This is a genomic window from Lentzea sp. NPDC058450 (assembly GCF_042721395.1).
Lineage (GTDB): Bacteria > Actinomycetota > Actinomycetes > Mycobacteriales > Pseudonocardiaceae > Lentzea.
The window spans coordinates 109,241-164,111 of sequence record NZ_JBHXLO010000013.1; the positions used below are offsets into that span (position 1 = coordinate 109,241).

A 54,871-nucleotide genomic window follows, 5' to 3' on the forward strand; every position below is an offset into this window, starting at 1 on the left:
CGACTCCGGGTCCTCGCGGCCGCCGACCCGGAACTTCATCTGCTGCCAGACGAAGCCCGCGAGGTCGGACGACGAGAAGTACTTGCGCGCGGCCAGGCCGCGGGCGAAGTGGAAGATCGACGCGCCCATCATCATCGTGTTGTCCACGTCGAAGAAGGCGGCGGCGGTCAGGTCCGGCGGGACCGTCAGCGACGCTTCGAACTCGGGCGCCATCGCGGCGGCCTGGATCGCCGCCTCTGCCGATGCCTCGCCGGCTAGCTCGGCCAGCCGGTCGCTCTCCACGTCACGCTTGCCCATGTCCCAAGCGTAGCGATCAGCCGGTCAAACCCGCTCGGACCTGGTCGAGAACGCGTGGTGTGCGTTTGGTCCCATATCACCGGTTACGTGGAGTGTTCGACGCAACACGGTGTGTTGTACTCCGTTCGGCTTAGTGAAGATGATCTACTTGGTCCCCGTGAACATGATCATCTCCGCGTTACCTCAGCTCATCGACACCGGTGACGCCACGTCCTGGCGGCCTGAGCTCCTCGATGCGGGCCAGCTGCCGGACCTCTTCGCGAACTGCCAGGTCACGGCCGTGCACGACCGTCTCGACGACCAGCTCGAAGAACTGATCTCCGCCCGCGAACCCGGCCGGGTCCGCACCCCCGGCGAAGGGGCCGCCGCCAAGGCCGAGGTGCTCGGCGGACGCGCCCCCGTCGATTACGGAACGTGGGCGTTCTATCCCTGGACCGGGCGGTTGGTGCACGTGCTGCCCCGCGACGAGTTCCGGTTCGTCCGCACCGACCGCAACCGGAACAAGATCACGCGCGAGGAGCAGGAGACCCTGCTCGGCAAGCGCGTCGCCGTGGTCGGGCTCTCGGTCGGCAACAGCGCCGCGGTCACCGCCGCGATGGAGGGCGTCGGAGGCGCCTTCCGCCTCGCCGACTTCGACCGGCTCGGGCTCTCGAACCTCAACCGGCTGCGCACCGGCGTCCACGAGCTCGGCGTCGAGAAGACGGTGCTCTGCGCGCGGCAGCTGTTCGAGCTCGACCCCTACCTGGACGTCGAGATCTGGCGGGACGGCCTGACCGGCGAGAACCTCGCGGGTTTCCTCGACGGCGCCGACGTCGTGGTCGAGGAGTGCGACACGGCGTGGGTCAAGATCGCGGTGCGCGAGCAGGCACGGGAACGCGGCATCCCCGTGCTGATGGACACCAACGACCGGGGCCTGCTCGACGTCGAGCGGTTCGACCTCGAACCGGACCGCCCGCTGCTGCACGGCCGCGTCGGCGACGTCACGGCCGCCGACGTCGCGGACCTCGACCGCGCCGAGATGGTGCGGCTCATGGTGCAGATGGTCGACGGCACGCGGATCAGCCCCGCTCTCACGCAGGCCATGACGGAGATCGGCCGCACGCTGAGCAGCTGGCCGCAGCTCGCCTCCGGCACGATGCTCGGCGGCGCCCTCGTCACCGACGCGGCCCGCCGCATCCTGCTCGGCAAGCCCCAGCCGTCCGGTCGCTACTACGTCGACCTCGAACGACTCGTCGGCGGTGCGACATGACCGTGCTCATCGGCCCGAACGTCCGCCTGCGTCCGCTCGACGACGGCGATCTGCCCGTCTACCAGCGCGTCTACTGCAGCCCGGTGCTCACCCGCTACCTCGGCGTGGACCGGATGACCCCGCAGAAGGCCATCGCCTCGTTCTACACGCCGACCCCGCGCAAGCTCGTCTTCGCCATCACGTCGCACGACGACGACCGGATGGAAGGCATGATCGGCCTGCTGCTGGAGGAGTACGGCAGCAACGCCATGTGCACGGGGCTCGTGATCCTGCCCGGCTCACCGCTGAAGGGCTGCGGCGCGGAGGCGGGCAGGCTGCTGTTCGCGCACGCGTTCGGCCCGCTCGGCATCCACCGCGTGTGGGCAGGTCACCGCGCCGACCACGCGTTGATGGGCAGCGTCATGACCGAGGCCGGCCTCGAACCCGAGGCGACCCTGCGCGAGCTGTTCCACACGCAGGGCCGCTGGCACGACGTCACGACCTACGCGGCCGTCGCCGGCCGCTGGCGCGAGCAGGCCTCCCCGCTGGAGCTCGCCATCGCGGAGGGAGCCGTGCTCAGCCGAAGCTGATCCCCGGCAGCAGCGGCAGCGAGATGCTCGGCAACGGCAGGGGCAGCGGGATCGTGATGCCCGGCTTGGTCGAGGCAGGCGGCGTGGACGTGCCCGGCTTCGGGGTCTGGGCCGTCGACGAGCCCGGCGCGACCGACTGCGTCGGCTGCACGGACGGACCGGTCGACCCCGACGGCACCGGCAGCCCCGACGGGGTCGGCACCACCGAGGACGGCGTGCTGCCCGGCGACGAGTTCGGGTCGGTGACGACCGCCGCGCACTCGTCCTTCGCCGGCAACGGGCCGAGCGTGTCCGACGCGCCGCTGGTCACGGCGTCGCACCCGGCGCGGGCCGCCAGGTCGTGCGCGCGCTGGGCGATGCTCGCGAGCAGCCACATCGTCGTGTCCGCGTGGGCGCGGGCTTCGTCGGGCAGGCGGGTGCGCAGGGTGCCGAGCTTCACGTACTGCGCCAGCGCCCACTCGTTGAGCACCGGCAGCGCCGTCTTGTCCGACGACGTGGCGTAGGTGGTCAGCTGACGTGCGCCCTCGACCGCGTCCGCGTCCAGGTCGCCCAGCGCCGTGATCTGGGCCGCGGACGTCGCCGAACGGTCGGCGAGGGTCTCCATCTCGGTGACCCTGGACGTGGCGAACTCCAGGTGCTTGAAGGCCTTGTCCTCCTCGTCGAAGGTCAGGCCCAGCGAGGCGCTTTCGGTCGTGCGCTTGATGCCGTAGAGCGGGTCTCCCGGGAGCGCGTCACGGCTGAGCAGCACACTCATGCCGGCGAGTGACAACAACAAGCACAGGACCGCGGCTGCCGCGACCGCTACTCGTGCGCGCGCTCCCACCCGTCTTACCGACGAGAGCACCAATGGCTTCTCAGGTGGGGGCGCTGTGAGGACTCGCTGTTTCATCCGTTCGCGCGCCTCGGCGTCCGGGCCGACGTCCATCCGCCGGAGGAGTTCGACGATCGCGAGGTCCTCAGCGAGGTCGTCGTTCCCCACCGGTTGTGGGCCGCCTTCAACGGCACGAGCGAACCGCTCGTGCTCCGTCTGCCGCCACCGCGGTGTTCTTCCCTTGCCGTCCATCTCAGCCCGAGTAACGAAGTTGATCTGCTTTGGGTTACGCCCCTGCGATCGCGATCACCGCAACCAGGACGGGAGGATCTGTGCGAGCCGGCGAACGGCCCGGTGTTGCAGTGCCTTCACGGCGCCCTCGTTGCGGTCCATGATCTGCGCGACCTCGGACACCGACTTGCCTTCGATGAACCTCAGCACGATGCAGTCGCGCTGGTCGTCACCCAACTGGGAAACGCACCGGAGCAGCTCCGCGTTGGTCGCCTCGGTCATGACCTCCTGCTCGGGACCGCTCGTCTCCTCGCGGTTGTCCTGCAGCTCGGCGGTCGTGACCTCCAGCCGGTAGCGGCTCGACTTCACGTGGTCGAACACGATGTTGCGGGCGATCGTGACGAACCACGCGCCCACGTCACGGCCCTGGTAGCTGACCGACCCGATGCTGCGCAGCGCCCGCAGGAACGTCTCGCTGGTCACGTCCTCGGCGAACGCGCGATCGCCGCCCACCCGGAAGAGGACATAGCGGAACACCATGTCGACGTACTGGTCGTACAGCACTCCGAACGCCTGGGTGTCACCCTCCTGGGCGGCCTTGACGAGCTGCCACGGCTCGTCGGCGGCGTTGTCGTGCTGACCCCCCGTCATGGTTCGGGTGGTCCTGATCGTGTTCGGTCGTGCCCGCGCGGTCATCGGCTCGCGGCACCTCCACAGAGTCGCCGTGGCGGCAGCATACGTGTTGTTACTCCGTAGTAGGTAGCGGATGAGGTTGTGATGTGGAGACGCACGAACCGCGGCTTCATGACGCCCGTCACGCGTGGAAGACTGCCCCAAGCGTCCAGTTGTTCATGAGGAGGCCATGTTGACTTCCGCTCGCAATGTCTCAGACCTTGTCCGTGCCTCGGCACAGCGGGGGCCCGGCCACGTCGCCTTGGTCGACGTAGCGAGCGGTAAGAGCCTCACGTGGGAAACCATCGACCGCGCGACCGATGCTTTCGCCCGCCGTTTGGCCGATTCCGGTCTGGAACCGGGCGACCGAGTGGCGGTACGGCTGCCCACGAGCCCCGAGTTCGTGGTCGCCGTGTTCGGAATTCTCCGGGCAGGCGGCGTCGTGGTGCCCACCGGCCCCGGCAACCCGCCCCGCGAGCTCCAGCGCATCCTGGCCGACTCGGGAGCCGCTCTGCTCGTCGGTGACGGCGAGGGTTCCGACGCCACCGTGATCGACGTCCCGGACGTCACGGCCACCGCCGACCCGTTCGAGGCCGTCCGCGGCGGCGAGGACCTGGCCGTCCTCGGCTACACCTCGGGCACCTCCGGCGTGCCGCGCGGCGCGATGCTCTCCCACCGCGCGTTGCTCGCGAACGTCTCCCAGTGCGCCTCGCTGCGCCCGGCCCCGGTGACCGCCGGCGACCGCGTGCTGCTCGCGCTCCCGTTGTTCCACGTCTACGGCCTCGGCCCGGGCCTGCTGCAGGTGGCGGGCGCCGGCGCGACCGCGGTCCTGCTGGAGCGCTTCGAGCCGTCCCACGCCCTCGACGTCATCGAGGAGCACCGCGTCACCACGATGGTCGGCGTCCCGCCGATGTACCGGGCGATCCTGGCCCACCCGGTCGACCTGCTGCGCGAGAAGCTCGCCACCGTCCGCCTCTTCACCTCCGGCGCGGCCCCGCTCCCCGCGGGCGTCATCGCCGAGATGAAGGGCGCCATCGGCATCCCGATCTACGAGGGCTACGGCCTGACCGAGACGGGCCCGGTCCTCACGTCCACCCTGGTCGGCGGCACGCCGAAGCCCGGCTCGGTGGGTCAGGCGCTGCCCGGCGTGGAGATCCGCCTGGTCGACACCGACGGCTCCGTCCTCGACATCGACGAGGACGAACCGGGCACCGGCCTGGTGTCCGCGAAGGGCGACAACCTCTTCAGCGGCTACTGGCCCGACGGCACCCACGGCCCCGACTCGTCCGGCTGGTTCCGCACCGGCGACGTGGGCTTCATCGACGCCGACGGCGACCTGCACCTGGTCGACCGCGCGGGCGACCTGATCATCGTCAACGGCTTCAACGTCTACCCGCACGAGGTCGAGCAGGTCATCGGCGAGCTGCCCGAGGTCCTCGAAGCCGCGGCCGTCGGCGTCGCGGACGAGAAGACCGGCGAGTCCGTGAAGGTCGTCATCGTCCTGCGCGACGGCCAGGAGCTGACCACCGAGAACGTGGTCGCCCACTGCGCCGCCCGCCTGGCGAAGTTCAAGGTGCCGACCGTCGTCGAGTTCGCGCCCGCGCTGCCGCACTCGCCCACGGGCAAGCTCGCCCGCGCGGTGCTCCGCAGGCCTTTGGGAGCATGACGGGCATGACCCACCACGTGACGTTGATGAGCCGGGTGTCGTGCCACTCCTGCGAGGAGGCCGCCGTCGAGATCGAGCGGATCTGCGCGGAGCTGGGCGCCACCTGGTCCGTCGAGGACGTCGACTCCGACCCGGAGCTGCGCGCCGAGTACGGCGACCGGGTGCCGGTGTTCCTGGTGGACGGCGCCGAGCACGGCTACTGGCAGGTGGAGGAGGACCGCCTGCGGGCGGCCCTCGCCTGACCGGCTACGGGTTCTTCAGCCTGCGTTCGAGCGCTTCCTCCTGCTCCGCCGTGAGCTCGACGGGGCGGCGCTCGACGTAGCCGGGGTAGTCGGGCGGCGGCTCCGGCACCGGGTGCGTGTGCCAGAACGGGTAGTCGCAGCCGGCCATGATCCGCTGCATCGCCCAGTCCCAGGCGAGGTCGTGGAAGACGATGCCCCGGTACGGCGCGTCCGGCGGTTCGAACTCGTAGAACTCGAGAGCGGCCTGCCGAGCCTCGTCCGCGGTCAGACGACCGAAGTGCTCCAGGGCCCACGCGTAGTGCAGGCGCTCGGTCTCCAGGTACTCGACGTACTCGTCCTCGTCCCACGGCTCCCAGTCGGCCACCCGGCCAGCCTAGGACTTTGATTACCGCCCTCTTACGACCTGAGCGAACCAAGCCCCCGCGGGTGTCGAATGGAAGGCATGAAGCCCGCCAAGGCCGCGCTCACCGGACTCATCGCGCTCTTCGCCGCCCTCGCGGCCGGGCACCTGGTGGCGGCCTTCGTCGGCCTCAGCGCCTCCCCGTACCTCGCCGTCGGCAACGCCGCGATCGACCTCACGCCGTCGTGGCTGAAGGACTTCGCGGTCGAGACCTTCGGCACGGCGGACAAGCTCGTCCTGCTCAGCGGCATGGCGGTCGTCCTGGTGGCGATCGGCGTCGGAGCGGGCCTGGCCAGCAGGAACAGTGCCGCGCCCGGCTCGCTCGTGGCCGTGGTCCTCGGGTTCGTCGGCGTCGCGGCGGTCGCGACCAGGCCCGACGTCGGCGCGCTGGCGATCCTCGCCCCGGTGGCCAGCACGGCCGCGGGCGTCTACGCCTTCCGCTACCTGCACCGGGAGGCCGAGGAGAGCGACAGCCGCCGGAGCTTCCTGATCACGGCGGGCCTGGCCGTCACGGCGGGCGTCGCCGGCCAGTTCTTCGGCAGCCGCACGGACGTCGAGGGCTCCCGGCAGGCCGTCGGACCGATCACGCCGAAGACCAAGGCCCCCGAGATCCCGTTCAACGCCGACTTCGCCAAGGACGGCACCCCGAGCTTCATCACCAGCGGCAAGGACTTCTACCGCATCGACACGGCGCTGAGCGTGCCGCGGATCCGCGCCGAGGAGTGGGCGCTGCGGGTCCACGGCATGGTCGAGCGCCCGGCCGTGCTGACGTTCGACGAGATCAGGAACATGGACCTGGTCGAACAGACCGTCACGCTCACCTGCGTCTCCAACGAGGTCGGCGGCCCGTACATCTCCACCGGCAACTTCATCGGCGTGAAGATCGGCGACGTGCTCCGGCAGGCGGGCGTCAAGCAGGGCGCCGACCAGCTGTTCAGCACCAGCGACGACGGCTTCACGGCCGGCAGCCCGCTCGACTACGTGCTGGAGAACGGCCTGATCGCCATCGGCATGAACGGCGAACCGCTGCCGGCCGAGCACGGCTTCCCGGCCCGGCTCGTCGTCCCCGGCCTCTACGGCTACGTGTCCGCGACGAAGTGGGTCACCGACCTGAACGTCACGACGTTCGCCCAGGAGCAGGGCTACTGGATCCCGCGCGGCTGGGCCACGCGAGCACCGATCAAGACCTCCTCCCGGATCGACCGCCCGAAGCGGATGGGCAAGGTCGAGGGCAAGGCCGTCATCGCGGGCACGGCCTGGGCCCAGCCCCGCGGCGTGGCCAAGGTCGAGGTCAGGATCGACGGCGGCGTCTGGCACGAGACCGAGCTCGCGGCCGACGTCAGCGACAGCACGTGGCGCATGTGGAAGATCGAGATGGACCTGAGCAAGGGCAGTCACACGGTCGAGTGCCGGGCCACCGACAAGAGCGGGCAGACGCAGGACCAGGCGCGCCTCGACCCCGTTCCCGACGGCGCGACGGGATGGCACTCGGTCACCTTCACCGTCGAGTAGGCGCTCACCCCGTAGTGATCATGAACCGAGGAAGCGCTGGTCACGCCCTGTGACCGGGGCCGTCGCAGTGGATCATCGACTTTGTGCGTGCGTTCACAAGCGGTACGGTGTGGGTATCACCAACGCCGCGGGTCCCTGCGGTGAAGCACACCCGGAGGTCGGAGAGCGTGGCAGCACAGCGGGGCGAAGGTGAGACGACCACCACCCCTGCCGAGCCCGCTGACAGGGAGCGCGCCCGTGCGATCCCCGAGGCGGCCGTCGCCCGGCTCGCCGTCTACCTCCGCGCGTTGTCCGGCATGGCCGACCAGGGCGTGACGGCGGTCTCCAGCGAGGAGCTCAGCCAGGCCGCGGGCGTCAACGCGGCGAAGCTCCGCAAGGACCTGAGCTACATCGGCAGCTACGGCACGAGGGGCGTCGGCTACGACGTCGAGGTCCTCGTGAGCCACATCGAGCGCATCCTCGGCCTCACCCGCAACCACTCCGTGGCCGTCGTCGGCATCGGTAACCTTGGTCACGCTCTCGCCAACTACGGCGGCTTCCCCGGCCGCGGTTTCCCGGTCACCGCCCTCTTCGACGTGGACGCCGATCTCATCGGAATCCCTGTTGGGGGCATCCCCGTCAACCACATCGACGAGATCACCGCGATCTGCCTCGAGCGCGAGGTGTCGATCGGCGTCATCGCGACGCCGCCACCGGCCGCTCAGTCGGTTTGCGACCGTTTGGTATCTGCGGGCGTCCAGTGCATTCTGAACTTCGCACCGGTTGTCCTTCAGGTTCCAGACAACGTCGAGGTGCGCAAGGTTGACTTGGCGGTCGAGATGCAGATCCTGTCGTTCCACGTCGCTCGACGTGCGGACGAGGCTGCCGGCGTCTCTGTCGACAACAACGGACTCGGTGTGGACGGGATGGTGAGTCGCCCGTGAGCGTGAGCCACAAGGCTCCGGTGGACGTGGTGATGGCATGAGCGTGCTCGTAGTCGGTCTGTCGCACCGCACCGCCCCCGTCCCGGTCCTGGAACGCGTCACCGTGGCCGAGCCGAACCTGCCCAAGGTCCTCGGCCAGCTGCTCGCCGCGCCCAGCGTCTCCGAGGCGATGGTCCTGTCGACCTGCAACAGGGTCGAGGTCTACGCCGTCGTCGAGTCGTTCCACGGCGGCATGTCCGAGGTGGTCGAGGTTCTCGCGCAGCACGCGCAGATCGAGCCGCAGGCCCTCTACGAGCACTTTTACGTCCACTATGCCGCCGCTGCCGTCGAGCACCTGTTCTCCGTCGCGGCGGGCCTCGACTCGATGGTCGTCGGCGAGTCCCAGATCCTCGGCCAGCTGCGCGGCGCGTACGCGGCGGCGGACGAGGCGGGCGTCGTCGGCAAGACCGTCCACGAGCTCATCCAGAACGCGCTGCGCGTCGGCAAGCGCGTGCACAGCGAGACCGGCATCGACCAGGCCGGCGCGTCCGTCGTCTCCGAGGCCCTCGGCGACGCGGAGGCCCAGCTTGGCACGCTCGTCGGCAAGCGCGCGCTGCTCGTCGGCGCCGGCGCCATGGGCGGCCTGGCCGCCGCGCACCTGCGCCGCGCGGGCATCGGCGAGGTCGTCATCGCGAACCGGACGCAGGCCAACGGTGTGCGTCTCGCCACGTCGCTGAAGTCCGAGGGCGTCCCCGCGACGGCCGTGGACCTGTCCGCGCTGGCCGCCGAGATCGACCTCGCGGACATCGTCTTCGCGTGCACCGGCTCGATCGGCACGACCGTCCAGGCGGACATGATCAGCGCGCGCTCGCGCCCGTTGGTGATGTGCGACCTGGGCCTGCCCAAGGACGTCGACCCGGCCGCGGCCGAACTGCCGAACGTTCGTGTGGTGGACCTGGAAACGCTCCAGCGGCGCCTCTCCGACGCGCCCGCCGGTCAGGACGCCCGTCTCGCGGCCTCGCTGGTCGCCGACGAGGTCAAGGCCTACCTCGCGGGCCAGCGGTCCGCCGAGGTCACGCCGACCGTCACGGCCCTGCGCAAGCGGGCCGCCGAGGTGGTCGACGCCGAACTGCTCCGTCTTGATTCGCGACTTCCCGAACTGGACCCCGCGACACGCGGTGAATTGGCCAAGACGGTGCGCCGCGTTGTAGACAAGCTCCTGCACACGCCGACCGTCAGGGTGAAGGAGCTCGCCTCCGCCCCTGGTGGTACCGGCTACGCGGAGGCTCTCCGCGAGCTGTTCGGGCTAGACCCCCAGACGCCTGGGGTCGTCAGTCAGACCAAGTCTTCTGTGGATGGTGAAACGCGGTGACCCGCACCCTACGGATCGGTACCCGAGGCAGCGCACTGGCGCTCGCGCAGACGGGGACCGTGGCCGAGGCGCTGAAGGCTGCCGGAGCCCAGGTCGAGATCGTCGTCATCAAGACGGCGGGCGACCTCTCCAGCGCTCCGATCCCCGAGATCGGCGTCGGCGTCTTCACGACGGCGCTTCGCGACGCGCTCGCGAACGGCGAGATCGACGTCGCCGTCCACTCCTACAAGGACCTCGCGACCGCGCCGGACCCCCGGTTGACGCTCGCGGCGGTGCCTCCGCGGGAAGACCCGCGCGACGCCCTGGTGGCGCGCGACGGTCTCACGCTCGGTGAGCTGCCGCCGGGGTCCACAGTGGGCACCGGTTCGCCGCGCCGCAAGGCCCAGCTGGAGGCTCTCGGCCTCGGGCTGGAGATCGTTCCGTTGCGCGGCAACGTGGACACGCGGATCGGCAAGGTCCGCGACGGTGAGCTCGACGCCGTGGTGCTGGCTCGCGCCGGCATCTCGCGGCTCGGCCGCGCAGCGGAGATCACCGAGAACCTGGAGCCCATCCAGATGCTTCCCGCACCCGCGCAGGGTGCGTTGGCAGTCGAGTGCCGGGTCGACGACGTCGACGCCGAGCACCTGATCCAGTCCACTCTGGACGATTCGGCCAGCCGGGCCGCTGTGACCGCTGAGCGCGCCATGCTGGCCGCGCTCGAAGCGGGCTGCAGCGCGCCGGTCGGCGCGCTGGCCGATGTGGTGGAAGACCTCGACGACGAGGGCAAGGTCGTGTACCGACTTTCCCTGCGCGGGGTCGCAGCGACGCCGGAGAACGATCTCCTCCGCGCGTCCGCCACCGGTGACTTGACCGAAGCTGAGGGACTCGGCCGGGCGCTGGCCGCCGAGTTGCTCGACCTCGGGGCCGCTGTGCTGAGCGGCCCAGAGGCGTAATCGATGGGGAGTGCCCTGATGACCCGCGCACGCAAGACCCCCGGACGCATCGCCTTCGTGGGCTCCGGCCCCGGCGACACCGGGCTGCTCACGGTCCGGGCCCACGACTTGCTCACCAGGGCTGAACTCGTGGTCACCGACCCGGACGTCCCCTCGGACGTCCTCGCGACCGTGGCCGAGGGAGTCGAGGTCCGCCCCGCTGTCGGCGAGTCCGCCGACGTGGCCAAGGACCTGGTGAACGAGGCCAAGAACGGCGCGACGGTCGTCCGTCTCGTCGCGGGCGACCCGCTCACCCTCGACTCGGTCGTCAAGGAAGCGCAGGCCGTCGCGAAGTCGACGATCCCGTTCGACGTCGTTCCCGGTGTGCCGTCGGGTACCGCCGTCCCGGCCTACGCCGGTGTGGCGCTCGGTGGCGTGCACACCGAGGTCGACGTGCGGACCGTCTCCGACTGGGCCGGTCTGGCCAGTTCGCCCGGCACCCTGGTGCTGCACGCGACGGGTTCGCACCTGGCCGAGGCCGCGTCGAACCTGGTCGAGAACGGCCTCGCGCCGCAGACCCCGGTCGCCGTGACCGCCGAGGGCACCGGCTTCCAGCAGCGCACCATCGACACCACGCTGGCCGCCGTCGCGGCCGACGCCGGTGAGATGGGCGGCCCGCTGGTCGTCACGGTCGGTGCCGCCGCCGCCAACCGCTCGAAGCTCTCCTGGTGGGAGTCGCGGGCGCTGTACGGCTGGCGCGTGCTGGTCCCGCGGACCAAGGAGCAGGCCGGCGCGATGTCGGAGCGTCTGCACTCGCACGGCGCGATCGCCGTCGAGGTGCCGACGATCTCCGTCGAGCCGCCCCGCAGCCCCGCGCAGATGGAGCGCTCGGTCAAGGGTCTCGTCGACGGCCGCTACCAGTGGGTCGTCTTCACCTCGACCAACGCCGTCCGCGCGGTGTGGGAGAAGTTCCGCGAGTTCGGCCTGGACGCCCGCGCGTTCTCCGGCGTGAAGATCGCCTGCGTCGGCGAGGCCACGGCCGCGAAGGTGCGCTCGTTCGGCATCATCCCCGAGCTCGTGCCGTCCGGTGACCAGTCGTCCGAGGGCCTCCTCAACGACTTCCCGCCGTACGACGACATCCTGGACCCGGTCGACCGCGTGCTGCTGCCGCGGGCCGACATCGCCACCGAGACGCTGGCCGCGGGCCTGCGCGAGCGTGGCTGGGAGATCGACGACGTGACGGCGTACCGCACCGTGCGTGCGGCCCCGCCGCCCGCCGACACCCGCGAGATGATCAAGTCCGGCGGTTTCGACGCGGTGTGCTTCACCTCGTCGTCCACGGTCCGGAACCTGGTCGGCATCGCGGGCAAGCCGCACGCCCGCACGCTCGTCGCGTGCATCGGCCCGCAGACCGCCGAGACGGCGCGGGAGTTCGGCCTCCGGGTCGACGTGCAGCCCGAGGAGGCGAACGTGCCCGCGCTGGTCGACGCGCTGGCCGCCCACGCCGCCCGGTTGCGCGCCGAGGGAGCGCTGCCTCCTCCGCGCAAGACCAAGCGTCTGCGCCGCAGCTAGTTCACTGAAGCCGTCGGGGCCACTCAAGATCCTTTGAGTGGCCCCTTCGACTCTCTCCGTCAGGGAGTCAAGCGATGTACCCACTGCACCGGCCGCGGCGTCTGCGCACGACGCCCGCCATGCGCCGCCTCGTGTCCGAGACCGAGGTGCGCCCTCGCCACCTCGTGCTGCCCATGTTCGTCAAGGAAGGCGCCTCCGAGGCCGCTGAGATCAGCAGCATGCCCGGCGTCCACCAGCACACCCGCGACTCGCTGCGCAAAGCCGCGGTCGAGGCCGTGCAGGCGGGCGTCGGCGGCATCATGCTGTTCGGCGTCCCGGCCGAGCGCGACGCCGTCGGCTCCGGCGGCACCGACCCGGACGGCATCCTCAACGCCGCCCTGGGCGACCTGCGCGCCGAGCTCGGCGACAGCACCGTGCTCATGTCGGACTGCTGTCTCGACGAGTTCACCGACCACGGCCACTGCGGTGTGCTCGCCGCCGACGGCAGCGTGGACAACGACGCGACCCTGGAGGTCTACGGCGAGATGGCCGTCGCGCAGGCGCGCGCCGGTGCTCACGTCGTCGGTCCCAGCGGCATGATGGACGGCCAGATCGCGTTCATCCGCAACGCTCTGGACACCGCCGGGTTCCAGGACACCGGAATCCTCGCCTACGCGGCGAAGTACGCGTCGGCGTTCTACGGCCCGTTCCGCGACGCCGTCGAGTCGCAGCTCTCCGGCGACCGCAAGACCTACCAGCAGGACCCGGCCAACGCCCGCGAGGCGTTGCGCGAGGTGCAGCTGGACCTCGCCGAGGGCGCGGACATGGTCATGGTCAAGCCCGCCCTGCTGTACCTGGACGTGCTGCGCTCGGTCGCCGAGATCTCGGACGTTCCCGTTGCGGCGTACCAGATCTCGGGCGAGTACGCGATGATCGAGGCCGCGGCTGCGAACGGCTGGATCGAGCGCGAGCGGTCGATCCTCGAGTCGCTCACGTCCATCCGCCGCGCGGGCGCGGACATCGTGCTCACCTACTGGGCGGTGGAAGCAGCCCGGTGGCTGGACAGGTAGAGCGTCCCCCGAAGCTGATCGACGTCGCGCGCTGGTTGTGGATCGCCAGCGCGTGCGTCGGCATGCTGAGGTTCGTCGCGCAGCTCTTCGACCGCGAGATGCTCGTGGAGGAGGTGCGCCGGCAGAACCCGGCGATGGGCCAGGACCAGATCGACGCGGGCGTGAACGGCGGAGTCCTCTTCGGACTGCTGATCGCCACCGCCGTGCTGATCGCCTACACCCGCTTCGCCAACGCCATGGCGCGCGGCCGCAACTGGGCGCGAATCCTGCTGACCGTGCTGGGCGGCGCGTCCGTCGCGTTCGGACTCTTCCGGCTGGGCGCGTGGGGCAGCGGTGCCGCGGCGGCGCTCGGCGTGGAGATGCGGCCGGTGGACCTCGCCGTCACGTTCGTCACGACAGCGCTGGACGCGTCCGCGATCGTGCTGATGTACCGCGTTCCCTCGCACTTCAGGAAACGCGTCACGGTGGACAGCGCCTTCCTGCGGTCCTAGGTTTCGAACGTGACGTCTCCGAAGGAATCGGGCATCCCCCGCACGATCACCATTGGCTACTGGCTGGTCGTCGCGGGCGCGGCCCTCTGCGTGGCGGCCGGGGTGTTCCAGTTCGCGAGCAGGCAGGCCCTGGTCGACGCGATCAAGAGCAGGAACACCGACCCGGCGCTCACCACGGACATGATCGAGTCCTCGGCGGCGGTGACCCTGGGCGCCGTCATGGTCGTCTCGCTCGTGGTGGCCGTGCTCATGGTGTGGCTGGCCGGCAAGGTGAAGGCCGGCACGAAGAAGAGCCGCACCGGCCTGATGATCGCCGTGCTGATCAACCTGTTCTTCCAGATGGTCGGCAACGGCTACGCGCTCGTGCCGGCGTTGATCGCGATGTCCGGTCTCGTGCTGTTCTACTTCCGCCAGTCGTCGGACTTCCTGACCGAACGCGAGCAACTGACGTGAACGAGGCTCCCCGGCCGGTCCGCATCGCGGTCGGTCTCTGGCTCGCCATCGCGGTCTTCCTGTTCCTGACCACCGCCGGGCTGTGGTTCCAGCGCGCCGAGGTGCGGGAGCTCACGGACTGGTCGGAAGGGCAGATCACCAGCTTCCTGGCCACGTTGTCCGGGGTCGCGCTGTTCTTCGTGGTGGCCTACGGGTTGCTGGTGTGGCAGTTCCTCAAGCGCAAGAACTGGCCGCGCGCCGCGCTGTCGTTCGTCGCCATCGTGCACATGATCTGGATCCTGTTCGTGGGTGTCAGCGCGTCGAGTTTGGTCACATTGCTGCTCATCTGCGCCGCGATCGTCTTCACGTGGCAGGCGCGTACGGCACAGTGGCTCGCGGAGGTGCGTGAGCAGTGAGCCAACCGCAGGACCCGAACCCCTGGCAGCCGAACCCGGAGCCGAGCCAGGCGGGGGCGTACGAGGTGAGCACGGGGTTCCCGGCCGCACCGGTGCCGCCGGAACTCGCCCCGCCGGCGTTGCCGCAGGTGGCCCCGCCGCTCGACCACGCACAGTGGCAGAACCCGGCGGGCGCCTATCCCGTGGCGCAGCCGGCAGCCCCGTACGCGCAGGCGCTCGGCTCGCCGGACCCGTACGCGCAGGTGCTCGGCCACGTGGACCCGTATGCGCCCAGCCCGTACCAGGTGAACCAGGTCGGGGGCGGCAGCTTCCCCATGGCACCGCTCTCACCGGTGCTGCCGCACGAGATGGCGCCGCCCCGTCCGCCGACGATCACCGCCGCCATGTGGATCTGGATCGCGGCGGCCCTGCTGTCGGTGGCCGTGCTGCCGGTGATGCTGCTCGCCAACGCCGACTTCTTCCTCTCCTCGGACACCATCGTCACCGAGGAGGACCGGCAGGCCGGTGAGATCGGCGTGCGGGCGTTCGCCGTCATCTCCGGGTTCTGCATGCTGGTCGCGGCGGCGCCGTACGTGGCGTTCGCGATCGTGCTGCGCAACGGCCACAACTGGGCGCGCGTGCTGCTCACCGTCCTCGCGGTGCTCGGCCTGCTGGCGATGATCTCGGTCCTGTTCCTCTCGATCGGCGCGACGGTGTGGATGCCGAGCGTGGCGATCGCGATCCTCGTGATCGGCCTGACGGTCGCGGCCGTCGTGCTGCAGTTCCTGCCCGCGTCCAACAGGTACGTGCGCTAGTGCTCTACCGCGAGTCCGGCAGCAGCTGGTGGCCGCTCCTGTGGGGCCCCGCGTTCGCGGCCGCAGGCTACCTGGTCGAGCTGATCACCGGACCCGCGTCCGTGACGCTCTGGCTCGTCGCCGGGCTCGTGCTGACGCTCTGCGCGGTCGTGTGGGTCAACCTGCGGATCAAGACCGGCAGCATCGCGCTCACGACCGAGGAGGCCCAGTTCGGGCGGGAGAAGCTGCCGGTCGCGATGATCGAGGCCGCCCAGGACGTCGGCGCGCCCGCCGGGGCGAGGGTGCTCGGCGGTGGCTGGTCGGTGCCGAAGGGCACGTCCACAGTGCCGTTGCGGCTGGTCGACGGCACGGTGGTGCTCGGCTGGGCACGCGATCCGGAAGCCTTCCTCGCGGCGCTGCGGCGGGTCGTGAGAGGCTGAGCGGTGTGACAGAGGCCGTGACCGAACCGGACACCGTGGTGGCCGAGCCCGCCGAGGCGCCGCCTGCCGAACCCGGCCTGCACCAGCCCAAGCGTGGGCTCATCGCGGCCGGCGAGATCGTCGCGGTCGTGCTGCTGGTGATCCTCGCGATCTGGTGCTGGAACCGCGGCGTCGTGCGGCTCGAGTACCCCGTCGAGGGCCGCGACCCGCTGATCTCCACGCGCTACCACGGCAACTGGCTGGGCACGTCCATCGCCGCCGCCACGCTCGCCGTCGTCCTCGTCCTCGACGCTGTGCGGCAGATCATGCTGGCCGTGCGCACCCGGCCGCAGGAAGTCGCCGAAGCCGACGTGTGAGACTGGGGTACGTGACTGCGAGTCGATCCCAGGCCCTGTTCGAGCGCGCGTCGACGCTGACCCCCGGCGGGGTCAACTCTCCGGTGCGGGCGTTCCACTCCGTCGGCGGCACCCCGCGTTTCATGGTCCGCGGCGAAGGTCCGCACCTGTGGGACGCCGACGGCAACCGGTACGTCGACCTGGTGGCCTCGTGGGGCCCGATGATCCTCGGGCACGCGCACCCGGCCGTCGTCGACGCCGTGCAGAAGGCGGCGTCCCAGGGCCTGTCGTTCGGCACGCCCACCGAGGGGGAGATCGAACTCGCGGCCGAGCTGATCGACCGCGTCGACCCGGTCCGTCAGGTCCGCCTGGTCAACTCGGGCACCGAGGCCACGATGAGCGCGATCCGCCTCGCGCGCGGCTTCACCGAGCGCCGCAAGGTCATCAAGTTCGCCGGGTGCTACCACGGCCACGTCGACGCGCTGCTCGCCCAGGCGGGCTCCGGCGTCGCGACGCTCGGCCTGCCCTCCTCGCCGGGCGTCACGGGCGCGCAGGCCGAGGACACCATCGTGCTGCCGTACAACGACATCGAGGCCGTGCGGGCGGCGTTCGCGGAGAACCCCAGCGAGATCGCGTGCGTGATCACCGAGGCCGCCGCGGGCAACATGGGCGCGGTCGCGCCCGGCCCCGACTTCAACCAGGGCCTGCGCGAGATCTGCGACGCCGACGGCGCGTTGCTGATCATGGACGAGGTCATGACGGGCTTCCGCGTCTCCCGCGCGGGCTGGTTCGGCCTGGAGCGCGTGGCGGGCGACCTCTACACGTTCGGCAAGGTCATGTCCGGCGGCCTGCCCGCGGCGGCGTTCGGCGGCCGCGCGGACGTGATGGCGCGCCTCGCCCCGTCCGGCCCGGTCTACCAGGCGGGCACGCTGTCCGGTAACCCCGTCGCCGTGGCCGCCGGTCTCGCGACCCTGCGCGCCGCCGACGAGGACGTCTACCGGGCGCTCGACCGCAACGCGACCCGTCTCGGCGCCCTGTTCACCTCCGCGCTGACCGAGGCCGGTGTCGAGCACCGCGTGCAGTTCGCCGGGAACCTGGTGAGCGTGTTCTTCGGTTCTACCGAGGTGAAGGACTACGCGGGCGCGCAGGCGTGCGAGACGTGGCGCTTCCCGCCGTTCTTCCACGCCCTGCTCGAACGGGGCGTTTACGCACCTCCCTCTGCGTTCGAGGCGTGGTTCGTGAACGCTGCCATGGGTGAAGAGGAGTTCGCCGTGATCGCCGACGCACTGCCGCACGCGGCTCGTGCCGCCAAGGAGGCCCGCAAGTGACCCGCACCGTCGTTCATCTGTTGCGCCACGGTGAGGTGCACAACCCGACCGGCATCCTGTACGGCCGCCTGCCCGGCTTCAAGCTGTCCGAGCGGGGCCAGAAGCAGGCGCTGACCGTGGCCGAGCACCTGGCCGACCACGACATCGTGCACGTCGTCGCGTCGCCTTTGGACCGTGCCCAGCAGACCGCCGCGCCGATCGCCGACTCGCACCGCCTGGAACTGGCGACCGACGAGCGGCTGATCGAGGCCGACAACCAGTTCCAGGGCCTGAAGGTCGCGGTCGGCGACGGCGCGCTGCGGTCCCCGCAGCACTGGCCGAAGCTCGTGAACCCGTTCAGGCCGTCCTGGGGCGAGCCGTACATCGAGATCGCGCACCGGATGCTCGGCGCCGTGCAGAAGGCCCGCGCCGCCGCCGAGGGCCACGAGGCCGTGTGCGTGTCGCACCAGCTGCCCATCTGGACCGTCCGCCGGTTCCTGGAGGGCAAGCGGATGTGGCACGACCCGCGCAAGCGCGAGTGCTCGCTGGCCTCGCTGACGTCGTTGATCTTCGAGGGCGAGCAGCTCGTCCGGATCTCCTACTCCGAGCCGGTGGGCGCGACCAACCCGCGGGTGACCGGGGCATGAGACGACTGCTCGTGCTCGTGCTGCTGCTCGCCGGCTGCACGACGGGGAAGGACGCCGCCCAGATCGGCGGCGGCGACTTCTCCCTGGTCGCGCCCGGTGGTCAGGTCAACATCCGGTACGCGCCCGCCGACCGCAAGGAGCTCAAGGGGCTCGAAGGCGAGTCGCTGATGGAGGACGGCAGGACCGTCAAGCTCTCCGACTACGCCGGCAAGCCCGTCGTGATCAACATCTGGGGTGCCTGGTGCGGGCCGTGCCGCACCGAGGCGCCGGAGCTGCAGAAGGTCTTCGACGCCGGGACGCAGGTGCTCGGGGTCGACGTCAAGGAGACCTCGAAGGACTACCCGCGCGACTTCATGAAGGACAGGTCGCTGACCTATCCGTCCATCTACGACCCTTCGGCGCGGAGCTTCGTCAACGTCTTCAAGGGTCTTCCGCCGAACACCGTGCCGTCGACGTTCATCGTGGACGAGAACCACAAGGTGGCCGCGGCGTTCCTCGAACCCGTGCTCGCCTCCGACCTGCAGAAGGTCCTCGACGAGCTCGCGAAGGAATGACCGTCAGTCGACCGTGCGGATGTTGACCAGCGCGGGCACGGACCTCAGCAACCGGTCCACCAGCCCGCGCAGGTCCGGCCCGGTGTAGTGCATCGGCAGGTGCAACGTCTGCAGGTGGGCGATCATCCGGATCTCCTGCGGCAGGTCGGCGGCCGCGGGCCGGGAGCGGGCGCCGACCAGCACCGGCGCCACGTGCACCCGGTTGCGCAACGCGGTGGCGATCTCCCGCCGCACCCAGTCGCCGGGGTCGTCGAGCGGTCGGGTGCCGTAGGCGTTCTCCCAGTGCCTGCCGATGACCGACAGCATCACCGGGCAGTTCGCGGCCCGGTGCAGCAGCTCGGCCGGGAACGCGGTGCCGACGGGCATCCGCGCGGCCCGGAACACGGCGCCTTCGCCGAGCCGCCGGGTGAGCTCGGCGTCGAGGTCGAACGCCGCCCGTTCGTCGGGACTCCGGTAGTTGACGAAAACCAGCGGCGGGCCCGAGAACACGTGCGGCCGCGAGGGCTGCGGGAATGACTGCGCACCTTTGTACACGGCACTGTTCGGGCCGTGCTGGGTGATGTTGTCGCCTATGTGGAAATTCCCGCTCATTTGTAAACCCTGCTGTCCGCGCCGTGCTGGGTGATGACGTCACCGAGGTGGAAGTTGTCGACCCGCATCTGGAACTCGGCCATCGGGTGGTTGATCGCGTGGGTGATCCGCCCGACGAGCTCGCGCACGACCGACGGGTCCCTGCTGGAGAGGGCGGTGGTCGACGAGCTGGCGGTCTCGACGTCGAGCATGTGGAAGCTCGACCTCAGCCACGAGGCCAGCCGCACGGCCTTGACCGCGGTCGCGGCCACCAGGCCCAGCAGCACCAGCACGGGGATCAGGTCCAGGCCGGGCATCCCGTCGACCTGCACCGAGACGACGACCGACAGCACCACCAGGACCAGGACGCCGGTGAACCACATCCCGGCGACGGACTTCGCGAACCGCCAGACGGCGAGCCCCCGGCGCGGAACCCAGGTGTGGGAGCTGACCCGTGTGATGCCCTTCAACGGGTACGCGTCGGAGCCGATCCACAGCATCTGCTGGCGCACGCCCACGTCGATGACGTCGTGCTTGACCATTCTTTTGCCCTTCGACGGTTCGCGTGGCAGGCGCGACACCGTATCCCGGCATTCCCGCGAAAAAGGGCGGCTCCGAACAATTACCGCGAAATGTCAACTAGTTGTCCAGAAGCAGTCCGCTGCGCGCACGAAAAAGGACCCGGGAAACCGGGTCCTCTTCGGTGGTGGGAGCTATCGCTGGTTCGCGGGCGGCGTCACCGGCTCGTTCAGCGACGGGATCTTCGCCTTGAACGCCTTGACCATCGCGTCCCGGCCGATCGAGTTGAACTCCTTGCCGAGCGTCCGCATGATCGAGTTGGCGGTCGGCCGGTACAGCCCGGTCTTGTAGTACCGCGCCCCCTCGACCGGCCCGATCACGCCACCGTCCGGCGACGGCTGGCCGAGGTACTCGCCCCACTTCGCGCCGGTGGGGTCCTTGGTCACGTTGATCTCACGCGGCTCGGTGCCGGTGTAGTTGGCGTACGGGTAGTCGTACTCGTCGGCGAGGCCGCCGATCGAGTGCCCGAGCTCGTGGATGGCGATCTGCCCGGCCTGCGCGTTCGACCCGGACGCCGTCGCCACCGAACCGCCGGCGCCGCCGTACTTCGCGGTGTTGCCGAGCGCGATCACCTGGTCGGCCGCCGGGGCGAGCGCGGCGAACTCCTTCGCCTTGGTCTCGTTGACGCACAGCAGCCGCTCGGTCTGCGGGTCCCGTCCCTGGCACCAGAAACCCATGTCCAGCGCGGTGTTCTTCAGGATCCCCTTCGTGGGGTCGTGGTCCACACCGGACTCCGGCGAGATCACGTTGACCTGCCAGACGTTGAAGTACTCCTTGTAGCTCTTGAACGGCTCGACCGCGGAGAGCTCTTCCCACTTGCTCTTCACGTTGGCGGAGTACGTCTCCAGGTCGTCGGCCGTGTAGCCGTCGCCGACGAACACGAGGTCGAACCGGTCCGCCGAGTCACCGGTCTTCTGGACCTCGACCACGTCGGCCGCCGCGAGCAGCCGGAACTCCGACGACTTCTCGCGCGGCGCCTTCGGGGTCAGCGCCTGGGTGATGCTGCCGTCCTCGTTGAAGACCTCGCGCCACTCCATCGCCGGGGCCGCGCCCACCGGTGCCTGCGCGAACAGAGCCAGCGCTGCCATCGTGAGCGCCGGGAGGACGAGCCGGGTGCGTCGCATGTGCTGACGCTAAGCAACCGTGATGTCACCCACAAGCGGCAATCGTACGTACTTTTGGCCCAACCGTTGTCTCAGGTGGCGGTTTCGAAAGATGCGGGATCACCGACGCCTTACAGGAACCTGAAAAGCGGACACCGGTGGGCGCGTGATCTGGGCAACTACCTACCCTGAACTCCGTGAACCCCACCGATCTGGCGATCTCCGGGCCGTTGCTGCTGGCCACCGGGGTCGCCCTGCTCGCTGGTTTCATCTCCTTCGCGTCCCCGTGCGTGGTGCCGCTCGTCCCCGGCTACCTCGCCTACCTGGCCGGACTGGTCGGCGCGGAAGCGCCGCGGGTCGAGGCGAACGAGCCGGCCAGGCAGGGCCGCTGGCGGGTGGCGGGCGCGAGTCTGCTGTTCGTGGCCGGGTTCACGGTCGTGTTCGCGCTGGCCTCCATGGCGATCCTCGGCGCGTCCGACGCCCTGTTCCTCAACGCGGATCTGTTCCAGCGCATCGGCGGCGTCGTCACGATCCTCATGGGACTCGTGTTCCTCGGGCTGGTGCCGGCGCTGCAGAAGGACGTGCGGTTCCACACCAAGCCCAAGGCGGGGCTCCTCGGGGCGCCGGTGCTCGGGGCCGTGTTCGCGCTCGGGTGGACGCCGTGCCTCGGGCCGACGCTCGCGGGCGTGCTGGCGGTGGCCCGGAGCACGGAGATCGGGTCGTCGACGGCGCGCGGGGCCGTGCTGGTGCTCGCCTACTGCCTCGGGCTCGGGTTGCCGTTCGTGGTGCTCGCGCTCGGCGCGCGGTGGGCGCTGGGCGTGACCAAGTGGCTGCGCACGCACGCGCGGCAGGTGCAGATCTTCGGTGGCGTGCTGCTGATCCTGGTCGGGATCGCGCTGGTCACCGGCCTGTGGGGCGAGTTCGTCGGGTGGCTGCGCTACTCGTTCGTCGACGTCGTGAGGCTGCCGCTCTAGTGATCGCCTTCCTCCGCAACACGTGGCGCGGCCTCACCTCGATGAGGACCGCGCTGACCCTGCTGTTCCTGCTCGCGCTCGCGGCGATGCCCGGAGCGTTGCTGCCGCAGCGGTCGCTGAACAGCCGCAAGGTCGACGAGTACGTCGCCGAGCACGGCTGGTGGGGCGAGCTGCTGCTCAAGCTCGGGTTCTTCGAGGTCTACGGCACGGCCTGGTTCGCCGCGATCTACCTGCTGCTGTTCACGTCCCTCGTCGGGTGCCTGCTGCCCCGCACGTGGGAGTACTTCAAGCAGATGCGCGCGAAGCCCGTGCTGACGCCGCGCAACCTCTCGCGCATGCCGCACCACGTGCAGGCCGAGCTCGACATCACGCCGGAAGAGGCGATCGGCAAGGCGCGCAAGGCTTTGCGCGGCTGGCGGATGGACGCCGGCGAGGACACGGTCAGCGCCGAACGCGGGTTCCTGCGCGAGACCGGCAACCTCGTCTTCCACTTCGCGCTGCTGGGCCTGCTGGTGTCGTTCGCGCTGGGCAAGATGTTCAGCTACGAGGGCCAGGTCATCGTCCAGGCCAACGGCGGCCAGTTCTGCAACGGCGGCATCTTCAACTACGACACGTTCCGGCCGGGCCTGCGGATCGACGGCACCGACCTCACGCCGTTCTGCGTCGAGATCGGCAAGTTCTCCGCCGAGTACCTGGAGAACGGCCAGCCCGTCGGCTTCCAGTCGGACATCCGCTACCAGTCAGGCGACGACCTCGCGGCGAACACGTGGAAGCCGTACACGTTGCAGGTCAACCACCCGCTGCGCACCGAGGGCGACCGCGTCTACCTGCTCGGCCACGGCTACACGCCGACGTTCACGGTGACGTTCCCCAACGGCGAGAAGCGCACGCAGGGCATCCAGTGGCTGCCGAGCGACCAGATCACGCTGGCCTCCGAGGGCGCCACGAAGTTCGACCCGCCGGGCATCACCGACTCCGAGACGCGCCGCAAGAACCAGATCGCGGTCACCGGCCTGCTGGCGCCGACGCCGTTGCTGCACGGCAACATCCTGAACTCGAAGTACCCCGCGCTGAACAACCCGATGGTCGCCGTCGACGTGTACCGCGGCGATCTCGGCGTGGACGACGGCCGCGGCCAGTCGATCTTCTCGATCGACCAGAAGATGGTCGACCAGGGCCGGTTGGCCAAGGTCGCGCGCAAGAACCTCGCGCTGGGCGAGGAGATCGCGCTCGACGACGGCACCAAGGTGCGCTTCGACTCCGTGCACGACTGGGTGTCGTTGCAGGTCTCGCACGACCCCACGCAGGGGTACGTGCTCGCGTTCGCCGTCCTGATCATCCTCGGCCTGGGGGTCTCGCTGACCGTCAAGCGCCGCAGGGTGTGGGTGCGTGCGACCCGTCTGGAGGACGGGCGTACGTTGGTCGAGGTCGGTGGGCTCGCCCGCACTGACCAGGCGGGATACGGCGAGGAGTTCACGCGGCTCGCCCGCGCGGTTCTGAACGAGGAGAAGTCCTGATGCCGGTCAACGAGACCCTCGCGACGTACAGCGACTGGCTGTACCGCAGCGCGCTGGGCGTCTACCTCTTCGCGATCATGCTGTACGCGGTGGAGCAGGCCTTCACCCGTGCGCCGCGCAAGGCGGAGGCGCTGGCCGGAGCCGGTGGGCCGACGATCCTCACCGACGAACCGAAGACCGAGCTCACCCGGTCCGAGCGCATCGGCCGCATGGGCGCCGCGCTGACGGTCCTCGGCGCCGTGCTGCACCTCGGGTCGCTGGTCATGCGCGGTCTGTCCGCCGGCCGGGCCCCCTGGGGCAACATGTACGAGTACATGTCGCTGCTGTGCCTCGCGGCCGTGGTGACGTGGATCGTGCTGATGGCGAAGTTCCCGATCCGCCGCCTCGGCGCGTTCGTGCTCACGCCGATCCTGGTGCTGCTGTTCCTCGGCGGCACGGTCCTGTACGCCGAGTCCGCGCCGGTCCAGCCCGCGCTGCGGTCGTACTGGCTGGTGATCCACGTCTCGGTGATCTCGATCTCGTCCGGTGTGCTGCTGATCCCGGGCGTGACGTCGATCCTCTACCTGCTCAAGGACCGCAAGGCCGACCGCTTCCCGAAGCTGCCCTCGGCCGACGTGCTCGACCGCATGTCGTACCGGACCACCGTGCTCGCGTTCCCGCTGTTCACGGCCGGGATCATCTGCGGCGCCATCTGGGCCGAGGCCGCGTGGGGCCGGTTCTGGGGCTGGGACCCGAAGGAGACGGTCGCGTTCGTCTCGTGGGTGGTCTACGCGGCATACCTTCACGCCCGTGCGACGGCCGGTTGGCGTGGCCGCGGGGCCGCCTGGATCAACGTCGCGGGCTTCGCCCTGAACGTCTTCAACCTGTTCTTCATCAACTTGGTCACTACCGGGTTGCATTCGTACGCCGGTCTCTAACGAGTTAAGCCCCCAGGTCGATGGAACCGTTGGTGGTTGCGTACCGTCGCAGCCTGGGGGTCGGGGAAGTCTCGGTCTCTCTTGCTCAGGGAGGGCCACAGCGGTGACATGGCAACCACCGGGTGAGGAACAGGGCTCCGGCCCGCAGTACGTCGACCCGCAGGCGGCGGCCTACCTCGACCCGCAGCAGTCCGGCCCGCACCACGCCGGTGGCGGCCAATCAGGCTCGCACCCGGTCCCCGACTACCAGGTCCCCGGCCACGCCTCAGGCGCGTACCAGGTCCCCGAAGGCTCGTCAGGGCCGTACCCGGCACCGGGTTCGCAGTCGGGTGGGTACCAGGTCTCCGGTGGCCCGTCGGGCGCTTACCCGGCGCCCGGCTCGCAGTCCGGTGGGTACCAGGTCTCCGGCGGTCCGTCCGGCGCTTACCCGGCGCCCGGCTCGCAGTCCGGCGGCTACCAGGTGAGCGGCGGCCAGTCAGGGCCTCACACCGGACCGCAGCCCGTCCAGGGCAACACGGCCCAGTACGGCCAGTTCGCGGGCCAGCAGTTCCCGAACAACTTCCCGCAGCAGCAGTACCGCTCGCAGGCCGAGCAGGTGTCGTCGCAGCAGCTGATCAAGAAGGAGAAGCGCCCGCCGACGTCCGGCTGGCGCAAGTCGCTGCACTCGATCACCGGTGGCGCCATCAACCTGGGCGAGAGCCCCGCCGACGTGCGCCGCCGTGAGCTGATCGCGCGGATCAACCAGCCGCTGCGCGGGTGCTACAAGATCGCGATGCTGTCCCTGAAGGGCGGTGTCGGCAAGACCACGACGACCACGACGCTGGGGTCGACGTTCTCGTCGCTGCGCGGCGACAGGGTCATCGCGGTCGACGCGAACCCGGACCGCGGCACGCTGGCGTTGAAGATCCCGCGCGAGACCACGGCGACCGTGCGGCACCTGCTGCGCGACGCGCCGAAGATCAAGAAGTACAGCGACGTGCGCGCGTACACCTCGCAGTCGCCGGCGCGGCTCGAAGTGCTCGCCTCGGAGCAGGACCCGTCCGTGTCGGAGGCGTTCAGCGAAGAGGACTACCGGCGCACGGTGGACCTGCTGGAGCACTTCTACAACATCGTGCTCACGGACTGCGGCACCGGCCTGATGCACTCGGCGATGAAGGGTGTCCTCGACGAGGCCGACTCGCTGGTGCTGGTGTCGTCCGGCTCGGTCGACGGCGCGCAGACGTCCGCCGCGACGCTCGACTGGCTGGAGGCGCACGGCTACCGCGAACTGGTCGCGAAGTCCGTGTGCGTCATCAACTCGGTGCGCCCGAAGTCGGGCAAGGTCGACCTCGACAAGCTCGCCGCCCACTTCCAGCAGCGTTGCCGTGCCGTGGTCCGCCTGCCGTTCGACGAGCACCTCGAAGAGGGCGCCGAGATCGCGCTGGACCAGCTCGCGCCGGAGACCCGCCTGGCCCTGCTGGAACTCGCCGCCGTCGTGGCAGACGACTTCCCGCACGCCTGAGCGGTACTTCAGTTCGTTAAGTGGCGGAAAGGGGTCCTGCGATCAGGGCCCCTTTTCCGTTCACTCGTCGCGCTTGCGCTGCTCGTCGAGCTTGCGCAGGAACTCCGGGTCGTCGTCCGGTGCGATCACCTTGCGGCCTGGGGTGTACTCCGAGTGCTGCGGGGCGAACGCTCGCCACACGAGCACAGCCACGGTGAGCGCACCGATCACCGCCAGCAGGTAGATCATCGTGTCGCCACCTCCCTTTGCCACGAGATTACCCGCGGCACAGGGATTACTACGGTTTCAGTGGCGGACGGGTTCAGTTGCCTCGGTCGTCAGCTCCGACAGGAGCTGCTTCACCTCGGTCTCACGGAACCTGCGATGTCCTCCAGGGGTGCGAATCGAGCCGATGCGACCTGCGGTGGCCCATCGGGTCACGGTCTTCGGGTCGACCCGGAACAGATTGGCGACTTCCCCAGGCGTCAAGAGCCGCTCGGTGGCTGCAGTCACTCGTCCTCCTCAGATCAGACGTTCCGGTCTGATCGTGGCATCTGACCCATCAGGTACTCGAACGCTTGTTTTTTGGTAAAGAGGTAGTAAGGGACGACAGGGGCGATTCGGACACGGGGTAGGCGGTCCGCAGGCACTCCGTGGGCATAGGGTGTCGCGGGTGGATGCTCTTGATCGACAGATCATCGCCGCACTGCGCGCCAACGGTCGTGCCACGTACGCCGACCTCGGACGGCAGGTGGGCCTCTCCGCCTCCGCCGTGCACGAGCGGGTCGGCAAGCTCGAGTCGAGCGGCGTCATCGTCGGCTATCACGCGGTCGTGGACCCCAGCGCGGTCGGCCTGGGCGTCACCGCCCTGATCGGCATCCACCCCACCGACATCGCCGACGACAACGAGGTCGCGGTCGCGTTGGCCGAGCTCAACGAGGTCGAGTCCTGCTACCGGGTGGCGGGCGACGAGTCGTTCATCGTCAAGGTCAGGGTGGCCACCGTCGACGACCTGGAGCGGGCGCTCGGACGGCTCCGGCGCATCCCCGGCGTGGCCCGCACGCGCACCACCGTGGTGCTCTCCACCCGCTTCGAGGGACGCCCGAACACCGTCGACGAAGAAGGCGACGTAACCTGAACGGGTGCTCGCTCGTGATGTGACGCTCTACGTCCTCGCCCGCCTCGGCCTCGTCGTGGTGGTGACCGGCGCGCTGCTGTTGTTCAAGGTTCCTTTGCTGCCCGCCCTCGCCGTGGGCGTGGTCGTGGCGCTGCCGGCGTCGTTGTTCATCTTCAAGAGCCTGCGGCAGCGCGTGGCCGTGGGCCTGAACACGCACCAGCAGACCCGCAAGGCGGAGCGCGACAAGCTGCGGTCGGAACTGCGTGGTGACGAAGGTCCTCTCACCCAGGCATAGGGCCTTCGCGCCGTTATCGTCCCAGGTGTGAGTACCTCCGTTGACCGTGTTTGCAGCCGGACCAGGCACTGGGTGTGCGAGGCCGTCGGGATCATCGAGGCGGACGCGAACCGTTCCGCCGACACGCATCTCCTGCGCTACCCGTTGCCGCTCGAATGGGGCATCGACCTCTACCTGAAGGACGAGTCGACGCACCCCACGGGTTCGTTGAAGCACCGGCTCGCCCGGTCGCTGTTCCTCTACGCGATCTGCAACGGCTGGATCACCGGTGGCACGCCCGTGATCGAGGCCTCGTCGGGGTCCACGGCGGTGTCGGAGGCGTACTTCGCGCGGCTGCTGGGGCTGCCGTTCATCGCGGTCATGCCCCGGTCGACCTCGGCGGAGAAGGTCGCGCTGATCGAACGCCAGGGTGGCAGGTGCCACTTCATCGACGAGCCGTCGGCGTTGTACGACGAGTCCCGGCGCCTCGCCGCCGAGCTCGGTGGCCACTTCATGGACCAGTTCACGCACGCCGAGCGCGCGACGGACTGGCGGGGCAACAACAACATCGCCGAGTCGATCTTCGAGCAGATGCGGCTGGAGCCGTCGCCGGAGCCCGACTGGATCGTCGTGGGCGCCGGCACGGGCGGCACGTCGGCCACGATCGGCCGGTACATCCACTACCAGAAGCTGAACACGCGCCTGGCCGTCGTGGATCCCGAGCACTCGGTGTTCTTCGACTCCTGGCGGGACGGCAACCCCGACCTGGTGGCGACGCGCGGGTCCGGCATCGAGGGGATCGGGCGGCCGCGCGTCGAGCCGTCGTTCATCGCCGCCGTGATCGACCGGATGATCAAGGTGCCGGACGCGTCGTCGGTCGCGACGATCCGGTACGCCGAGGACGTGCTCGGGCGCCGGGTCGGCGGCTCTACCGGCACGAACCTCTGGGGAGCGTTCCAGATCGTCGCCGAGATGAGGCAGTCGCGGGCGCGGGGGAGCGTCGTGACGTTGCTGTGCGACGGCGGCGAGCGTTACGCGAACACCTATTACGACGACACATGGGTAGCCGCGCAGGGCATGCACCTAGATCCTTGCCTTGAACGTCTGGACAACTTCCACCGCACGGGGAACTGGTGACGAGAGCTGTGCGTCACAGCGTGACCTGAGCACCTGAGTCCGCAGGGGGGACGCTGTGTCGTCGCTGTTCACCGACGCGGCCGAGCTGCGCGCGTACGCCGAGTACCTGCGCACCGAAGCCCAAGAGTTCGACACGATCCGCAAGTACGTCCACGCCACGGCGTGCGACAAGGCGGGCTTCACCGGCCTGCTCTCGTTGCTCCAGCCGGGCGTGGACATCGTGCAGGCGTTGTTCGACGAGACGCTCGACTTCGGCAAGTCGAAGCTCGAGGGCGCCGCCTCCGCGGTGGACGCGACGGCCAAGACGTACGACGACATCGACGCTCTCCAGCGCCGCATCCTGGACGGGTTGCTGAAGTGACCACCGCGTACCACGACCCGCGTCCCGTCGCGGCGTCCCTGAAGAAGCCCGACGTCGACACGGCGTCCCTGAACGACGTCCTGCGCGACCAGGGCTGGGGCGTCCAGGCCGTCAACTGGGTGTTCGAGGCCGTGACCGGTGAGTCGCTGGTCTCCACGATCATCACGCCGATCACCGGCGACTGGTCGAAGATCCGCGCGGACGGCGACGCCTGGCGCATGGTCGGCAACGCCATGAACGACGTCTCGTACAACCTGACCGACGCCGTGGGCAAGGTCCGCGGCCACTGGGACGGCGACGCCGCAAAAGCCCACGAGAAGTACATCGCCCTGGGCTGGAAGGCGGGCCTGCTGGCCGAGATGGGCGTGGCCCAGCTCATCGCCAAGGGCTTCGACACGGTGGCTAGTGGGGCTGAGGCCCTCGGCAAGCAGGCCGCGCGCCTGCTGGACTACCTGGTCAACAAGCTCCTCGAGGCCGCCGCCACCGTCTGGATCCCGGTCGCGGGCTGGATCAAGGCCGCCGAGATGGTCTGGAACGCCTACCAGATCTACCGCCGCGTCATGGACATCATCGACACGGTCCAGAAGCTCATCGCCGACGTCAAAGCGCTCTTCGACGCCGTGGGCCGGGTCTTCTCCGCCATCGGCAAGCTGAAGGACGCCGACTCCCTCGCCGAGGCGATGAACGCCACCCAGGAGGTGGCCGAGGCGGGCCGCGACGTCCGCAACGCCGTCCGCGACATCAGCGACGACGCCGCCTCCATCAAGGACTCGGTGACCGAGATCGCCGACCGAGGCCACGACGTGGGCTCGAAGGTCCGCGAGATCTACACCCCACCCGGCGGCGCCGACGAGACCAAACCGGCCGCCGTCTCCGCCCCAGGCGGCGCCCCGGCGGCAGCCCCACCCACCCTCCCGCACTCCGCGGACACCCCGACCACCACCCACGCCGCCACCACGACGGGCCCAGCGGCAGCAGCCCCACCCTCGCTGGGCGGCGGCGGAGGCGGCGGAGGTGCCCCGGTCCACCCAGGAGGCGTCTCCACGGGTGGTGGCGGCGGTGGCGGCGTCCCGTCCGGTGGCCCAGGAGCCCACGGCCCGGCCCCACGCCTGGACAACACCCACGCGGCAGCAGCGGCCCCAGCAGCCGCACCCCCGGCCCAGCACCAGACCCCGATGGGCGGAGCCATGCCCATGGGCGCCCCCATGGCGCCCGGCGGCGCGGGCGGCGACCAGACCAGGAGCTCCGGCTCCCGCCCAGGAGCGGGCGGCGTCCCGTCGTTCCCGAGCGCAGGCGCCCCGACGGGCACCCCGAAGCCGTCAGGCCTCCCGACCCCACCCGGCCACGGAGCAGGCCTGCCCAGCCCGCCCACCCCGGCCTCGAACACCCCGGCCTCAGGCGGCCCCCGCCCCACCGGCACGGGCCTGCCCACACCACCCGCAGGCACCGGCTCGCACGCGGGCCCGGACAGCCGCCCGACCTCGGGCTCGGGCCACCCGACGCCTCCCGGCACGCACGGCGGCTCAGGCTTGCCGACGCCTCCGGGATCGCACCAGACGCCGGGCAGCGGCCTGCCCACGCCTCCGGGATCGCACTCCGGCTCGGGCCTGCCCACGCCGCCGGGAACGCACCCGACTCCAGGTGGTTCGGGCAGCGGCCTGCCCACGCCTCCTGACTCTCATGGTGGCTCGGGCTTGCCCACGCCTCCCGGATCTCACGGCGGTGCCGGCCTGCCCACCCCGCCTAGCCACGGCTCCGGCCTGCCCACCCCGCCGGACCACCCGACCGCGAGCGCGGGCACCACGACGGCTCCGTCCCCGGCCGGCACCGGCGGCGGCCTGCCTTCTCCTCCCGGCCACCCGAGCCCCACCACGGACCACACGCCGAGCTCAGGCGGCGGCCTCCCGTCGCCTCCGGGACACCCGTCCCCGAGCACCGGCGCGGACCACACGCCGTCTGGCACCGCGCCGCACGACCCGTCGTCCCCGCGCCCCCACGACACCACCCCCACCGGCGCGCACGACCCCAAGCCGCACGACACCACCCCGGGCGACCCCGGCACGAAGCCGCACGACACCACGCCGAGCGACTCCGGCACCAAGCCGCACGACACCACCCCGGGCGACTCCGGCACGAAGCCCCACGACACCACGCCGAGCGACCCCGGCACCAAGCCGCACGACGCTGACCCCAAGCCCCACGACAGCGACGCGAAGCCTCACAACGGCGACCCCAAGCCCCACGACACCGACACCAGCGGCGCCGACGACCCCAAGCCCCACGACGCCCACCCCGACACCGATCCCACCCCGGACCCGAAGCCGGACCACGACCCCACCCCGGACCCGAAGCCCGCGGACCACACCGGCGACCACACCGACGGCAACGGCAGCGGCGACGGCGGCACCCCGCCGCCTCCCACCAGCCCCGACCTCAAGGGCCACTTCGACGCCGCCGCCATGTCCGCCCAGGGCCAGGGCTACCAGCACCAGCTGGAGCAGATCCTGCCCAACCAGGCCGACCGCGACCGCTACGTCGAGCTGAGCCAGCGGCTGTCCACGAACCTCACCGCGGACGAGGCCCAGCACGTGGCCGACGTGCGCAACCAGATCAAGGTCGACTCCGGCGACATCGTCACCAAGGCCCTCAACCAGGGCGCGCTCAGCACCTACCTGCCCGACCAGCCGCACGCGGCCGGTAGCAAGCAGGAGACCTGGCAGAACCAGATGGGCGGCTCCATCGCCCGCGGCCAGGACGTGGTCGGCGTCAACACCCCGCAGGGGCTCAGAGACGGCCTGGCGCTCGACGACAAGGGCCAGGGCTGGACGCCGATCCCGCAGGGTGCGCAGCAGGCCATGCAGCTGAGGTACGAGATCACCGACCAGAACCAGGGCGCGCACAACGTGCCGTTCGGCGGTCCGAAGAAGGACGTGCCGGACTTCACCCAGCCCGGGCCGTACGGTCCGAACCAGTACCAGTCGCCGCAGGAGCAGCAGCACTACCAGCAGTCGCAGCAGCAGATGGCGGCCGCCGGCGGCACCACGAAGACCTACGACGGGTACGACCCGTTCACCGGCACGGGCTCCACGATGGGCGGCATGCCGGAGTGGCGGGTCGACGGCGGCACTCCGTTGCCGGATCGTGCCGAGATCTGGCAGGTGAACGCGGACGGAACTGAGAAACTGCACGCCGTGTACGACCGCAAGTTCGGCTGGACGAAGCTCTGATGACCCACTACTCCCAGGAGATCGCCGAGTACCGGGGCGAGACGTACTTCGCCGGTGCGGAGGACCAAGAACACGTCTGGCTGCGCAAGATCCCCAACCAGGCGTACGCGAACGCCGAGGGCTTCCAGACGTACGGCAACCGTGAGCTCAAGACGGTCGCCACGAAGGACCTCGACGCCTGGTACCAGGAGACCTGCAAAGCGACGTGGCGCGGCCAGCCGTTCAACGTGATCAGCACGACGAACGGCAAGGCCGAGGCCGGGTACGCGGGTGGCGAGTACGTCTGGGCCCAGCAGAACGGGCTCGAAGGCGACCAGTACAACGGCTTCACCGCGACGATCGACGAGCACGAGCTCCAGGACGTGCAGGTCGACCGCACCGACTTCCTGCAGCGGTGGAAGGAGAAGAACCCGGGATGAGCACCCCGCAGACAGTCGAGAAGGCGGCCGGCATCGGGCCGGGGACGATCCTGCAGAAGATCGTCCACCCCGCGATCGCGCAGCTCTACCTGGGCAACGTCGTGGTGCCCGGCAAGTTCGAACCGCACCGCGCGGCCGGGTTCGTGACGCGCGGCCAGGACTTCCCGCAGGGCACGGGTGACCAGTTCGCCGAGGCGTTCGGCGTCGACAAGGTCGCGGACTGGCCCAGGGGCACGCAGTACGTCCTGCGCTTCTACGCCCACACCACCGAGCTCTTCGCCACGAGCTTCGGCGGCCCCACGCTCGACGGCGCGCAGAAGATGGGCACCACCCGCGTCTACCCGGTCCCGTTCACCGGCACCGGCTACACGCCGAGCACCACGCCCATCCCCGAGTACGTCATGGACCTCGCCGAGCTCCCCGCGGGCACGGAGCTGTGGCGCTTCGACCCCGCGAACGCCCAGGGCCGCAGCGTCGGCAAGTACGTCCACCGCCAGACCGGCTGGATCCCGACCGGCGACGTCGGCTTCGGGCCCGGAAGGTACTGGCAGGCCCCGATCGCGCACCGCCCGACCGTCCGTCGTGGACTGATCGGCCGGTACCGCGGCCAGGACTTCGACGTCGACTTCGGCGACACCCCCGGCAGCGTCCTGCTGCACCCGCTCGCGGGCCAGCCGGCGCCGGAGGACTTCACCCAGGACGGCGAAGCCCGGTACCTGGAGGTCCCGGACGCGGTTGTGGAGGACCTCCAACTGGTCCGCACGATCTGCACCTACCGCGACGCGGAGTTCGAGATCGTCGGCGTCCTGGGCGACCAGGCCGTGCTGCACTACCTCGGCGAGAACTACGAGGTCGCCCAGGCGCTCGGGCTGTCCGAAGTGGACTTCCGGCAGTGGCGCACCACCGCGCGGCGCGCAGACGTCAGCGACATCCGCGGCGACGCGAGGCCGATCCGGCGCGGCGTCTTCGGCAGGGAGAACTGAGAGCATGACCACCCCGAACGACAGCTGGAAGTCCCCCGAGCTGCGGGCCGCCGAGGCGCAGGTCGACGCGCGCTTCAAGGAGGCGCAGGACCTCGCCAACCGGCTCAAGGACACCCCGCTGCCGCCCGTCCCGCCGGTCGACTTCAAGGCGATCGCGCAGCAGGTCGAGCGGGCCGCGCAGGAGAGGGACGCGCCCGAGCAGCTCAAGGCGCTCAAGCGCAAGGTCGACGCGGGCGAGTTCACCTGGGAGGACGTCGTCTCCGGCAAGGCCGCGCAGGACCCGGACGTCCAGTCCATGCAGCAGGAGAACGTCAAGAAGATGAAGCAGGCGTTCCAGATGCTCCAGGAGGGCCTGACGCCCGAGGAGATCATGAACGCCCAGGACCCGCGCCGGAACCGCGGTGACGACGGCGACGAGAACGCCCCGGACATCTTCACGGAGGACAAGTGGTGATGACGGCCTGGCGGACACCGGACATCCAGGCGGCGGAGGACTTCCTGACCAACGCCGTCGCCGAGGCGGAACGCACGATGCGCGCCACCCAGCAGGGTCTGCGCGGCAAGGAACCGTCCACTGAGGACATCCGCAGGGTCATGCAGTTCGCCAAGTCCGGCGACGCGTCACCGGCGATGCGTCAGCTCGCCGACCGCATCGCGCGCGGCGCCGGCCTCAGCTGGCGCCAGGTCCTCGCCGGCGAGGCGAGCCACGACCCGTTGGTGCGTCAGGCACTCGAAGCAGATCGCGCGCGGCTCGACGAGCTGATCGTCGGCGAGGCCGCCCCGCCACCACCGCCGCGCAGGCCCCAGCCCCGCGACGACGACGAACCCATCCAGTTCACCGAAGACGCCTGGTAGCGGACCTCAGTCCAGCACGAGCCCGGCGCTGACCAGCACGGCCCACGCCAGCATCGCGATCCCGGTGAACTGCAGCACCGGGATCAGGTCGCGCCCACCCCGTCCGGCGGCGACGCGCCGCACGGCGGGCAGCAGGATCGGCGCCGCGAGGAACGCCAGCAGCGCGTACGGCACCCGCACGACCATGCCCAGCGCGATCAGGAACGGCACCGCGATCAACGCCAGGTAGAGCCGCCGCGTGTCCTTGTCGCCCAGCACCACGGCCAGGGTCCGCTTGCCCGACACGGCGTCCGTCGGGATGTCCCGCAGGTTGTTCGCCACCAGCACCGCGGCCGAGATCGAGCCCATCGCGATGGACGCGCCGATGCCGATGCCGGTGATCTCCCCGGTCTGCACGTACAACGTCCCGAGCACCGCGGCCGGCCCGAAGAACAGGAACACCGCGATCTCGCCGAGCCCCGCGTAGCCGTACGGGCGCTTGCCACCCGTGTAGAACCACGCCCCGGCGATGCACACCGCGCCGAACGCGAGCAGCCACCAGTGCCCGGACATCGCCACCAGCGCCACACCGGCCAGCGCGCCGACGCCGAGCGAGATGAACGCCGCCAGCCGCACCTTCGCGGGCTCGGCCGCGCCCGACCCGGTCAGCCGGAACGGCCCCACCCGGTTGTCGTCGGTGCCGCGGATGCCGTCGGAGTAGTCGTTGGCGTAGTTCACGCCGACCTGGAACGCCACCGAGACGATCAGCGCCAGCACCGTGTAGAGCGCGCTGAACTCGTCGATGTGGTGCGCCGCGGCGCCGCCCACGACCACGGGCGCGATCGAGTTCGGCAGCGTGCGCGGGCGGGTCCCCTGGATCCACTGGACGACTGAGGCCATGCCTCCATCCTCCGGTATGGCTCCTGAGGACCCGCCGAAGGGGTGTATCAGCAGGCAGGTGCGCCGGACACACCCGCGGTGTACGCCTTGGCGATGTGCTTGCCGGAGGCGATGCGGTACCAGACGTTCGACGTGCCCTGCGTGCCCGACACCGACTCACCGGTGAGCTGGCAGGTCACCCTGACCTGCGCGTAGTTCGCGGCCAGACCCACCTGCGAGGACGAGGAGTTCGCGCCGCTGCGGACGTTCACCGTGCCGTTGGCCGCGGAGGTGCGCACCGTCCCGAGAGGACCGGAGCCCGTCCACAGGTACGTCACGGTCACCCAGGCGTTGTTGGTGAGCTTGAGGCCGTCCCAGAACGTGCCGTCGGCGAGGTCGATGCCGGCCGGGTTCGCGGGCTTGCGGCCGAACTCGTCCTTGCCGCCGTTGTAGCCGTCCTCGTACGCGGCCTGCGCTTCGGGCTTGCCCTGCGGCAGGTCCTTCCACATCTGCCGGGTGGCGGCCGGGTTCCAGTAGTCGTCCTTGGTGTTCCACGGGCCGACGTCCCACACCGGAGCCCACTCGCAACGGCCGTTCGACGCGCACACCTGCACGCTGTAGTTGCCGGAGTTCTTGTTGGCCAGCCCACGCCGCGACGGCAACGCCACGAAGTGGTCGCGCGACCGGATCACGTGCCCGTTCGCCGTGGTGCCGCCGACCAGACCCTCGCGCGTGGCGTACACGCGGTACGAACGTCCAGCGGCCGCAACGGAAACGTCGTCGGCGGCCACCGTCGCGGGAGCCTGCGTGGCCGTCAGCTTCACACGGGAAGCCTTGCCACTGCTCAAAACGACGCGCGTCTCGATCGTGGACGTGGTCACCGGCAGGACCACCGGCTGGGTCGCCGGCGCCTCCAGCCACTCGGTCCACTGCCCGTCCGCACGCAGACCGCGCACGTCGACGACGCCGTCGCCGGTCACCGCCGCCGTGACCGCGTTGGCGGGCTGAGCGAGTCTGTGCGTGCCGAGCTCGATCAAGCCCGTGCGTGGCGAACCGCCCCACGTGACCGCGCGGCCGCTGACGTCAGCGGACCACTCGTTCGTGGCGGGTGCCGCCTGGGCGGGTGACGCCAGCCCGGCCACCAAGGCGGCTCCGGCGACCAGCGGTAACAGGTAGCGCATGAAGAAACCCCCATCGCTAGCGCGCACGGCCTGAGTTCGTGCGCTTCGCGGGGAGAGTTGTCCTCAGCGGTAAAGGTTCACCTAAAAAGGGCGCCGACGGCCGTCCGGTCGACCTTGCCGGGCCCGCGCAACGGCAGCTCGTGCACGAACCGCACCAGCTTCGGCGCCGCCGCCCGTCCCACGGCCTCGGCCACCGCGGCCTTCAGCTCGTCGACCGACGGCTCCACCCCGCGCGTCACGACCGCGGCGGCCACCACGGCACCCCACTCGTCGTCCGGCACGCCCACGACGCACGCCTCCAGCACGCCGTCCACGGTCGCCAGGGCCCGTTCCACCAGCACCGGAGGCACCTTCTCGCCGCCCGTGACGATCACGTCGTCCGCGCGCCCGAGCACCTCCAGCCTGCCGTCGAGCACCCGCCCGAGGTCCCCGGTCCGGAACCACTCGCCGAACGGTTCCGCAGCCCCGCGGTACCCCAGCGCCAGCACCGGACCGCTGATCTCGATCACGTCGTCGGTGCGCACCGACACGCCCCGCAGGGCCTCGCCGTCGTACACGCAGCCGCCGGCGGTCTCGCTCATGCCGTACGTCGTGACGACCTGCACGCCCAGAGCGCGCGCCTGCTGCAGGAGCTTCGGCGGGGTGGCGGCCCCGCCGATCAGCACGCCGTCGAACTGCCGCAGCGCCTCCAGCCCCGGTCCCTCGGTCACGATCAGCCGCGAGAGCTGCGTGGGCACGAGGGCGGTGTAGTGGCGGCCGGGCTGGGCGAGCACCGGCCGGGCGGCGTGCGCGAAGCCCATCGCGCGGAAGCCGCCCGCCAGTTCGAGCACGCCGGGCGTGGTGCCGGCGACGATCGACCGCACCAGCACCTGCGCGCCCGCGATGTGGCCCATCGGCAACGCCAGCAGCCACGTGCCGGGCCCGCCGAGCCGCTCGTGGGTGGCCTCCGCGGACGTCGTCAGCGCGTCCGCGTCGAGCAGCACCGTCTTGGGCTCGCCGGTCGACCCGGAGGTGGGCACGCCGAGCACGGCCCGCTTCTCCCAGCCGTCCAGCGGGCCGTCCACCAGCGGTTCGCCGCCGGTCAGCGCCGCGCGCAGTTCGTCGAGCATGTGCACCTGCCCCGGAACTCAGAAGTAGTACGGGTAGTTCGACCAGTCGGGGTCGCGCTTCTCCAGGAAGCTGTCGCGGCCCTCGACGGCCTCGTCGGTCATGTACGCGAGCCGGGTCGTCTCGCCGGCGAAGAGCTGCTGCCCCACCAGGCCGTCGTCGATCAGGTTGAACGCGTACTTGAGCATCCGCTGAGCCGTCGGCGACTTGCCGTTGATCTCGCGCGCCCACTGCAGCGCCGTCGTCTCGAGCTCGGCGTGCGGCACGACCTCGTTGACCGCGCCCATCTTGTACATGTCCTCGGCGGAGTACGTGCGGCCGAGGAAGAAGATCTCGCGGGCGAACTTCTGCCCGACCTGCCGCGCCAGGTACGCCGACCCGTAGCCGCCGTCGAACGAGCCGACGTCCGCGTCCGTCTGCTTGAACTTCGCGTGCTCGGCGCTCGCGATCGTGAGGTCGCACACGACGTGCAGGCTGTGCCCGCCACCCGCGGCCCACCCCGGCACGACCGCGATGACGACCTTCGGCATGAACCGGATCAAGCGCTGGCACTCCAGGATGTGCAACCGGCCCGCCCGCGCCGGATCGACGGTCTCGGCCGTCTCACCGGAGGCGTACTGGTAGCCGCTGCGACCACGAATCCGCTGGTCACCACCACTGCAGAAGGCCCAACCGCCGTCCTTGGCGCTCGGCCCGTTGCCGGTCAGCAGCACGCACCCGACGTCCGACGACATCCGCGCGTGGTCCAGCGCCCGGTACAGCTCGTCCACCGTGTGCGGCCGGAACGCGTTGCGCACCTCGGGCCGGTTGAACGCGATGCGGACCGTGCCCTGGTCGAGCGCGCGGTGGTAGGTGACGTCGGTGAAGTCGAAGCCCTCGATCGGCTTCCACAACGACGGGTCGAAGAGCTCCTGATCTGCCACGGTCCGAGACTCTAGGCGGCCACGGCTGAGACCAGCGGGCGACCTCTCAGCGCGTCCGGTGACAATTGAGGGATGAACGGGTCAACTGCGCACGCGAGGGTGATCGTCGACGAGCTGGTGCGCAACGGCGTGCGGCACGTCGTGCTGTGCCCCGGTTCGCGCAACGCCCCGCTGTCGTTCGCGCTGCACCAGGCCGAGCAGAAAGGCCTGCTCACGGTGCACGTGCGGATCGACGAGCGCAGTGGCGGATTCCTCGCGCTGGGGCTCGCCAAGACCGGTGAGCCGGCCGTGGTGACGTGCACCAGCGGCACGGCCGTCGCGAACCTGCACCCCGCCGTCATCGAGGCCCAGCTGACGAACGTGCCGTTGATCGCGCTGACCGCGGACCGCCCGGTCGACCTGTACCGCACCGGCTCCAGCCAGACGATCAACCAGCACGACGTGCTCGGCATCCCCACCCTGCACATGCCGGAGGGCGCCGACGAGGCCGTCACGCGGTCGCTGGTCTGCCGGGCGATCGCCACGAACGGCCCGTCGCACGTCAACGTGCCCTTCCGGCCGCCGCTCACGCCGTCCGACACCGCGTGGCCGGAGTCGGAGCGCGGCCCGTGGACGGAGACGGACCGCACGTTCACCGTCGAGACGCGCGCCTCGGACCTCCCCGCCCGCACGCTGGTGCTGCTCGGCGACGACCGGCCGGAACGGCTGCTGAAGGCGTCGCGGCTGGGCTGGCCGGTGATCGCCGAACCGACCGCGCCCGGCGGGCTGCGGCACGGGTCGTTGCTGCTCAACGCGGGCCTGCCGGAGCACCTGCGGCCCGACGCGGTGCTGGTCGTCGGCCGCGTCACGCTGTCGCGGGGCCAGCAGGCCTTGCTGGGAAGCACTCCGATCGTGCACGCGGTCGGGGACCAGGCGCAGTGGCCGGACGTCCAGTTCACCGCCACCCGCGCGTCCACCTGGCTGCCCGAGCCGCAGGCGCTCGACGGCGAGTGGCTCCAGACGTGGCAGAGCGCGGTGAAGAACGTCAGCGTGGCCGTCGACGACCTGCTCGACGCCGAGCCGTGGCCGACCGGGCTGCACGTCGCCCGCGACCTCACCCAGGCGATGCCGTCGGGGTCGCTGCTGTTCGTGGGCTCTTCCAACCCGATCCGCGACGTCGACTTCGCGGGCGAGCGGCGGCCGGACGTCGCCGTGCACGCCAACCGGGGTGCCGCGGGCATCGATGGAAGCGTGTCCACGGCGATCGGCCTGGCGCTGCGGCACGACGGGCCGTCGTTCGCGTTGATGGGCGACCTGACGTTCCTGCACGACAGCAACGGCCTGCTCGCCGACCGCCTGCCGGACCTCACGCTCGTCGTGCTCAACGACGACGGGGGCGGCATCTTCTCGTTGCTGGAACAAGGCGCTCCGGAGTACGACGCGAGCTTCGAGAGGATTTTCGGCACTCCGCACGGGACGGATCTGACCGCTTTGTGCGCGGGCTACCGAATTCCACACTCCACAGTGGACAGCCGGGAGGAGTTCCGTAGCGCGATTGCGGCACCGAAAGGCCTCCAAGTGGTCGAAGTGCAGGCAAAACGTGACGAACTACGCGCGCTGCACCAACGTCTCAAGTCGACTGTGTCAATGGTTTTCAGCAGGTAGGAAACCTACGGAAGTCGGTGGCTCGTCCAAGATCGTCTGGATAGCGTCCGCCGCATGTCGATCAGAACCAAGGCGACGGCCGCGGTGGCGTCCGCGGCCGCGATGACGCTCTTCGCGGGGACGGCGCTGGCGGCGTCTCCTGGCGCACCTGGCGCAGGCGACCCGTACTTCCCGACCTACGGCAACGGTGGGTACGACGTCTCCCACTACGACATCAGGCTCAACTACAACCCGAACGGCGACCAGCTGTCGGGCACCACGACGATCCTGGCGAAGGCCACCCAGGACCTCACGCAGTTCAACCTCGACTTCCTGCTCAAGGTGAAGTCGGTGCGGGTGAACAACGTGCCGTCGTCGTTCGTCTCCGACGACGGCGAGCTCACGCTCACCCCGCGCGGTGGCGTGCGCAAGGGCCAGGACCTGACCATCGTCGTCACGTACGCCGACAGCCCGTCGACCGTGAAGGACCGCAACGGTTTCACGGCGTGGACGAAGACCACCGACGGCGCGCTGGCCATCGGTGAGCCGGAGATCGCCTCCTGGTGGTTCCCGTCCAACGACCACCCGACCGACAAGGCCACCTTCGACGTCAACGTGGCCGTCCCGAACGGCGTCGAGGCCATCTCGAACGGCACGTTCGTCGGCCAGACCCGGCAGATCAACGGCTACACCCGGTGGAACTGGCGCAGCACCAAGCCGCAGGCCACCTACCTGACGTTCCTGACGATCGGCCAGTTCGAGCTCCGTCAGGGCACCACCCCGTCCGGCCAGCCGTACGTCAACGCGTACTCCGAGCGCCTGGGCGACAACTCCGACGCGGCCAAGGCGAGCGTCGAGCGCACGCCCGAGGTCGTCGAGTTCCTGTCGGAGAACTTCGGCCCGTACCCGTTCGAGGCGCAGGGCGGCGTCGTGACGCCCGACCTCGGCTACGCGCTGGAGAACCAGACCCGCTCGACCTACGACACGGCCTTCTTCCGCCGCGGCGCCAACACCTACGTCGTCGCGCACGAGAACGCCCACCAGTGGTTCGGCGACTCCGTGTCGGTCCACCACTGGCGCGACATCTGGCTGAACGAGGGCTTCGCCTCCTACGCGGAGTTCCTGTGGTCCGAGCACATCGGTGAGGGCACGGCCCAGGAGAACGCCGACTTCACCTACGACTCCTACCCGGCCGACAGCGCGTTCTGGAACGTGCTGCCCGGCGACCCCGGTGCCGGCGCGGTGTTCGACGGTGCCGTCTACGACCGCGGCGCCCTGGCCGTGCACGCCCTGCGCGTGGCCGTCGGCGACGAGAAGTTCTTCGAGATCCTGCGCACGTGGGTCGCGGAGAAGAAGTACTCGGACGCCACGATCGAGGAGTTCATCGCCCTCGCCGAGCGCATCTCCGGCCAGCAGCTGGACCAGCTGTTCCAGACCTGGCTCTTCACCAAGGGCAAGCCGGCCGAGGCGCCGGGACGTTCTGCTGACGTGGCCGCGAAGTCCAACTCGGTGCCCGTAGCCCCGAAGTCGCGCGCCAAGATCGACCTGACCCACCAGCTCCTGGACGCCCACAAGTAACTGAGTGGCCCCGGCTCCCGGTGACGAGCACGATCAAGAGATGAACTCTCGCGTCGCGCTCGTCACCGGCGCCGGCTCCGGAATCGGCGCCGGAACGGCCTCCGCCCTGGCAGCCCTAGGCCACCGCGTGGCCCTGCTCGACCGGTCGGACGCGGTGCACGCCGTAGCCGACGAGATCAGGTCGTCCGGCGGCACAGCCCTGTCCGTGCTCGCCGACATCAGCGACCCGGACACCGTGACCGCGGCCGTCGACCAGGTGGTCGCGGAGCTGGGCGCGGTCGAGATCCTGGTCAACAACGCCGGCTTCGCCCGCGACAACCACGTCCTCGACATGCCCTTGTCCGACTGGGACGACGTCGTCAACACCCACCTGCGCGGCGCGTTCCTGCTGCTCAAGGCCACCGCCCCGGCCATGCGCTCCTCGGGCTGGGGCCGGATCGTCAACATCTCCAGCATCTCCGCCCTCGTGGACAGCGACCGCGCCAACTACGTGGCCGCCAAGGCGGGCATCGAGGGCTTCACCCGAGCCACCGCCCTGGACCTGGCCCCGCACGGCATCACCGTGAACGCCATCGGCCCCGGCGTGATCGTCACGGAGATGACCAAGGTCTCCGCCGCCCGCCGCAACCGCACGCTGGACGAGCACGTCGAGGTGATGCGCCAGTCGATCCCGCGCGGCCGCGTCGGCACGCCTCATGACATCGCACGGGCCGTGTTGTTCTTCGCAGCAGAGGACGCCGACTACGTGACGGGCCAGGTCATCTACATCAGCGGCGGCCCGCATGGCTGATCCGTTTTCACCCGAACGAGCCCGTATCGTGGAATAAGTCCAAGTCATAGCGTCGATGGCTATGGCCCACAGCACACCGTCCACCGCGTACAGCCGGGATCTGGGCGACGAACTGCGCCGGTTGCGCGAATCCTGCACCGACCTCAAAGGGCACGAGGTGGCCTCCCGCCTCGGCTGGGACCCCAGCAAGGTCTCCACCATCGAGCACGGCAAGGCCCGGCCGAGCGAGATCGACCTGGTCCAGTTCCTCACGATGTGCGGCAAGGACCTCGACTACTTCGAGGACTTCAAACGCCGCTACCGAAACGCCTTCGAGGAGTACATCGTCCAGTTGCCCGGCAACCTGCGCACCGTCGCGATGGCGGAGTCCACGGCCACGAAGATCTTCAGCTACAACACGCTGACGGTGCCCGGACTCCTGCAGACCTCGCGGTACGCCGAGTGCCTCTGCCGCGCGGCCGGGATGACCCTCGACGAGCAGATCTCACCGCTGGTGCAGGCGAGAATCGACCGCCAGGCGATCCTGAAGAAGCACGGCCGGCCCGATTGCTTGTTCTACGTCCACGAACTGGCGCTGAGGCAGCAGTTCGGCGACGACCAGGTCATGGCGGACCAGTACCTCCACCTGTTCTTCAACGCCCACATCGTCCGCGTCGTGCCTGCTGACGTGCTCGTGAACTCGGCAGGCATCCTGCTGTGGGAGTACGAGAAGGCCATGCCGATCGCGTACGCCGAGACCGATCTGACCCAGGTGTTCGTGCAGGACCGAGGGGCGATAGCGCGCACGAGGCTGATCTTCGATCGCTTGGCCGAGGTCGCCTTGGATGCGGAACAATCGCGGAGGAAGTTGGCGGACTACGTCAACCTGCCGCGAGAGGACCTCCATGCTCCAGGACCGCGCTTGGCGTAAGAGCAGCTACAGCAACGGCACGCCGGAAGGCGAGTGCATCGAGGTCTCGCTCGCCCACGACGCCCGTGTCCGCGACTCGAAGAACCCGGCGGGCGAGGTGCTGGCGTTCAGCACCTCGGCCTGGAGCACGTTCGTCGAGCGCCTTTGACACCGCCCTGGGCCTTCGAACGGGCGGAGGTCTGCTCGCACGACCCGGCGTGGGCGCAGCGGGCACGAACGGAGGCGGCGAGCCTGACCGAGGTGCTCGCCCCCTGGCTGGTCGACGGCGTCGAGCACATCGGTTCGACGTCCGTCCCCGGTCTGGCCGCCAAACCGATCGTCGACCTCATGGCCTCGGTGGACAGCCTGGACACTACCCCGATCGCCCTGCTGGCCGCCCACGGCTGGGCCTACGTGCCACCAGAGCTCGACAACCACCCGTACCGCCGCTTCTTCGTCAAACCGGACCCCACCGGCCAACGACGGGAAGCGCACCTCCACGTGATCCAGGCAGGCCACCCGAGGTGGGCCGCCCAGCTCCGCTTCCGGGACGCGCTGAGGAACGACAGGCACCTCGCCCAGCAGTACGAAGACCTCAAACGCCGGCTGGCCGAAGAACTGGGCCACGACCGTGAGGCCTACACGGCGGGCAAGGCGGACTTCGTGGCTAGAGCCCTTCGAGCGCCTCACGCATAGGCCGCATCTTCGCGTGCGCCTCCTGCACCTCGATGTCCGGATCCGAGTCGGCCACCAGCCCGCACCCGGCGAACAACCGAGCCGTCGACCCCGAGATCTGCGCACACCGCAAAGCGATCCCGAGCTCGCCGTCCCCGTTCCCGTCGATCCACCCCACGGGCCCGGCGTACCGCCCGCGATCCATCCCCTCCAGCTGCGAGATCAACCGAGTGGCGTCCAACCGAGGCGTCCCACCCACGGCGGCAGTCGGATGCACCGCCTCCCCGAGCCGCAGCAGCGAGGTCGAGTCCTCCAGCGTCCCGATCACGTCCGAAGACAGGTGCGAGACGTTGGGCAACCGCAAAACCGAAGGCCCCTCGACCGACATCGTCGTACAAAAAGGCCGCAACGTGTCCGCCAGCGACCGGATCGCGTAGTCGTGCTCCTCGAGGTTCTTCTCCGACGACATCAGCGCCGACGCGAGCTCCTCGTCCGAGATCCCGTCGTGCGGCCACGTGGTCCCGGCGAGCACCCGCGAGTCCACCACGGACCCGGTGCGGCGCAGCAGCAGCTCAGGCGTGGCGCCGACCAGTCCGTCCACGGCGTACGACCAGCACTCCGGGTAGCGCCGCGCGAGCCCCTGCAGCACGAACCGCTGGTCGAGTGGCCGGTCCGTGACGGCCAGCAGGTCGTGGGCGAGCACCACCTTGTCCAACTCGCCTGCCCGCATCCGCGCCACCGCCGAGCGCACGGCCTCGCGGTACTGCGTGACCGGCAGCTGACCGTTCGAGTAGCGGACGGACGAAGGCCGTGACAAAGGCGGGACATAAGGAGACGGGTCCGAGGCGCCGATGGTGGTGACCCACTGCTCGCCGTTGCGGCGGCCGACGACCACCTCGGGCACGATCAGCACCGAGTCGCCCGGCTCGTCGGCGAAGGCCATCGAGACGAAAGCCACAGGTCCGCTGCCCGGCACGCCCAGCGAGTCGTCCACGTCGAGGTGCGCGCAGAACTCCTGCCACCACTTGTCCGCCTGTGCGAACCGGTCGGGGCCGCTGACCTCGAACCGCGCTGCCTCGCCCCAGCCGACCAGACCGGACCCGTCGCGCACCCACGCGAGGGCGTGCTCCGGCGACGGCAGCAGTCCGAGCAGGTCACCGGCGGTGTCCTGCCTCGACCGGACGCGGATTCGCTGCCGTGCTCGCGATGTCGGTGCTGAGGTCACAGTCCGACTGTATGGACCTCAACCTGAAAGCGCGGCATCCGCCCGGCTCTAGACTTCTCAGTTGTGGTGGAGGACGCAGTGACCAAGACGCCCCGCGGTGTGCGCGTCCGCCGTGCGGTCTGCAAGACGTTGTTCGTCGTCGGTGGCGTGATCACGCTCGTGTGCGTGCTCTTGCCCATCGCGTGCTGGCGGGACGACGTGGCCATCGAGAAGTCGATGGGGCAGGCGGTCGCACAGGTCGACTCCGTCGCCTTCAACCGCACGGTTGTGCGCTACGCCACACCGGACGGGCGCGTGATCATCCCGTCTCAAGGCGTGCTCTACCCGGCCGGGCTCGCCGTCGGGGACAACGTGAGGGTCGAGTACGACCAGACGAACCCCGAACTGGTGCGCGTCGCCGGACGCACGGCGGTGCTCAGCTTGTTGCCCGTCGGAACGTTCCTCGTGTCCGTCTGGATCGTCATCGCGGCAGTTGTGACAGTTCTACGCAGATTCGGCACCCGGGTGTAACATCGGGGCATGGCGGATGACCTGGAGCTGCGCTTCGAGCGCACCGTGCAGGCCGAAGCGCGCATCGAGCCGCGCGACTGGATGCCCGACGGCTACCGCAAGACCCTGATCAGGCAGATCGCCCAGCACGCGCACTCCGAGATCATCGGGATGCAGCCCGAGGGCAACTGGATCAGTCGCGCGCCCTCGCTGCGGCGCAAGGCGATCCTGCTGGCGAAGGTGCAGGACGAGGCCGGTCACGGCCTGTACCTGTACTCGGCGACCGAGACGCTCGGCGCCGACCGCGAGGACCTGACGACCAAGCTCATCGAAGGCCGCCAGAAGTACTCGTCGATCTTCAACTACCCGACGCTCACGTTCGCCGACGTCGGCGTGATCGGCTGGCTGGTCGACGGCGCCGCGATCTGCAACCAGGTGCCGCTCTGCCGCACGTCGTACGGGCCGTACGCGCGCGCCATGATCCGCATCTGCAAGGAAGAGTCGTTCCACCAGCGGCAGGGCTACGAGCTGCTGATGACGATGATGCGCGGCACGCAGCAGCAACGCGACATGGTCCAGGACTCGGTGAACCGCTGGTGGTGGCCGGCGCTGATGATGTTCGGCCCGCCGGACGCCGAGTCGACGAACACCGAGCAGTCCATGGCGTGGCGGATCAAGCGCGACACGAACGACGAGCTGCGGCAGAAGTTCGTGAACATGAGCATGCCGCAGGCCGAGGCGCTCGGCGTGACGTTCCCCGACCCAGAGATCAGGTGGAACGAGGAGCGCGGCGAGTACGACTTCGGTCAGCCGGACTGGGACGAGTTCTGGCAGGTCGTCAAGGGTGGCGGCGTCTGCAACGAGCAGCGCATCGCCCACCGCCGCAAGGCGCACGAGGACGGCGCGTGGGTCCGCGAGGCCGCGGCCGCGCACGCCGCCAAGACCGCTGTACGTAAGGAAGGTGCCGCGTGAGCACGTCTTGGCCGCTGTGGGAAGTGTTCGTGCGGGGCAAGCGCGGCCTGAACCACGTGCACGTCGGTTCGCTGCACGCGCCGGACGCCGAGATGGCGCTGCGCAACGCCCGTGACGTCTACACGCGCCGCAACGAGGGCGTGTCGATCTGGGTCGTGCCCGCCACGTCGATCACCGCGTCGTCGCCGGACGAGAAGGACCCGTTCTTCGCGCCGGCGGGGGACAAGGTCTACCGGCACCCGACGTTCTACGCGATTCCCGAGGACGTGCCGCACCTATGAGCTTCGACAACGCCTACGAGTCGCTGCTGGGCGGCGAGGACGCGCACTGGGCGTTCGGTACGGGCTTCTCGGAGGCCCTGTCCGGCGTCGACCGCGAGTTCTCCGCCGGTGTCGACCGCGAAGCCCTCGCCGCGTACTGCCTGATGCTCGGCGACGACGCGTTGATCTACTCCCAGCGCCTGTCGGAGTGGTGCTCGCGCGCTCCGGAGCTGGAAGAGGACATCGCGCTCGCCAACATCGCCCTCGACCTGCTCGGCCAGGCCCGGATGCTGCTGACGCGCGCCGGCGAGGTGCTCGGGCGGGACGAGGACGCGCTCGCGTACCTGCGCGACGAACGCGAGTTCCGCAACGTGCACCTGGCCGAGATCGACTGCGGCCCCGGACCCGGTGGCGACTTCGCGACGACCATCGCGCGCCTGCTGGTGTTCTCCTCCTGGCGCCTCGCGCTGTTCTCCCGTCTGCGGGGCTCGGCCGACCCGGTGCTGAAGGCGATCGCCGAGAAGGGCCTCAAGGAACTCGCGTACCACCGCGACCACGCCGCCCAGTGGACCGTCCGGCTCGGCGACGGGACCGACGAGTCGCACCGCCGCATGCAGGCGGGCCTGGACCGCGTGTGGCCGTTCGTGGACGAGCTGTTCGCGACGCATGCCGTGGAAGCCACTTTGGCCGGTGTCGCCGTGGACCCGGCGTCGCTGCGGTCCGAAGTGGACGGTGTGCTCGGTGCCGTGCTGGACGCCGCCGGTCTGAAGCGCCCGACGGACACGAAGGCCGCCCGCGTGGCCGGCATGGCGGGCCGCGACGGCGTGCACACCGAGGCCATGGGCTACCTGCTCGCCGAGATGCAGCACCTGCACCGCTCGCTGCCCGGAGCGGTCTGGTGACGACGGCACTGGAGGTCGCGTCGGCCGTGCGGGACCCGGAGCTCCCGGTCCTCACGCTCGCCGACCTCGGCGTGCTGCGCGACGTGTCCGAGGCCGACGGCCGCGTCGTCGTCACGATCACCCCGACCTACTCCGGCTGCCCCGCGATCGACGAGATGGGTGCCGACCTGCGCCGTTCGTTGCGGGGCGCGGGCTACGAGGACGTCGAGGTGCGGCTGTCGCTGTCCCCGGCCTGGACCACGGACTGGATCAGCGACGAGGGCCGTTCGAAGCTGGCCGAGGCCGGCATCGCACCCCCGTCCCGCATCGGCCCGGTGGCGGCGGGCCCGGTCCCGCTGAACCTCGTCCCGCCGTCCCGCCAGGTCTCGTGCCCGCAGTGCGGCTCCCCGAACACCTCGGAGATCTCGCGCTTCGGCTCGACCGCGTGCAAGGCCCTGCGCCGCTGCCACGCCTGCGCCGAACCGTTCGAGCACGTCAAGGAGATCTGAGTTGTCGCGCCGAGCCGCCTTCCACAAGCTCACCGTCGCGAGCGTCGACCGCCTCTGCGACGACGCCGTGGCCGTCACCTTCGACGTGCCCTCGGACCTGGCCGCCGACTTCGCCTTCACCGCGGGCCAGTACCTGACGCTGCGCCAGGGCGACGAACGCCGCTCGTACTCGATCTGCGCCCCCACCGGCGCCGCCCCGCGCATCGGCGTCCGCCGCGTCGAAGGCGGCCAGTTCTCGACGTGGCTGGTGGACCGCGTGGCCGTGGGCGACGTGCTGGAAGTCCTGCCACCGCTGGGCAAGTTCACCCCGTCCGGCACCGGCACCCACCACGGCCTGGTGGTCGCGGGCTCCGGCATCACCCCGGCGCTGTCGATCGCGGCCACGGTCCTCGCCACCGGCGCCCGCGTGACCCTGATGTACGGCAACCGCAGCACCAACACGGTCATGTTCGCCGACGAGCTGGCCGACCTGAAGGACCGCTACCCGGCCACGTTCCAGCTGATCCACGTCCTGTCCCGCGAACCGAGGGACGTGGAACTCTTCACCGGCCGCCTCACCGCCGAGAAGCTCACCGCCCTGTTCGGCAGCGTCGTCCCGTTCGACGCCATCGACGAGTGGTGGCTGTGCGGCCCCTACGAGATGGTCCAGGACGCCACCGCCGTGCTGCGCGACCGTGGCGTGGCCCCCGAACACGTCCACCACGAGCTCTTCTACGTGGACGAGCCCCCGCCTCCGCCCCGCCGCCAGGAAGCCGTGATCGAAGCGGCCGCCTCGGTCACGGTCGTGCTGGACGGCAAGTCGACCACGCTGCCGTTGCCGGCCGACGAACCGATCCTGGACGCGGCCCAGCGGGTGCGCGCTGACCTGCCGTTCGCCTGCAAGGGCGGGGTGTGCGGCACGTGCCGGGCGCTGGTCACCGAGGGCACCGTCGAGATGCGGCGGAACTACGCGCTGGACGCGTCCGAGGTGGACGCGGGCTTCGTGCTCACCTGCCAGGCCCTGCCGACGAGCGAGTGCGTGACGGTCGACTTCGACGCCTGAACCTGACAGGCGCGCGCCCGCTCCTCAGGAAACACCCGCAGGAACGTCCTGCTCGTGGCACGATCGACGGCATGGTCGTCGTCCGTTCAGCTGTCTGGGGTGCCCTGATCGGCACCCTGCTCATGGGCGTCCTCGTCACGGTCGTCGACGTGACGACCCCCAGCGACAAACCGACCTCGGCCTTCATCACCTTCATCGCGATCGCGTTCACCTCCTTCCTGTTCGGCGGCATCCCGGGCGCGGTCCTGGGCACGATCGTGGGCGCCATCCGCAAGGCGGCCCAGCGCCCCCGCTACACGCCGCCGCACCCCGTGCACCCGCCGTTCCCGCAGCAGCCCTACGACATGTGGTCGGACCTGGTCGAGCGGTGCGCCGAGTCGACGCGCAGGGTCGCCGCGGCCGTGCAGACCGTGCCGAACTCGCCCGCCAAGGAGTGGCTGCAGCGGATCAGCGAGCAGCTGGCCACCGAGCTCGACGACGTGCGCGGCATCGCGCAGCTGGGCCGGGCGCTCGGCGCGGTCGACCAGAAGCACCCCGTCTACCAGCGGTTGCTCAAGGCCACGCACGACTTCCACGCGTTCGAGAACGAGGTCGGGCGGGTGGCGTTGCAGATGTTCGACCACCCCGAGCTCGACGAGGCGCGCACGCACCTCGAAGTGCTGGAGAAGCAGCTTCCTCAGCTCTCGACCTGAAGCGTGTCGACCTGAAGCGCCGACTGCCACCACGACAGCACCTCGTCGGCCACGTCCGGAGCGGCGACCAGCAGACCGTCCACGGGCAACGACGCACCTGCCCCGCGTCTGTCCAGCACGACCGCACCCGACTCCACGGCCAGTGACACGGCACCGGCGACGTCCCACTCGTGGTAGCCGTGCAGCACGGCGGCGGCGACGTGACCCAACGCCACCTGAGCGACGGCCAGACACTTGGACCCGAGAACGCGCACGCCCGTGCCTGCTATCGCGGCTGTGGAGATGAACTCGCCCATGCCGGGCCACGGCCCCGTGCGGGTCATCTCGGTGCACACGACCAGAGAGTCGCCTTGGCGTTCGGTCAGACGCACGGGCGTGCCGTTCGCACGCATGCCACGGCCCCGTGCGGCGGCGTAGATCTGCGAGCGGTACGGGTCAGCGACGACGCCGACGACCGGACCCCAGCGGTCCACCAGGGCCAGGCTGTAGGCGCACCAAGGCATTCCGGCCGTGTAGTTGGCGGTGCCGTCGACGGGATCGACGACCCAGCGGTACTCGGAGTCGCCCGTGACGTCGTCGGAGTTCTCGCAGAACACCGGGATCGCGGGGAACTCGGACGTGAGCACGCGGCGGGTGTGGCGTTCCAGGGTGCGGTCGGTGTCGGTGACCCAGTCGAACGGTGACTCGTCGGAGTCGGGACGCACGCCGCGGCCGGCGGTGGCCATGATGACGTCCGAAGCGTCGTTCGCCAGGCGACCGGCCACTTCCAGCGCGATGGACACCAGGCCGGGGTCTACCGGGTGCGCGGGACGGGACGACAAGACGGTCATGCTGGCCTAGTTTCACCGCGTCTGATGACCGGGAACCTAAGCGCAGATGACGAATCGACGATCACCTGGCCACGACGTGAGGTGTTCCGTCCACGTCAAATCACGCGTCACGCGGACTTCATGCGAGCACCTCAAGGTGTGCTTGTGCGCGTAGCGATCGTGACCGAGAGCTTCCTGCCCCAGGTGAACGGAGTCACCAACTCGGTGCTCCGGGTTCTGGAGCACCTGCGCCGCAACGGACATCAGGCGATGGTCGTTGCGCCGGGCGCGGGTGCCGACGAGCACCATGGCACGCCCGTCGTCAGAGTCCCCTCCGTCGACGTGCCGCTGGTGACGAGTCTTCCCATCGGCGTGCCGGGCCCGAGAGTGCTGCACGCCCTCGCCGACTTCCAGCCGGACGTCGTGCACCTCGCGTCCCCGTTCGTCCTCGGCGCCTACGGGCTCAGAGCGGCGCGCAAGCTCGACGTGCCCACCGTCGCCGTCTACCAGACCGACGTCGCGGGTTTCGCCGGCAACTACGGCCTCGGCCTCACCAAGCGCGCCGCGTGGCGGTGGACCAAACGCCTGCACACGCTGGCGGACCGCACGCTCGCGCCGTCCAGCTCGGCGGTGGAGGCACTGGAACAGCACGGTGTTCCGCGCGTGCACCGCTGGGGCCGGGGCGTCGACATCGACCTCTTCCACCCGCGCCCCCGGCACAACGACGAGCTGACCATCGGCTTCGTCGGCCGGCTGGCTCCGGAGAAGCAGGTCCACCGCTTGAAGGAACTCCACGACCTGCCCGGCGTGAAGCTCCGCATCGTCGGCGACGGCCCGGACCGCGAGCAGCTCGAGAAGGACATGCCGAACGCCGAGTTCCTGGGCTTCCGCACCGGCCAGGAACTGGCCGAGGCCTACGCCTCCCTCGACGTCTTCATCCACACGGGCCCGCACGAGACGTTCTGCCAGGCCGTCCAGGAGGCTCTGGCCACCGGCCTGCCGGTGCTCGCGCCGAACGCGGGCGGCCCGCGCGACCTGGTCCGCCACGGCCGCACCGGCTACCTCTTCGAGGACGACATCACCCAGTACGTGGACCTGCTGCGCGACCCGTTGCTGCGCAAGCGGTTCGGCCTCGCCGCCCGCAAGTCCGTCCTGACCAGGACGTGGCCGGCGATCTGCGACCAGCTGATGGGTCACTACGCCGCGGTGATCGGACTGACGCACCAGGCGGCCGCTTGAGGATCGTTCAGCTCGCCAACTTCTACGGGCCCAAGTCGGGCGGCCTCCGCACGGCGCTGCACCACCTCGGCACCGGGTACGCCCAGCTGGGCCACGAGGTGGTCCTGGTCGTGCCCGGCCCGCGGCACGCCGACGAGCAACTCGCCGGCGGCGTGAGGCGGATCACCCTGCCCGCGCTGAAGATCCCGTACACCGGCGGCTACCGGGTGGTCGACCCGTGGCGCGTCAAGGCGTTGCTGAACGGCCTGAAGCCGGACCGGCTGGAGGTCTCCGACCGCCTCACCCTGCGCGGCATGGGCGCCTGGGCCACCGAACGCGGCATCCCGAACATCGTCATCTCCCACGAACGCCTCGACCGCCTGCTCCGCTTCGTGCTCCCGGAGACCCCGGCCGAACGGGGCGCGGACTGGGCGAACCGCCGGATGGCCGCGTCCTACGACACGGTCGTCTGCACGACCGGGTTCGCCCGCGAGGAGTTCGACCGGATCGGCGCCACGAACGTCGCCCAGGTCCCGCTCGGCGTGGACCTGACGACGTTCACCCCGGCCCGCCACTCGGCGGACCTCCGCAAGGACCTCCTGCGGGGCGCCGAGAACCTGCTGATCCACTGCGGCCGCCTCTCCCCGGAGAAGCACGTCGAACGCTCCGTCGACACCCTCGCCGAACTGCACGAACAGGGCCACTCGGCGCGTCTGGTCATCGCGGGCGACGGCCCCCGGCGAGCGTTCCTGGAGAAGCGGGCGGCGGGCCTCCCCGTCACGTTCCTGGGCTTCGTGAAGTCGCGCCTGGACGTGGCCGACCTGCTCGCCTCGGCCGACCTCTCCCTGGCACCGGGCCCGCACGAGACGTTCGGCCTGGCCGCCCTCGAAGCCCTGGCCAGCGGCACCCCGGTGGTCGTCAGCCAGAGCAGCGCCCTGAAGGAGATCGTCCAACCGTCCTGCGGCGCCGCGGTCCAGGACCACGCCGAAGCCTTCGCGACGGCGGCCACGGCCCTCCTGCGCACGGGCTCGCGCGAGGCGGCGCGCGCCCGAGCCGAGCAGTACCCCTGGCACGCGGCGGTGGGCGGCATGCTCACCGCGCTGAAGGTGCCCTGAAGAAGATCTCAGCACCCCTGACCTACTCTCATGACATGTCGCGAGCCGGCCTGGACAAGAACCCACGCGAAGTAGCCGAGATGTTCGACGGCGTGGCCAAGGGCTACGACCGCACGAACTCGGTCATGACGCTGGGCTTCGACCGCCGCTGGCGGGAGTGGAGCCGCCGGGTGCTCGACGCCCGCCCCGGCGAGAAGGTCCTCGACCTCGCCGCGGGCACCGCCGTCTCCACCGTCGAGTACGCGGCCTCGGGCGCCTGGTGCGTGGCGGCGGACTTCTCCGTCGGCATGCTCGCCTCCGGTGCCCACCGACCGGTCCCGAAGGTGGCCGCCGACGCGCTGCGCCTCCCGTTCAAGGACGACTCCTTCGACGCGGTCACGGTGTCCTTCGGCATCCGCAACTTCAACGACACGGTCGCCGCCCTCCGCGAGATGGCCCGCGTCACCAAGCCGGGCGGCCGCATGGTCATCTGCGAGGTCTCGACCCCGGTCTGGAAGCCCTTCCGCTTCGTCTACATGCGCTACCTCCTCAAGCTCCTGCCGCTGATCGCGAAGTTCGTCTCGTCGAACCCGGTCGCGTACTCCTACCTGGCCGAGTCGATGGCTTCGTGGCCGAACCAGCGCGCGCTGGGCGAGCTCATCTCGCAGGCGGGCTGGGAGGACGTGGCGTGGTTCAACCTGACCGGCGGCATGGTCGCCCTGCACCGAGCGACGAAGCCGAAGCCCGCCGCCGAGTAGGCACCCAGGACCCCAGCGCCCAGAACCCTCAGCAACGTCCGGTTAGGCTCGCGGAGGAGTCACGGCACACGTTAGGGAGTCTGGATGAGCAGGCGCGGGATCAACGAGGACGCCGACGTCATCGTCGTGGGCGCGGGACCGGCGGGCTCGACCGCGGCCACCTACCTCGCCAGGGCAGGCCTCGACGTCCTGCTCCTCGAGAAGAGCACCTTCCCCCGGGAGAAGGTCTGCGGCGACGGCCTCACCCCCCGGGGCGTCAAGCAGCTGATCGACCTTGGCATCGACACCCGCGAGAGCGCCGGCTGGCTGCACAACAAGGGCCTGCGCGTGGTAGGCGGCGGCGTCACGATGGAGCTCGACTGGCCTGACCTGGCCACGTTCCCGAACTACGGCGTGGTCCGTCCCCGGATGGACTTCGACGAGATGCTGGCCAACGCCGCGAAGGCGGCCGGCGCGCGGATGCACGAGCACACCACCGTCACCAAGGCCATCATCGAGAACGGCCGGGTCGTCGGCGTCGAAGCCAAGCAGGGACCGGAAAAGAACCCGGTCACCTACCGGGCGCCGATCGTCGTCGGCTGCGACGGCGTGTCCGCACGGCTCGCCCTCAGCGTCGGCCTGCAGAAGGACGACGCCAAGCCCATGGGCGTGGCGGTTCGCCGCTACTACGAGAGCCCCCGGTCCAAGGACGACTACCTCGAGTCCCACCTGGAGCTCTGGGCCCCGGACGGCAAGCTGCTGCCCGGCTACGGCTGGATCTTCGGCATGGGCGACGGCACCGTGAACGTCGGCCTCGGCATCCTGAGCACGTCGAAGGCCTACGGCACCACGGACTACCGCCAGCTGCTGCGGTCATGGCTCGACGCCACCCCGGAGGAGTGGGGCTTCCGCGAGGAGAACGCGACGAGCCGCATCGGCGGCGCCGCGCTCCCCAT

64 protein-coding genes (2 of these 64 cut by a window edge) are annotated in these 54,871 nt (G+C 70.1%); 49 read left to right on the forward strand and 15 right to left on the reverse strand.

All coding sequences use genetic code 11. The annotated features are described in order from the left end of the window. On the reverse strand, positions 1–297 hold the 5' end (the start) of the coding sequence (locus tag ACFWNN_RS21370; protein WP_382441662.1) for an HAD family hydrolase. It extends 597 nt beyond the left edge of the window; 297 of the gene's 894 nt are visible here — the first part of the coding sequence; the start codon lies at positions 295–297; its stop codon lies off the left edge, out of view. Positions 298–436: 139 nt separating this feature from the next. Here ACFWNN_RS21370 and ACFWNN_RS21375 point away from each other — a divergent pair, with 139 nt between their 5' ends. Together ACFWNN_RS21375 and ACFWNN_RS21380 are read left to right on the forward strand one after the other, a co-directional pair. Beyond that, a complete protein-coding gene (locus ACFWNN_RS21375; protein ID WP_382441663.1) occupies positions 437–1,546 on the forward strand; it encodes a ThiF family adenylyltransferase in 1,110 nt (369 codons plus the stop codon). Continuing rightward, positions 1,543–2,115, forward strand: a complete 573-nt coding sequence (locus ACFWNN_RS21380; protein ID WP_382441664.1) for a GNAT family N-acetyltransferase — start codon at positions 1,543–1,545, stop codon at positions 2,113–2,115. The genes ACFWNN_RS21375 and ACFWNN_RS21380 overlap by 4 nt, the downstream gene beginning before the upstream one ends. On the opposite strand, the gene ACFWNN_RS21385 is transcribed toward ACFWNN_RS21380, so the two are convergent. Beyond that, entirely contained in the window at positions 2,102–3,094 is a 993-nt protein-coding gene (locus tag ACFWNN_RS21385) for a DUF5667 domain-containing protein (RefSeq protein ID WP_382441665.1), read from the reverse strand. The genes ACFWNN_RS21380 and ACFWNN_RS21385 overlap by 14 nt on opposite strands. Before the next feature lie 138 nt (positions 3,095–3,232). Next, a complete protein-coding gene (locus ACFWNN_RS21390) occupies positions 3,233–3,808 on the reverse strand; it encodes a sigma-70 family RNA polymerase sigma factor (RefSeq protein WP_285645541.1) in 576 nt (191 codons plus the stop codon). 211 nt (positions 3,809–4,019) lie between these two features. Between ACFWNN_RS21390 and ACFWNN_RS21395 the strand changes: the two genes are divergently transcribed. Together ACFWNN_RS21395 and ACFWNN_RS21400 are read left to right on the forward strand one after the other, a co-directional pair. Next, positions 4,020–5,495, forward strand: coding sequence for an AMP-binding protein (locus ACFWNN_RS21395; RefSeq protein WP_382441666.1), 1,476 nt, complete (start codon positions 4,020–4,022; stop codon positions 5,493–5,495). Between the two features lie 5 nt (positions 5,496–5,500). Beyond that, a complete protein-coding gene (locus ACFWNN_RS21400) occupies positions 5,501–5,737 on the forward strand; it encodes a glutaredoxin family protein (RefSeq protein ID WP_382441667.1) in 237 nt (78 codons plus the stop codon). Between the two features lie 4 nt (positions 5,738–5,741). Here the strand turns inward: ACFWNN_RS21400 and ACFWNN_RS21405 are convergent, their stop codons facing one another. Next, on the reverse strand, positions 5,742–6,101 hold the full coding sequence (locus ACFWNN_RS21405; RefSeq protein ID WP_382441668.1) for a hypothetical protein: 360 nt from the start codon (positions 6,099–6,101) through the stop codon (positions 5,742–5,744). Between the two features lie 78 nt (positions 6,102–6,179). On the opposite strand from ACFWNN_RS21405, the gene ACFWNN_RS21410 reads away from it, so the two are divergent. From ACFWNN_RS21410 to ACFWNN_RS21480, 15 genes are all read left to right on the forward strand, one after another. Continuing rightward, entirely contained in the window at positions 6,180–7,649 is a 1,470-nt protein-coding gene (locus ACFWNN_RS21410) for a molybdopterin-dependent oxidoreductase (protein ID WP_382441669.1), read from the forward strand. 167 nt (positions 7,650–7,816) lie between these two features. Further along, on the forward strand, positions 7,817–8,572 hold the full coding sequence (locus tag ACFWNN_RS21415) for a redox-sensing transcriptional repressor Rex (RefSeq protein WP_382441670.1): 756 nt from the start codon (positions 7,817–7,819) through the stop codon (positions 8,570–8,572). 37 nt (positions 8,573–8,609) lie between these two features. Continuing rightward, positions 8,610–9,923 (forward strand): glutamyl-tRNA reductase, encoded by a 1,314-nt coding sequence (locus ACFWNN_RS21420; protein ID WP_382441671.1) that lies wholly within the window; start codon positions 8,610–8,612, stop codon positions 9,921–9,923. Continuing rightward, complete coding sequence (hemC, locus tag ACFWNN_RS21425; RefSeq protein ID WP_382441672.1) at positions 9,920–10,855, forward strand: hydroxymethylbilane synthase; 936 nt, start codon at positions 9,920–9,922, stop codon at positions 10,853–10,855. Before ACFWNN_RS21420 ends, hemC begins: the two co-directional genes overlap by 4 nt. A gap of 18 nt (positions 10,856–10,873) precedes the next feature. After that, positions 10,874–12,406: a uroporphyrinogen-III synthase gene (locus ACFWNN_RS21430; protein ID WP_382441673.1), complete on the forward strand. Its 1,533-nt coding sequence runs from the start codon at positions 10,874–10,876 to the stop codon at positions 12,404–12,406. A 74-nt stretch (positions 12,407–12,480) separates the two neighbouring features. Then, entirely contained in the window at positions 12,481–13,455 is a 975-nt protein-coding gene (hemB, locus tag ACFWNN_RS21435) for a porphobilinogen synthase (RefSeq protein ID WP_382441674.1), read from the forward strand. Then, on the forward strand, positions 13,440–13,946 hold the full coding sequence (locus tag ACFWNN_RS21440; protein WP_382441675.1) for a hypothetical protein: 507 nt from the start codon (positions 13,440–13,442) through the stop codon (positions 13,944–13,946). The genes hemB and ACFWNN_RS21440 overlap by 16 nt, the downstream gene beginning before the upstream one ends. A gap of 9 nt (positions 13,947–13,955) precedes the next feature. Beyond that, the gene (locus ACFWNN_RS21445; protein ID WP_382441676.1) at positions 13,956–14,399 is read left to right on the forward strand and encodes a hypothetical protein; all 444 of its coding nucleotides are present in this window, start codon (positions 13,956–13,958) and stop codon (positions 14,397–14,399) included. Beyond that, positions 14,396–14,794: a hypothetical protein gene (locus ACFWNN_RS21450; RefSeq protein ID WP_382441677.1), complete on the forward strand. Its 399-nt coding sequence runs from the start codon at positions 14,396–14,398 to the stop codon at positions 14,792–14,794. The genes ACFWNN_RS21445 and ACFWNN_RS21450 overlap by 4 nt, the downstream gene beginning before the upstream one ends. Next, complete coding sequence (locus tag ACFWNN_RS21455; protein ID WP_382441678.1) at positions 14,791–15,588, forward strand: hypothetical protein; 798 nt, start codon at positions 14,791–14,793, stop codon at positions 15,586–15,588. Before ACFWNN_RS21450 ends, ACFWNN_RS21455 begins: the two co-directional genes overlap by 4 nt. Continuing rightward, complete coding sequence (locus ACFWNN_RS21460; RefSeq protein ID WP_382441679.1) at positions 15,588–16,007, forward strand: DUF3093 family protein; 420 nt, start codon at positions 15,588–15,590, stop codon at positions 16,005–16,007. Before ACFWNN_RS21455 ends, ACFWNN_RS21460 begins: the two co-directional genes overlap by 1 nt. 5 nt (positions 16,008–16,012) lie before the next feature. Next, the gene (locus ACFWNN_RS21465) at positions 16,013–16,363 is read left to right on the forward strand and encodes a hypothetical protein (protein ID WP_382441680.1); all 351 of its coding nucleotides are present in this window, start codon (positions 16,013–16,015) and stop codon (positions 16,361–16,363) included. Between the two features lie 11 nt (positions 16,364–16,374). Next, positions 16,375–17,670, forward strand: coding sequence for a glutamate-1-semialdehyde 2,1-aminomutase (gene hemL, locus ACFWNN_RS21470; protein WP_382441681.1), 1,296 nt, complete (start codon positions 16,375–16,377; stop codon positions 17,668–17,670). Then, entirely contained in the window at positions 17,667–18,296 is a 630-nt protein-coding gene (locus ACFWNN_RS21475) for a histidine phosphatase family protein (protein ID WP_382441682.1), read from the forward strand. Before hemL ends, ACFWNN_RS21475 begins: the two co-directional genes overlap by 4 nt. Next, positions 18,293–18,850 carry a TlpA family protein disulfide reductase gene (locus tag ACFWNN_RS21480; RefSeq protein WP_382441683.1) on the forward strand — a complete coding sequence of 186 codons (558 nt, stop codon included), beginning with the start codon at positions 18,293–18,295 and terminating at the stop codon, positions 18,848–18,850. The genes ACFWNN_RS21475 and ACFWNN_RS21480 overlap by 4 nt, the downstream gene beginning before the upstream one ends. Positions 18,851–18,853: 3 nt before the next feature. Here ACFWNN_RS21480 and ACFWNN_RS21485 read toward each other — a convergent pair whose 3' ends face one another. The 3 genes from ACFWNN_RS21485 to ACFWNN_RS21495 all read right to left on the reverse strand — a co-directional run bounded on the left by ACFWNN_RS21485 (position 18,854) and on the right by ACFWNN_RS21495 (position 21,123). Next, positions 18,854–19,441: a TIR domain-containing protein gene (locus ACFWNN_RS21485; RefSeq protein WP_382441684.1), complete on the reverse strand. Its 588-nt coding sequence runs from the start codon at positions 19,439–19,441 to the stop codon at positions 18,854–18,856. Then, entirely contained in the window at positions 19,438–19,962 is a 525-nt protein-coding gene (locus tag ACFWNN_RS21490; protein WP_382441685.1) for a DUF6232 family protein, read from the reverse strand. The genes ACFWNN_RS21485 and ACFWNN_RS21490 overlap by 4 nt, the downstream gene beginning before the upstream one ends. A 171-nt stretch (positions 19,963–20,133) precedes the next feature. After that, the gene (locus ACFWNN_RS21495; RefSeq protein WP_382441686.1) at positions 20,134–21,123 is read right to left on the reverse strand and encodes a M64 family metallopeptidase; all 990 of its coding nucleotides are present in this window, start codon (positions 21,121–21,123) and stop codon (positions 20,134–20,136) included. A gap of 176 nt (positions 21,124–21,299) precedes the next feature. On the opposite strand from ACFWNN_RS21495, the gene ACFWNN_RS21500 reads away from it, so the two are divergent. From ACFWNN_RS21500 to ACFWNN_RS21515, 4 genes are all read left to right on the forward strand, one after another. Next, entirely contained in the window at positions 21,300–22,076 is a 777-nt protein-coding gene (locus tag ACFWNN_RS21500) for a cytochrome c biogenesis CcdA family protein (protein WP_382441687.1), read from the forward strand. A 41-nt stretch (positions 22,077–22,117) separates the two neighbouring features. Next, positions 22,118–23,593, forward strand: a complete 1,476-nt coding sequence (locus ACFWNN_RS21505; protein WP_382441788.1) for a cytochrome c biogenesis protein ResB — start codon at positions 22,118–22,120, stop codon at positions 23,591–23,593. Continuing rightward, the gene (gene ccsB, locus ACFWNN_RS21510) at positions 23,593–24,510 is read left to right on the forward strand and encodes a c-type cytochrome biogenesis protein CcsB (RefSeq protein WP_382441688.1); all 918 of its coding nucleotides are present in this window, start codon (positions 23,593–23,595) and stop codon (positions 24,508–24,510) included. The genes ACFWNN_RS21505 and ccsB overlap by 1 nt, the downstream gene beginning before the upstream one ends. A 103-nt stretch (positions 24,511–24,613) precedes the next feature. Continuing rightward, complete coding sequence (locus ACFWNN_RS21515) at positions 24,614–26,011, forward strand: AAA family ATPase (protein ID WP_382441689.1); 1,398 nt, start codon at positions 24,614–24,616, stop codon at positions 26,009–26,011. A gap of 60 nt (positions 26,012–26,071) precedes the next feature. Here the strand turns inward: ACFWNN_RS21515 and ACFWNN_RS21520 are convergent, their stop codons facing one another. Both ACFWNN_RS21520 and ACFWNN_RS21525 read right to left on the reverse strand, forming a co-directional pair. Beyond that, on the reverse strand, positions 26,072–26,239 hold the full coding sequence (locus ACFWNN_RS21520; protein WP_086667950.1) for a hypothetical protein: 168 nt from the start codon (positions 26,237–26,239) through the stop codon (positions 26,072–26,074). A 57-nt stretch (positions 26,240–26,296) separates the two neighbouring features. Further along, positions 26,297–26,503: a BldC family transcriptional regulator gene (locus tag ACFWNN_RS21525; protein ID WP_089915625.1), complete on the reverse strand. Its 207-nt coding sequence runs from the start codon at positions 26,501–26,503 to the stop codon at positions 26,297–26,299. Between the two features lie 160 nt (positions 26,504–26,663). Here ACFWNN_RS21525 and ACFWNN_RS21530 point away from each other — a divergent pair, with 160 nt between their 5' ends. Genes ACFWNN_RS21530 through ACFWNN_RS21570 form a run of 9 tightly spaced genes read left to right on the forward strand, consistent with a single transcriptional unit; the run spans position 26,664 to position 34,363 of the window. Then, positions 26,664–27,128 carry an Lrp/AsnC family transcriptional regulator gene (locus ACFWNN_RS21530; RefSeq protein ID WP_382441690.1) on the forward strand — a complete coding sequence of 155 codons (465 nt, stop codon included), beginning with the start codon at positions 26,664–26,666 and terminating at the stop codon, positions 27,126–27,128. Positions 27,129–27,132: 4 nt separating this feature from the next. Continuing rightward, positions 27,133–27,402: a DUF4229 domain-containing protein gene (locus ACFWNN_RS21535; RefSeq protein ID WP_382441691.1), complete on the forward strand. Its 270-nt coding sequence runs from the start codon at positions 27,133–27,135 to the stop codon at positions 27,400–27,402. Positions 27,403–27,429: 27 nt separating this feature from the next. Then, complete coding sequence (locus ACFWNN_RS21540; RefSeq protein WP_382441692.1) at positions 27,430–28,518, forward strand: PLP-dependent cysteine synthase family protein; 1,089 nt, start codon at positions 27,430–27,432, stop codon at positions 28,516–28,518. 55 nt (positions 28,519–28,573) lie between these two features. Beyond that, positions 28,574–28,879: a hypothetical protein gene (locus ACFWNN_RS21545; RefSeq protein WP_382441693.1), complete on the forward strand. Its 306-nt coding sequence runs from the start codon at positions 28,574–28,576 to the stop codon at positions 28,877–28,879. Further along, positions 28,876–32,106 carry a hypothetical protein gene (locus ACFWNN_RS21550; RefSeq protein WP_382441694.1) on the forward strand — a complete coding sequence of 1,077 codons (3,231 nt, stop codon included), beginning with the start codon at positions 28,876–28,878 and terminating at the stop codon, positions 32,104–32,106. The genes ACFWNN_RS21545 and ACFWNN_RS21550 overlap by 4 nt, the downstream gene beginning before the upstream one ends. Beyond that, positions 32,106–32,525, forward strand: coding sequence for a hypothetical protein (locus ACFWNN_RS21555; protein ID WP_382441695.1), 420 nt, complete (start codon positions 32,106–32,108; stop codon positions 32,523–32,525). The genes ACFWNN_RS21550 and ACFWNN_RS21555 overlap by 1 nt, the downstream gene beginning before the upstream one ends. Continuing rightward, entirely contained in the window at positions 32,522–33,508 is a 987-nt protein-coding gene (locus tag ACFWNN_RS21560; protein WP_382441696.1) for a hypothetical protein, read from the forward strand. The genes ACFWNN_RS21555 and ACFWNN_RS21560 overlap by 4 nt, the downstream gene beginning before the upstream one ends. Positions 33,509–33,512: 4 nt before the next feature. Next, positions 33,513–33,962, forward strand: a complete 450-nt coding sequence (locus ACFWNN_RS21565; protein WP_382441697.1) for a hypothetical protein — start codon at positions 33,513–33,515, stop codon at positions 33,960–33,962. Further along, entirely contained in the window at positions 33,962–34,363 is a 402-nt protein-coding gene (locus tag ACFWNN_RS21570) for a hypothetical protein (RefSeq protein ID WP_382441698.1), read from the forward strand. The genes ACFWNN_RS21565 and ACFWNN_RS21570 overlap by 1 nt, the downstream gene beginning before the upstream one ends. Positions 34,364–34,369: 6 nt before the next feature. On the opposite strand, the gene ACFWNN_RS21575 is transcribed toward ACFWNN_RS21570, so the two are convergent. The 4 genes from ACFWNN_RS21575 to ACFWNN_RS21590 form a co-directional block, all read right to left on the reverse strand. Next, complete coding sequence (locus ACFWNN_RS21575) at positions 34,370–35,242, reverse strand: 1,4-dihydroxy-2-naphthoate polyprenyltransferase (RefSeq protein WP_382441699.1); 873 nt, start codon at positions 35,240–35,242, stop codon at positions 34,370–34,372. 47 nt (positions 35,243–35,289) lie between these two features. Continuing rightward, on the reverse strand, positions 35,290–36,402 hold the full coding sequence (locus ACFWNN_RS21580) for a hypothetical protein (RefSeq protein WP_382441700.1): 1,113 nt from the start codon (positions 36,400–36,402) through the stop codon (positions 35,290–35,292). Between the two features lie 77 nt (positions 36,403–36,479). After that, positions 36,480–37,511 (reverse strand): o-succinylbenzoate--CoA ligase, encoded by a 1,032-nt coding sequence (gene menE / locus ACFWNN_RS21585; RefSeq protein ID WP_382441701.1) that lies wholly within the window; start codon positions 37,509–37,511, stop codon positions 36,480–36,482. Positions 37,512–37,529: 18 nt separating this feature from the next. Next, complete coding sequence (locus ACFWNN_RS21590) at positions 37,530–38,432, reverse strand: 1,4-dihydroxy-2-naphthoyl-CoA synthase (RefSeq protein ID WP_382441702.1); 903 nt, start codon at positions 38,430–38,432, stop codon at positions 37,530–37,532. A gap of 72 nt (positions 38,433–38,504) precedes the next feature. Here ACFWNN_RS21590 and menD point away from each other — a divergent pair, with 72 nt between their 5' ends. From menD to ACFWNN_RS21620, 6 genes are all read left to right on the forward strand, one after another. Continuing rightward, the gene (gene menD, locus ACFWNN_RS21595) at positions 38,505–40,076 is read left to right on the forward strand and encodes a 2-succinyl-5-enolpyruvyl-6-hydroxy-3-cyclohexene-1-carboxylic-acid synthase (RefSeq protein ID WP_382441703.1); all 1,572 of its coding nucleotides are present in this window, start codon (positions 38,505–38,507) and stop codon (positions 40,074–40,076) included. Between the two features lie 54 nt (positions 40,077–40,130). Beyond that, the gene (locus ACFWNN_RS21600) at positions 40,131–41,633 is read left to right on the forward strand and encodes a M1 family metallopeptidase (RefSeq protein ID WP_382441704.1); all 1,503 of its coding nucleotides are present in this window, start codon (positions 40,131–40,133) and stop codon (positions 41,631–41,633) included. A gap of 40 nt (positions 41,634–41,673) precedes the next feature. Next, positions 41,674–42,423 (forward strand): SDR family NAD(P)-dependent oxidoreductase, encoded by a 750-nt coding sequence (locus ACFWNN_RS21605; protein ID WP_382441705.1) that lies wholly within the window; start codon positions 41,674–41,676, stop codon positions 42,421–42,423. Positions 42,424–42,484: 61 nt separating this feature from the next. Continuing rightward, on the forward strand, positions 42,485–43,333 hold the full coding sequence (locus tag ACFWNN_RS21610) for a helix-turn-helix domain-containing protein (RefSeq protein ID WP_382441706.1): 849 nt from the start codon (positions 42,485–42,487) through the stop codon (positions 43,331–43,333). Beyond that, positions 43,308–43,481: a DUF397 domain-containing protein gene (locus ACFWNN_RS21615; RefSeq protein ID WP_382441707.1), complete on the forward strand. Its 174-nt coding sequence runs from the start codon at positions 43,308–43,310 to the stop codon at positions 43,479–43,481. The genes ACFWNN_RS21610 and ACFWNN_RS21615 overlap by 26 nt, the downstream gene beginning before the upstream one ends. After that, the gene (locus ACFWNN_RS21620) at positions 43,478–44,008 is read left to right on the forward strand and encodes a GrpB family protein (protein ID WP_382441708.1); all 531 of its coding nucleotides are present in this window, start codon (positions 43,478–43,480) and stop codon (positions 44,006–44,008) included. Before ACFWNN_RS21615 ends, ACFWNN_RS21620 begins: the two co-directional genes overlap by 4 nt. Here ACFWNN_RS21620 and ACFWNN_RS21625 read toward each other — a convergent pair. After that, positions 43,980–45,212 carry an isochorismate synthase MenF gene (locus ACFWNN_RS21625; protein WP_382441709.1) on the reverse strand — a complete coding sequence of 411 codons (1,233 nt, stop codon included), beginning with the start codon at positions 45,210–45,212 and terminating at the stop codon, positions 43,980–43,982. The genes ACFWNN_RS21620 and ACFWNN_RS21625 overlap by 29 nt on opposite strands. A 78-nt stretch (positions 45,213–45,290) precedes the next feature. Between ACFWNN_RS21625 and ACFWNN_RS21630 the strand changes: the two genes are divergently transcribed. From ACFWNN_RS21630 to ACFWNN_RS21660, 7 genes are all read left to right on the forward strand, one after another. After that, the gene (locus tag ACFWNN_RS21630) at positions 45,291–45,722 is read left to right on the forward strand and encodes a DUF3592 domain-containing protein (RefSeq protein ID WP_382441710.1); all 432 of its coding nucleotides are present in this window, start codon (positions 45,291–45,293) and stop codon (positions 45,720–45,722) included. Positions 45,723–45,731: 9 nt separating this feature from the next. Continuing rightward, positions 45,732–46,673, forward strand: coding sequence for a 1,2-phenylacetyl-CoA epoxidase subunit PaaA (paaA, locus tag ACFWNN_RS21635; protein ID WP_382441711.1), 942 nt, complete (start codon positions 45,732–45,734; stop codon positions 46,671–46,673). Continuing rightward, on the forward strand, positions 46,670–46,954 hold the full coding sequence (gene paaB / locus ACFWNN_RS21640) for a 1,2-phenylacetyl-CoA epoxidase subunit PaaB (protein ID WP_285645464.1): 285 nt from the start codon (positions 46,670–46,672) through the stop codon (positions 46,952–46,954). Before paaA ends, paaB begins: the two co-directional genes overlap by 4 nt. Then, positions 46,951–47,835, forward strand: a complete 885-nt coding sequence (gene paaC / locus ACFWNN_RS21645) for a 1,2-phenylacetyl-CoA epoxidase subunit PaaC (RefSeq protein ID WP_382441712.1) — start codon at positions 46,951–46,953, stop codon at positions 47,833–47,835. Before paaB ends, paaC begins: the two co-directional genes overlap by 4 nt. Next, positions 47,832–48,323 carry a 1,2-phenylacetyl-CoA epoxidase subunit PaaD gene (gene paaD / locus ACFWNN_RS21650; RefSeq protein WP_382441713.1) on the forward strand — a complete coding sequence of 164 codons (492 nt, stop codon included), beginning with the start codon at positions 47,832–47,834 and terminating at the stop codon, positions 48,321–48,323. Before paaC ends, paaD begins: the two co-directional genes overlap by 4 nt. A 1-nt stretch (position 48,324) precedes the next feature. Further along, on the forward strand, positions 48,325–49,365 hold the full coding sequence (gene paaE / locus ACFWNN_RS21655) for a 1,2-phenylacetyl-CoA epoxidase subunit PaaE (RefSeq protein WP_382441714.1): 1,041 nt from the start codon (positions 48,325–48,327) through the stop codon (positions 49,363–49,365). 71 nt (positions 49,366–49,436) lie between these two features. Further along, positions 49,437–50,057, forward strand: coding sequence for a hypothetical protein (locus ACFWNN_RS21660; RefSeq protein WP_382441715.1), 621 nt, complete (start codon positions 49,437–49,439; stop codon positions 50,055–50,057). Here the strand turns inward: ACFWNN_RS21660 and ACFWNN_RS21665 are convergent. Beyond that, positions 50,042–50,887, reverse strand: a complete 846-nt coding sequence (locus ACFWNN_RS21665; RefSeq protein WP_382441716.1) for an inositol monophosphatase family protein — start codon at positions 50,885–50,887, stop codon at positions 50,042–50,044. The genes ACFWNN_RS21660 and ACFWNN_RS21665 overlap by 16 nt on opposite strands. A 144-nt stretch (positions 50,888–51,031) precedes the next feature. Here ACFWNN_RS21665 and ACFWNN_RS21670 point away from each other — a divergent pair, with 144 nt between their 5' ends. From ACFWNN_RS21670 to ACFWNN_RS21685, 4 genes are all read left to right on the forward strand, one after another. Next, a complete protein-coding gene (locus tag ACFWNN_RS21670; protein ID WP_382441717.1) occupies positions 51,032–52,105 on the forward strand; it encodes a glycosyltransferase family 4 protein in 1,074 nt (357 codons plus the stop codon). Next, positions 52,102–53,199: a glycosyltransferase gene (locus ACFWNN_RS21675; RefSeq protein ID WP_382441718.1), complete on the forward strand. Its 1,098-nt coding sequence runs from the start codon at positions 52,102–52,104 to the stop codon at positions 53,197–53,199. The genes ACFWNN_RS21670 and ACFWNN_RS21675 overlap by 4 nt, the downstream gene beginning before the upstream one ends. A gap of 35 nt (positions 53,200–53,234) precedes the next feature. Beyond that, positions 53,235–53,936, forward strand: a complete 702-nt coding sequence (locus ACFWNN_RS21680) for a demethylmenaquinone methyltransferase (protein WP_382441719.1) — start codon at positions 53,235–53,237, stop codon at positions 53,934–53,936. A gap of 84 nt (positions 53,937–54,020) precedes the next feature. Next, positions 54,021–54,871, forward strand: partial view of a geranylgeranyl reductase family protein gene (locus ACFWNN_RS21685; protein ID WP_382441720.1) — the 5' portion only. The gene runs 415 nt beyond the window's last position; 851 of the gene's 1,266 nt are visible here — the first part of the coding sequence; its start codon is at positions 54,021–54,023; the stop codon falls past the right edge of the window.

Excerpts from the sequence above, each read along its gene's own strand:
- ACFWNN_RS21560 (WP_382441696.1), top strand. The coding sequence starts at position 32,522 with ATGAGCACCCCGCAGACAGTCGAGAAGGCGGCCGGCATCGGGCCGGGG.
- menD (WP_382441703.1), top strand. The coding sequence starts at position 38,505 with ATGAACGGGTCAACTGCGCACGCGAGGGTGATCGTCGACGAGCTGGTG.
- paaC (WP_382441712.1), top strand. The coding sequence starts at position 46,951 with ATGAGCTTCGACAACGCCTACGAGTCGCTGCTGGGCGGCGAGGACGCG.
- ACFWNN_RS21665 (WP_382441716.1), bottom strand. The coding sequence starts at position 50,887 with ATGACCGTCTTGTCGTCCCGTCCCGCGCACCCGGTAGACCCCGGCCTG.
- ACFWNN_RS21375 (WP_382441663.1), top strand. The coding sequence starts at position 437 with ATGATCTACTTGGTCCCCGTGAACATGATCATCTCCGCGTTACCTCAG.
- ACFWNN_RS21390 (WP_285645541.1), bottom strand. The coding sequence starts at position 3,808 with ATGACGGGGGGTCAGCACGACAACGCCGCCGACGAGCCGTGGCAGCTC.
- ACFWNN_RS21420 (WP_382441671.1), top strand. The coding sequence starts at position 8,610 with ATGAGCGTGCTCGTAGTCGGTCTGTCGCACCGCACCGCCCCCGTCCCG.
- ACFWNN_RS21380 (WP_382441664.1), top strand. The coding sequence starts at position 1,543 with ATGACCGTGCTCATCGGCCCGAACGTCCGCCTGCGTCCGCTCGACGAC.
- ACFWNN_RS21680 (WP_382441719.1), top strand. The coding sequence starts at position 53,235 with ATGTCGCGAGCCGGCCTGGACAAGAACCCACGCGAAGTAGCCGAGATG.
- ACFWNN_RS21480 (WP_382441683.1), top strand. The coding sequence starts at position 18,293 with ATGAGACGACTGCTCGTGCTCGTGCTGCTGCTCGCCGGCTGCACGACG.
- ACFWNN_RS21495 (WP_382441686.1), bottom strand. The coding sequence starts at position 21,123 with ATGCGACGCACCCGGCTCGTCCTCCCGGCGCTCACGATGGCAGCGCTG.
- ACFWNN_RS21430 (WP_382441673.1), top strand. The coding sequence starts at position 10,874 with ATGACCCGCGCACGCAAGACCCCCGGACGCATCGCCTTCGTGGGCTCC.
- paaA (WP_382441711.1), top strand. The coding sequence starts at position 45,732 with ATGGCGGATGACCTGGAGCTGCGCTTCGAGCGCACCGTGCAGGCCGAA.
- hemB (WP_382441674.1), top strand. The coding sequence starts at position 12,481 with ATGTACCCACTGCACCGGCCGCGGCGTCTGCGCACGACGCCCGCCATG.
- ACFWNN_RS21400 (WP_382441667.1), top strand. The coding sequence starts at position 5,501 with ATGACCCACCACGTGACGTTGATGAGCCGGGTGTCGTGCCACTCCTGC.
- ACFWNN_RS21600 (WP_382441704.1), top strand. The coding sequence starts at position 40,131 with ATGTCGATCAGAACCAAGGCGACGGCCGCGGTGGCGTCCGCGGCCGCG.
- ACFWNN_RS21490 (WP_382441685.1), bottom strand. The coding sequence starts at position 19,962 with ATGGTCAAGCACGACGTCATCGACGTGGGCGTGCGCCAGCAGATGCTG.
- ACFWNN_RS21505 (WP_382441788.1), top strand. The coding sequence starts at position 22,118 with ATGAGGACCGCGCTGACCCTGCTGTTCCTGCTCGCGCTCGCGGCGATG.
- menE (WP_382441701.1), bottom strand. The coding sequence starts at position 37,511 with ATGCTCGACGAACTGCGCGCGGCGCTGACCGGCGGCGAACCGCTGGTG.
- ACFWNN_RS21605 (WP_382441705.1), top strand. The coding sequence starts at position 41,674 with ATGAACTCTCGCGTCGCGCTCGTCACCGGCGCCGGCTCCGGAATCGGC.
- ACFWNN_RS21555 (WP_382441695.1), top strand. The coding sequence starts at position 32,106 with ATGACCCACTACTCCCAGGAGATCGCCGAGTACCGGGGCGAGACGTAC.
- ACFWNN_RS21570 (WP_382441698.1), top strand. The coding sequence starts at position 33,962 with ATGACGGCCTGGCGGACACCGGACATCCAGGCGGCGGAGGACTTCCTG.
- ACFWNN_RS21575 (WP_382441699.1), bottom strand. The coding sequence starts at position 35,242 with ATGGCCTCAGTCGTCCAGTGGATCCAGGGGACCCGCCCGCGCACGCTG.
- ACFWNN_RS21410 (WP_382441669.1), top strand. The coding sequence starts at position 6,180 with ATGAAGCCCGCCAAGGCCGCGCTCACCGGACTCATCGCGCTCTTCGCC.
- ACFWNN_RS21660 (WP_382441715.1), top strand. The coding sequence starts at position 49,437 with ATGGTCGTCGTCCGTTCAGCTGTCTGGGGTGCCCTGATCGGCACCCTG.
- ACFWNN_RS21610 (WP_382441706.1), top strand. The coding sequence starts at position 42,485 with ATGGCCCACAGCACACCGTCCACCGCGTACAGCCGGGATCTGGGCGAC.
- ACFWNN_RS21520 (WP_086667950.1), bottom strand. The coding sequence starts at position 26,239 with ATGATCTACCTGCTGGCGGTGATCGGTGCGCTCACCGTGGCTGTGCTC.
- ccsB (WP_382441688.1), top strand. The coding sequence starts at position 23,593 with ATGCCGGTCAACGAGACCCTCGCGACGTACAGCGACTGGCTGTACCGC.
- ACFWNN_RS21580 (WP_382441700.1), bottom strand. The coding sequence starts at position 36,402 with ATGCGCTACCTGTTACCGCTGGTCGCCGGAGCCGCCTTGGTGGCCGGG.
- ACFWNN_RS21485 (WP_382441684.1), bottom strand. The coding sequence starts at position 19,441 with ATGAGCGGGAATTTCCACATAGGCGACAACATCACCCAGCACGGCCCG.
- ACFWNN_RS21395 (WP_382441666.1), top strand. The coding sequence starts at position 4,020 with ATGTTGACTTCCGCTCGCAATGTCTCAGACCTTGTCCGTGCCTCGGCA.
- ACFWNN_RS21615 (WP_382441707.1), top strand. The coding sequence starts at position 43,308 with ATGCTCCAGGACCGCGCTTGGCGTAAGAGCAGCTACAGCAACGGCACG.
- ACFWNN_RS21565 (WP_382441697.1), top strand. The coding sequence starts at position 33,513 with ATGACCACCCCGAACGACAGCTGGAAGTCCCCCGAGCTGCGGGCCGCC.